This is a genomic window from Flavonifractor sp. HCP28S3_F3 (assembly GCF_052065355.1).
GTDB lineage: Bacteria > Bacillota > Clostridia > Oscillospirales > Oscillospiraceae > Flavonifractor.
This window is the reverse complement of record NZ_JBQHUF010000003.1, coordinates 1-55,267: the sequence shown is the minus strand read 5'-3', so window position 1 is coordinate 55,267 and position 55,267 is coordinate 1. Positions and strand designations below refer to the sequence as shown.

The 55,267-nt window shown below is 60.2% G+C and carries 56 protein-coding genes, 3 pseudogenes and 2 riboswitches (1 of these 61 cut by a window edge); of the genes and pseudogenes, 16 read left to right on the top strand and 43 right to left on the bottom strand.

The annotated features are described in order from the left end of the window. Together ACTNB1_RS04235 and ACTNB1_RS04230 are read right to left on the bottom strand one after the other, a co-directional pair. Positions 1-23, bottom strand: the beginning of a protein-coding gene (locus ACTNB1_RS04235; protein WP_441168017.1) for a TraB/GumN family protein. 1,354 nt of this gene lie to the left of the window's left edge; 23 of the gene's 1,377 nt are visible here — the first part of the coding sequence; the start codon lies at positions 21-23; its stop codon lies off the left edge, out of view. Positions 24-29: 6 nt separating this feature from the next. Continuing rightward, positions 30-1,214, bottom strand: coding sequence for a DUF815 domain-containing protein (locus ACTNB1_RS04230; RefSeq protein ID WP_441168016.1), 1,185 nt, complete (start codon positions 1,212-1,214; stop codon positions 30-32). Between the two features lie 119 nt (positions 1,215-1,333). Here ACTNB1_RS04230 and ACTNB1_RS04225 point away from each other — a divergent pair, with 119 nt between their 5' ends. Then, positions 1,334-1,978, top strand: coding sequence for an L-fuculose-phosphate aldolase (locus ACTNB1_RS04225; RefSeq protein ID WP_441168015.1), 645 nt, complete (start codon positions 1,334-1,336; stop codon positions 1,976-1,978). Between the two features lie 56 nt (positions 1,979-2,034). Here the strand turns inward: ACTNB1_RS04225 and ACTNB1_RS04220 are convergent, their stop codons facing one another. From ACTNB1_RS04220 to ACTNB1_RS04205, 4 genes are read right to left on the bottom strand one after another with little or no spacing between them, the layout of a single operon-like run. Further along, complete coding sequence (locus ACTNB1_RS04220; protein WP_441168014.1) at positions 2,035-3,570, bottom strand: sodium:solute symporter family protein; 1,536 nt, start codon at positions 3,568-3,570, stop codon at positions 2,035-2,037. 55 nt (positions 3,571-3,625) lie between these two features. Then, complete coding sequence (locus ACTNB1_RS04215) at positions 3,626-3,787, bottom strand: hypothetical protein (protein ID WP_441168013.1); 162 nt, start codon at positions 3,785-3,787, stop codon at positions 3,626-3,628. Positions 3,788-3,831: 44 nt separating this feature from the next. Then, the gene (locus ACTNB1_RS04210; protein WP_441168012.1) at positions 3,832-4,245 is read right to left on the bottom strand and encodes a MaoC family dehydratase; all 414 of its coding nucleotides are present in this window, start codon (positions 4,243-4,245) and stop codon (positions 3,832-3,834) included. A gap of 20 nt (positions 4,246-4,265) precedes the next feature. Next, positions 4,266-5,303, bottom strand: coding sequence for a ketopantoate reductase family protein (locus ACTNB1_RS04205; protein WP_441168011.1), 1,038 nt, complete (start codon positions 5,301-5,303; stop codon positions 4,266-4,268). A 189-nt stretch (positions 5,304-5,492) separates the two neighbouring features. On the opposite strand from ACTNB1_RS04205, the gene ACTNB1_RS04200 reads away from it, so the two are divergent. The 6 genes from ACTNB1_RS04200 (at position 5,493) to ACTNB1_RS04175 (ending at position 12,625) form a co-directional block, all read left to right on the top strand. After that, positions 5,493-6,929 (top strand): sigma-54 interaction domain-containing protein, encoded by a 1,437-nt coding sequence (locus ACTNB1_RS04200; RefSeq protein ID WP_441168010.1) that lies wholly within the window; start codon positions 5,493-5,495, stop codon positions 6,927-6,929. 205 nt (positions 6,930-7,134) lie between these two features. Then, the gene (locus tag ACTNB1_RS04195) at positions 7,135-7,983 is read left to right on the top strand and encodes a 3-keto-5-aminohexanoate cleavage protein (protein WP_441168009.1); all 849 of its coding nucleotides are present in this window, start codon (positions 7,135-7,137) and stop codon (positions 7,981-7,983) included. A gap of 29 nt (positions 7,984-8,012) precedes the next feature. Further along, the gene (locus tag ACTNB1_RS04190; protein ID WP_441168008.1) at positions 8,013-9,047 is read left to right on the top strand and encodes a ketopantoate reductase family protein; all 1,035 of its coding nucleotides are present in this window, start codon (positions 8,013-8,015) and stop codon (positions 9,045-9,047) included. A gap of 11 nt (positions 9,048-9,058) precedes the next feature. Then, positions 9,059-9,901 (top strand): 3-keto-5-aminohexanoate cleavage protein, encoded by an 843-nt coding sequence (locus tag ACTNB1_RS04185; RefSeq protein ID WP_441168006.1) that lies wholly within the window; start codon positions 9,059-9,061, stop codon positions 9,899-9,901. 8 nt (positions 9,902-9,909) lie between these two features. Further along, the gene (locus tag ACTNB1_RS04180) at positions 9,910-10,836 is read left to right on the top strand and encodes a 3-keto-5-aminohexanoate cleavage protein (RefSeq protein WP_441168005.1); all 927 of its coding nucleotides are present in this window, start codon (positions 9,910-9,912) and stop codon (positions 10,834-10,836) included. Positions 10,837-11,029: 193 nt separating this feature from the next. After that, the gene (locus ACTNB1_RS04175) at positions 11,030-12,625 is read left to right on the top strand and encodes an MBL fold metallo-hydrolase RNA specificity domain-containing protein (RefSeq protein ID WP_441168004.1); all 1,596 of its coding nucleotides are present in this window, start codon (positions 11,030-11,032) and stop codon (positions 12,623-12,625) included. Positions 12,626-12,679: 54 nt separating this feature from the next. Here ACTNB1_RS04175 and ACTNB1_RS04170 read toward each other — a convergent pair whose 3' ends face one another. The 30 genes and pseudogenes from ACTNB1_RS04170 to ACTNB1_RS04025 form a co-directional block, all read right to left on the bottom strand. Further along, positions 12,680-15,184 (bottom strand): AAA family ATPase, encoded by a 2,505-nt coding sequence (locus tag ACTNB1_RS04170; protein ID WP_441168003.1) that lies wholly within the window; start codon positions 15,182-15,184, stop codon positions 12,680-12,682. 111 nt (positions 15,185-15,295) lie between these two features. Next, positions 15,296-16,576, bottom strand: coding sequence for a glutamate-1-semialdehyde 2,1-aminomutase (gene hemL / locus ACTNB1_RS04165; protein WP_441168002.1), 1,281 nt, complete (start codon positions 16,574-16,576; stop codon positions 15,296-15,298). Next, positions 16,576-17,559 (bottom strand): porphobilinogen synthase, encoded by a 984-nt coding sequence (gene hemB / locus ACTNB1_RS04160; protein WP_441168001.1) that lies wholly within the window; start codon positions 17,557-17,559, stop codon positions 16,576-16,578. Before hemB ends, hemL begins: the two co-directional genes overlap by 1 nt. 1 nt (position 17,560) lies before the next feature. After that, positions 17,561-19,045, bottom strand: coding sequence for a uroporphyrinogen-III C-methyltransferase (gene cobA / locus ACTNB1_RS04155; RefSeq protein ID WP_441168000.1), 1,485 nt, complete (start codon positions 19,043-19,045; stop codon positions 17,561-17,563). Beyond that, a complete protein-coding gene (hemC, locus tag ACTNB1_RS04150; protein ID WP_441167999.1) occupies positions 19,030-19,920 on the bottom strand; it encodes a hydroxymethylbilane synthase in 891 nt (296 codons plus the stop codon). The genes cobA and hemC overlap by 16 nt, the downstream gene beginning before the upstream one ends. Next, entirely contained in the window at positions 19,917-21,563 is a 1,647-nt protein-coding gene (locus ACTNB1_RS04145; RefSeq protein ID WP_441167998.1) for an NAD(P)-dependent oxidoreductase, read from the bottom strand. Before ACTNB1_RS04145 ends, hemC begins: the two co-directional genes overlap by 4 nt. Beyond that, positions 21,560-22,255: a precorrin-2 C(20)-methyltransferase gene (cobI, locus tag ACTNB1_RS04140; protein ID WP_441167997.1), complete on the bottom strand. Its 696-nt coding sequence runs from the start codon at positions 22,253-22,255 to the stop codon at positions 21,560-21,562. The genes ACTNB1_RS04145 and cobI overlap by 4 nt, the downstream gene beginning before the upstream one ends. After that, positions 22,252-23,106, bottom strand: a complete 855-nt coding sequence (locus ACTNB1_RS04135) for an ATP-binding cassette domain-containing protein (protein WP_441167996.1) — start codon at positions 23,104-23,106, stop codon at positions 22,252-22,254. Before ACTNB1_RS04135 ends, cobI begins: the two co-directional genes overlap by 4 nt. Further along, positions 23,103-23,882, bottom strand: coding sequence for a cobalt ECF transporter T component CbiQ (cbiQ, locus tag ACTNB1_RS04130; protein ID WP_441167995.1), 780 nt, complete (start codon positions 23,880-23,882; stop codon positions 23,103-23,105). The genes ACTNB1_RS04135 and cbiQ overlap by 4 nt, the downstream gene beginning before the upstream one ends. A 2-nt stretch (positions 23,883-23,884) precedes the next feature. Next, positions 23,885-24,175 (bottom strand): energy-coupling factor ABC transporter substrate-binding protein, encoded by a 291-nt coding sequence (locus ACTNB1_RS04125; protein ID WP_441167994.1) that lies wholly within the window; start codon positions 24,173-24,175, stop codon positions 23,885-23,887. 13 nt (positions 24,176-24,188) lie between these two features. Beyond that, entirely contained in the window at positions 24,189-24,908 is a 720-nt protein-coding gene (locus ACTNB1_RS04120; RefSeq protein WP_441167993.1) for an energy-coupling factor ABC transporter permease, read from the bottom strand. Between the two features lie 33 nt (positions 24,909-24,941). Further along, positions 24,942-25,135: riboswitch (cobalamin riboswitch) on the bottom strand. Further along, complete coding sequence (locus ACTNB1_RS04115; RefSeq protein WP_441167992.1) at positions 25,112-25,894, bottom strand: sirohydrochlorin cobaltochelatase; 783 nt, start codon at positions 25,892-25,894, stop codon at positions 25,112-25,114. (Overlaps the previous riboswitch by 24 nt.) A gap of 17 nt (positions 25,895-25,911) precedes the next feature. After that, the gene (locus ACTNB1_RS04110) at positions 25,912-26,559 is read right to left on the bottom strand and encodes a precorrin-8X methylmutase (RefSeq protein WP_441167991.1); all 648 of its coding nucleotides are present in this window, start codon (positions 26,557-26,559) and stop codon (positions 25,912-25,914) included. A gap of 1 nt (position 26,560) precedes the next feature. Beyond that, entirely contained in the window at positions 26,561-28,057 is a 1,497-nt protein-coding gene (locus ACTNB1_RS04105) for a cobyric acid synthase (protein ID WP_441167990.1), read from the bottom strand. Next, a complete protein-coding gene (cobD, locus tag ACTNB1_RS04100; protein WP_441167989.1) occupies positions 28,057-29,109 on the bottom strand; it encodes a threonine-phosphate decarboxylase CobD in 1,053 nt (350 codons plus the stop codon). Before cobD ends, ACTNB1_RS04105 begins: the two co-directional genes overlap by 1 nt. Before the next feature lie 14 nt (positions 29,110-29,123). Beyond that, entirely contained in the window at positions 29,124-30,101 is a 978-nt protein-coding gene (gene cbiB, locus ACTNB1_RS04095) for an adenosylcobinamide-phosphate synthase CbiB (RefSeq protein ID WP_441167988.1), read from the bottom strand. Continuing rightward, positions 30,098-30,694 (bottom strand): histidine phosphatase family protein, encoded by a 597-nt coding sequence (locus ACTNB1_RS04090; protein WP_441167987.1) that lies wholly within the window; start codon positions 30,692-30,694, stop codon positions 30,098-30,100. The genes cbiB and ACTNB1_RS04090 overlap by 4 nt, the downstream gene beginning before the upstream one ends. Further along, on the bottom strand, positions 30,685-31,044 hold the full coding sequence (locus tag ACTNB1_RS04085) for a bifunctional adenosylcobinamide kinase/adenosylcobinamide-phosphate guanylyltransferase (protein ID WP_441167986.1): 360 nt from the start codon (positions 31,042-31,044) through the stop codon (positions 30,685-30,687). The genes ACTNB1_RS04090 and ACTNB1_RS04085 overlap by 10 nt, the downstream gene beginning before the upstream one ends. Then, complete coding sequence (locus tag ACTNB1_RS04080) at positions 31,041-31,808, bottom strand: adenosylcobinamide-GDP ribazoletransferase (RefSeq protein WP_441167985.1); 768 nt, start codon at positions 31,806-31,808, stop codon at positions 31,041-31,043. The genes ACTNB1_RS04085 and ACTNB1_RS04080 overlap by 4 nt, the downstream gene beginning before the upstream one ends. Then, the gene (locus ACTNB1_RS04075; RefSeq protein WP_441167984.1) at positions 31,805-32,329 is read right to left on the bottom strand and encodes a bifunctional adenosylcobinamide kinase/adenosylcobinamide-phosphate guanylyltransferase; all 525 of its coding nucleotides are present in this window, start codon (positions 32,327-32,329) and stop codon (positions 31,805-31,807) included. Before ACTNB1_RS04075 ends, ACTNB1_RS04080 begins: the two co-directional genes overlap by 4 nt. 9 nt (positions 32,330-32,338) lie before the next feature. After that, complete coding sequence (gene cobT / locus ACTNB1_RS04070; RefSeq protein ID WP_441167983.1) at positions 32,339-33,397, bottom strand: nicotinate-nucleotide--dimethylbenzimidazole phosphoribosyltransferase; 1,059 nt, start codon at positions 33,395-33,397, stop codon at positions 32,339-32,341. Continuing rightward, positions 33,394-34,764, bottom strand: coding sequence for a cobyrinate a,c-diamide synthase (locus ACTNB1_RS04065; protein WP_441167982.1), 1,371 nt, complete (start codon positions 34,762-34,764; stop codon positions 33,394-33,396). Before ACTNB1_RS04065 ends, cobT begins: the two co-directional genes overlap by 4 nt. Beyond that, entirely contained in the window at positions 34,761-35,954 is a 1,194-nt protein-coding gene (gene cbiE, locus ACTNB1_RS04060; protein WP_441167981.1) for a precorrin-6y C5,15-methyltransferase (decarboxylating) subunit CbiE, read from the bottom strand. The genes ACTNB1_RS04065 and cbiE overlap by 4 nt, the downstream gene beginning before the upstream one ends. Further along, the gene (gene cobK / locus ACTNB1_RS04055) at positions 35,951-36,718 is read right to left on the bottom strand and encodes a precorrin-6A reductase (RefSeq protein ID WP_441167980.1); all 768 of its coding nucleotides are present in this window, start codon (positions 36,716-36,718) and stop codon (positions 35,951-35,953) included. Before cobK ends, cbiE begins: the two co-directional genes overlap by 4 nt. Next, complete coding sequence (cobJ, locus tag ACTNB1_RS04050) at positions 36,693-37,427, bottom strand: precorrin-3B C(17)-methyltransferase (RefSeq protein ID WP_441167979.1); 735 nt, start codon at positions 37,425-37,427, stop codon at positions 36,693-36,695. The genes cobK and cobJ overlap by 26 nt, the downstream gene beginning before the upstream one ends. Next, a complete protein-coding gene (locus tag ACTNB1_RS04045) occupies positions 37,424-38,413 on the bottom strand; it encodes a cobalt-precorrin 5A hydrolase (RefSeq protein WP_441167978.1) in 990 nt (329 codons plus the stop codon). Before ACTNB1_RS04045 ends, cobJ begins: the two co-directional genes overlap by 4 nt. Beyond that, positions 38,410-39,165: a precorrin-4 C(11)-methyltransferase gene (cobM, locus tag ACTNB1_RS04040; RefSeq protein WP_441167977.1), complete on the bottom strand. Its 756-nt coding sequence runs from the start codon at positions 39,163-39,165 to the stop codon at positions 38,410-38,412. The genes ACTNB1_RS04045 and cobM overlap by 4 nt, the downstream gene beginning before the upstream one ends. A gap of 9 nt (positions 39,166-39,174) precedes the next feature. Next, positions 39,175-40,311: a cobalt-precorrin-5B (C(1))-methyltransferase CbiD gene (gene cbiD / locus ACTNB1_RS04035; protein ID WP_441167976.1), complete on the bottom strand. Its 1,137-nt coding sequence runs from the start codon at positions 40,309-40,311 to the stop codon at positions 39,175-39,177. A 91-nt stretch (positions 40,312-40,402) separates the two neighbouring features. After that, a riboswitch (cobalamin riboswitch) is annotated at positions 40,403-40,583 on the bottom strand. Positions 40,584-40,640: 57 nt separating this feature from the next. Next, entirely contained in the window at positions 40,641-40,745 is a 105-nt protein-coding gene (locus ACTNB1_RS04030) for a helix-turn-helix domain-containing protein (protein ID WP_441167975.1), read from the bottom strand. 308 nt (positions 40,746-41,053) lie between these two features. Further along, positions 41,054-41,962: pseudogene (locus ACTNB1_RS04025) on the bottom strand (sigma 54-interacting transcriptional regulator); the annotation flags it as partial. Between the two features lie 384 nt (positions 41,963-42,346). Here ACTNB1_RS04025 and ACTNB1_RS04020 point away from each other — a divergent pair. The 4 genes from ACTNB1_RS04020 to ACTNB1_RS04005 are packed head-to-tail and all read left to right on the top strand — an operon-like array spanning position 42,347 to position 46,482. Then, entirely contained in the window at positions 42,347-43,369 is a 1,023-nt protein-coding gene (locus tag ACTNB1_RS04020) for a ketopantoate reductase family protein (protein ID WP_441167974.1), read from the top strand. A 16-nt stretch (positions 43,370-43,385) separates the two neighbouring features. Beyond that, entirely contained in the window at positions 43,386-44,243 is an 858-nt protein-coding gene (locus ACTNB1_RS04015) for an acetoacetate decarboxylase family protein (protein ID WP_441167973.1), read from the top strand. A gap of 43 nt (positions 44,244-44,286) precedes the next feature. Further along, the gene (locus ACTNB1_RS04010; RefSeq protein ID WP_441167972.1) at positions 44,287-45,657 is read left to right on the top strand and encodes a GntP family permease; all 1,371 of its coding nucleotides are present in this window, start codon (positions 44,287-44,289) and stop codon (positions 45,655-45,657) included. A gap of 42 nt (positions 45,658-45,699) precedes the next feature. Continuing rightward, the gene (locus ACTNB1_RS04005) at positions 45,700-46,482 is read left to right on the top strand and encodes an SDR family NAD(P)-dependent oxidoreductase (protein WP_441167971.1); all 783 of its coding nucleotides are present in this window, start codon (positions 45,700-45,702) and stop codon (positions 46,480-46,482) included. An 80-nt stretch (positions 46,483-46,562) separates the two neighbouring features. Here the strand turns inward: ACTNB1_RS04005 and ACTNB1_RS04000 are convergent, their stop codons facing one another. The 6 genes from ACTNB1_RS04000 to ACTNB1_RS03975 form a co-directional block, all read right to left on the bottom strand. After that, positions 46,563-47,141, bottom strand: a complete 579-nt coding sequence (locus ACTNB1_RS04000) for a hypothetical protein (RefSeq protein ID WP_441167970.1) — start codon at positions 47,139-47,141, stop codon at positions 46,563-46,565. 85 nt (positions 47,142-47,226) lie between these two features. Next, positions 47,227-48,849: a recombinase family protein gene (locus ACTNB1_RS03995; protein ID WP_021391045.1), complete on the bottom strand. Its 1,623-nt coding sequence runs from the start codon at positions 48,847-48,849 to the stop codon at positions 47,227-47,229. Positions 48,850-48,944: 95 nt separating this feature from the next. Next, positions 48,945-49,142, bottom strand: coding sequence for a hypothetical protein (locus ACTNB1_RS03990; protein ID WP_032548367.1), 198 nt, complete (start codon positions 49,140-49,142; stop codon positions 48,945-48,947). A gap of 58 nt (positions 49,143-49,200) precedes the next feature. After that, positions 49,201-50,139, bottom strand: coding sequence for a MobV family relaxase (mobV, locus tag ACTNB1_RS03985; RefSeq protein ID WP_249747350.1), 939 nt, complete (start codon positions 50,137-50,139; stop codon positions 49,201-49,203). Between the two features lie 182 nt (positions 50,140-50,321). Beyond that, positions 50,322-50,717, bottom strand: coding sequence for a replication initiator protein A (locus ACTNB1_RS03980; RefSeq protein WP_249747351.1), 396 nt, complete (start codon positions 50,715-50,717; stop codon positions 50,322-50,324). 111 nt (positions 50,718-50,828) lie between these two features. Further along, positions 50,829-51,242, bottom strand: coding sequence for a cysteine-rich VLP domain-containing protein (locus ACTNB1_RS03975; RefSeq protein WP_373209568.1), 414 nt, complete (start codon positions 51,240-51,242; stop codon positions 50,829-50,831). A 380-nt stretch (positions 51,243-51,622) separates the two neighbouring features. Here ACTNB1_RS03975 and ACTNB1_RS03970 point away from each other — a divergent pair, with 380 nt between their 5' ends. The 4 genes and pseudogenes from ACTNB1_RS03970 to ACTNB1_RS03955 form a co-directional block, all read left to right on the top strand. After that, positions 51,623-52,168 carry an AAA family ATPase gene (locus tag ACTNB1_RS03970; protein WP_021391068.1) on the top strand — a complete coding sequence of 182 codons (546 nt, stop codon included), beginning with the start codon at positions 51,623-51,625 and terminating at the stop codon, positions 52,166-52,168. A gap of 37 nt (positions 52,169-52,205) precedes the next feature. After that, positions 52,206-53,006, top strand: coding sequence for a helix-turn-helix domain-containing protein (locus ACTNB1_RS03965; protein WP_373209569.1), 801 nt, complete (start codon positions 52,206-52,208; stop codon positions 53,004-53,006). Positions 53,007-53,031: 25 nt separating this feature from the next. Next, positions 53,032-53,484 (top strand): GNAT family N-acetyltransferase, encoded by a 453-nt coding sequence (locus ACTNB1_RS03960; protein WP_021391067.1) that lies wholly within the window; start codon positions 53,032-53,034, stop codon positions 53,482-53,484. A 374-nt stretch (positions 53,485-53,858) separates the two neighbouring features. Continuing rightward, a pseudogene (locus ACTNB1_RS03955) lies at positions 53,859-54,242 on the top strand (ATP-binding cassette domain-containing protein); the annotation flags it as partial. Here ACTNB1_RS03955 and ACTNB1_RS03950 read toward each other — a convergent pair. After that, positions 54,159-55,034 (bottom strand): cation:proton antiporter, encoded by an 876-nt coding sequence (locus tag ACTNB1_RS03950; RefSeq protein WP_441167969.1) that lies wholly within the window; start codon positions 55,032-55,034, stop codon positions 54,159-54,161. The pseudogene ACTNB1_RS03955 and the gene ACTNB1_RS03950 overlap by 84 nt on opposite strands. A 122-nt stretch (positions 55,035-55,156) precedes the next feature. Between ACTNB1_RS03950 and ACTNB1_RS03945 the strand changes: the two are divergent. Then, a pseudogene (locus tag ACTNB1_RS03945) lies at positions 55,157-55,267 on the top strand (ABC transporter permease); the annotation flags it as partial.

Genomic DNA, 55,267 nt, shown 5'->3' with positions numbered 1-55,267 from the left:
TTGATTACATTTCGTTTTTTCATATGGAATTACTCCTTATTGTTTAAATGCAGACTGGCAATAAACTGCTTGGCGGTTCTGGGCGTCCTTCCCGGATGCCGCATTTCCCACCGGATCGCTCCGGTACGCAGCTGCTGCTTATCCATCTCCACACCGTACAGGGCGGCCATCCGCTCTACCAGCTCCAGGAATTCTCCCTGATTTAGAGCCAGATAGGGAATGCGCAGGCCAAAGCGCTCGGCCAGGGAGGTTTTTTCCTGGATGGTCTCGCTGGCGTCTACCTCGTCCCCGGCCCGGTCGGAGAAGGTCTGCCGCACCAGATGGCGACGGTTGGAGGTGGCATAGATGGCCACATTGGCCGGCCGCTTCTCCAGTCCACCCTCCAGAATGGTCTTCATCACAGAATAGGTCTTGTCGTCCTGATCGAAGGCCAGATCGTCGATGAACAGGATGAACTTCAGCTGCCGCCCGCTCAGGGTGCGGATCAGCCGGGGCATGTCGGCCAGTCCCTCCTTTTGTACCTCGATAAGCCGCAGGCGCTCAAAGCCGGGCAGGGAGAGCAGGCTCTTAACGGTGGCCGATTTGCCGGTACCGCTGTCACCGTAGAGCAGTACGTTATTGACAGCCTTCCCCTCCAACATGGCTCTAGTGTTGGCGATGACCTGGTCCCGCTGGAGCTCATAGCCCAGCATCTCCTCGGGTCCGGGGCAGTCGGGATCCTCCACGGGGAACAGCTCCCCATCCTCCCACAAAAAGGCCCGGCAGCGGGCAAACAGCCCGGAGCCGTGGGTGCGGTAGAAGTCCGTCAGACTCTCCACCGTGAACGGGCACTCAGCCATCCACCGGGGCAGCTCCGCCGTCGGCTCCAACTTCGCCAGTTCCGTACCCCAGTCGGTCTGGGCCAGCGTGCGGAACAGCTCCAGTTCCCGGCGGGCAGTTTTCTCCAGTTCCAGGTCCTGACCGCCCCGCTCCATCAGCTGGGCATAGGGAGAGCTCTCATCCCGAAGCCGGTCATAAAGCCAGTCCCCCAGGCTGTGGTATCCTCCCTGCCGGAGCAGGTAAAACAGCTTGGCGTAAGCCTCCGCTGCCCCTTCGCCATCCTCCGCTGCCAGCCCATCCAGCAGCTGCCGGAGCGTCTGCAGCTCCGGCGTATCCAATAACGGCCGGTAAGCTGCCGTATAGCGCAGTGCCCGGCCCATTTCCTCCATTGTCATGGTTTTGCCTCCTTCGCAGATGGCATTATTTTATGCGCCTGCGCACCCCCTGTCAATCCCGCCCCTTGACTTTTCTCCCTGCCTTTCGTATTCTTAAGCTTAAGAAAGGAAGGATCATGATGCTGCTTCAGAAACAGCGGGAGCTGGTGGTGGAATACGGCAAAAAGCTGGTGACCACCGGGCTCACCGACGGCACCTTCGGCAATCTCAGCGTCTTTGACCGAGAGAGCGGACTAATGGCCATCAGCCCTTCGGGCATGGACTATTTTCTCACCACGCCGGAGGACGTGGTGGTCACCGATCTGGAAGGAAAGGTAGTGGAGGGCAGCCGCAAACCCTCCAGCGAGCTGGATCTCCACCGGCTGTTCTATCAGCGCCGCCCCGACGTGAACGGCGTGGTCCACACCCACTCCACCTTTGCCACCGTCCTGGCCTGCCTGGGCTGGGCCATCGAGCCGGTCCACTACCTGGTGGCCTATTCCGGCACATCAGTTCCCTGCATCCCCTACTACCCCTTCGGCTCCCTGGAGCTGGCGGAGGCCGCCTGGGACGCCATGAAGGACACCTACAATGCCTGCCTGCTGGGCAACCACGGCCTGCTGGCGGTGGGCGGCAGCCTGTCCTTCGCCTTCGACGCCGCCCAGCAGCTGGAATTTCTGTCCAAGGTCTACTACCATACCCGGCTGGCTGGAGGCGGCGTGATGCTCACCGATGCCCAGCTCCAGGCGGTACTGGGTAAATTCCAGTCCTACCGGCAGGCGTAAGCTCTGCTGCAAAAAGAAAACCCGGCGCATATGCGCCGGGCTTTCTTTTTTGTTTGTTACATAACATCCTTGCGGATCTTGTGGGCGATCTCCAGGGTCTTGGCGCTGACGTGGTCGGTGAAGTAGCTCTCGTAGGCTTCCACGGGAGGCTTCTTGCCGATAAACATGCAGATGACAGCAGCCACCAAGGACAGGCCGCAGGAGACGATGAAGGCAGGCAGGCCGAAGGGGGTGCCTGCCAGCATGCAGTAGGCGTAAGCCAGCAGGCCCACGATCATGGAGGCAAATGCCGCCAGGTTGTTCATCCGCTTGACATACAGGCCCAGCCAGATGGAGGCGAAGAACATGGAACCGAAGGCGCCGTACACGTAGGTAAAGCCGTCAGCCAGCAGGGAGAACTGTCCGATGGCGCAGATCACGGCGATAACGCCCAGGGACAGGATGGTGATGCGCAGCTGCTTGGTGGTCTTGGCATCCTCTTCCTCAGAGGCCTCGCCGCCCTTGAGCACGCGCTTGATGTCGTAGATCAGGGAGGTGGAGCAGTGCAGCAGCATGGAGTTGGCGGTGGACACGGCGGCGGCGCAGATAGCGGTCAGAGCCAGAGCGCCCAGGACGGGGTTGATGTGATCCATGATCAGACGGGGGAACATATAGTCGCTGGTGATGCCCTCGGGCAGGCTGGGCATGATCATCTTGCCGCCCATGCCGATGACGATCAGGGGGATAAACACGGCAACCAGAATCACCATGACCAGGAACATCTGCAGAGCAGCGGTCTTGGCGTTACGGGGAGCCATGAAACGAGACACCCAGTGGGGTGCCACGGTGGAGCCGAAGCAGTTGGACAGGAAGTAGGAGATGCACACGCTGGCGCCCAAGGTGCCCCAGTTGGTGCCCAGGATGCCGGACACCAGAGGCTCGCCGCCCTCGGTGACAGGAGCGGTGGTGGTGCCGAAGTTCTCAAAGATGGCGCCGCACTCGACCAGGACGGCCACCATGGCGGCGATTACGCCCACCAGGATCAGGCAGGCATTCAGGGTGTCGGTGGCAGCCACGGACTCAAAGCCGCCCATGCAGGTGAAGATCAGCAGAACCATGAAAAACAGGCAGGCGATGGTGTAGGGCACACCGGTGAGGGTGGAGAACACGATGCCGAAGCCCTGGATCTGGATGTAGGAGAACACGAAGTAGCCCACCAGCTCAATGACAGCGGAGAAAATCTGGATGGGGCTCTTCTCGGTGTAGGGGTCATAGCGCATGTGCATGAACTCGGGGAAAGTACGGCTGGGAACTGCGGGGCGGCGGATCTTGTACGCCACCAGGGGCATCAGGCCGGTAGCCAGGAACCAGCCGGCTACCCAGCCGAACACGGCGCACACACCGCGGGAATAAATATTACCGGGAACACCCATGACGGACGCCACGGACAGCCAGGTGGCCATAGACGTACCTACACCCAGCAGCAGGCCCATCTTGTTGCCGCCGGTGGTAAAGTCGCTCATGGTCTCCACCTTTTTGGCGCTCATCAGGGACGTAATGATGATAAAGCCGAAGTAGACCACAAATACGCCAATGTAGATCATGCTTTTCATTGGTTATTTTCCTCCTCTTTAGCCTCTGGAATGGTGCTTTGCCTGGATTCCGTTTTTACTTTTTCTTTTTCTTTTCCGGATCACAGGTAAAGAGATTGCCGGTGGCGCCCAGACGCTCCAGACCGGACTTCTCGATGGCGCTGGCCACTCCCAGATAGACTACCAGGCCGATCACCAGCACAACGATCCAGGCGATGAAAGGGAACATGGATACCATAAGAGTACCTCTCTTTCGTTTGGATTTTATCTAACAACAGAAACCTAGGCCCGTTCTTTGGGCAGCAGCGCGGTGGCCTCGCCGGTGATGACCATGGTGCCCTCCTGATTGGTGCAGGTCGTGGTGAGCACCACCCGGTTGCGTTCCAGGTCCAGGGACTTGATCTCTGCTGTAGCCGTAATGGTATCGCCAATATGCACGGGGGCCAGGAATTTCAGCGTCTGGCCGGTGTAGATGGTGCCCGGTCCGGGCAGCTGCATCCCCAAAACTGCGGAGATCAGGCCGGCGGACAGCATGCCGTGGGCGATACGGGTCTTGAAATGAGTGGTTTTCGCGTATTCCTCATTGGTATGAGCGGGATTGAGATCGCCGGTCACACCGGCAAACAGATAGACGTCGCTCTCAGAGATGGTACGGGTGACCGAAGCGGTCTGGCCCACATAGTAGCCGGAACTCATACAGCAGGCTCCTTTCTCCCTTACAGCGGATAAGTGAACCATTCCTTGGGGAACAGCTCCACGTTCTCCATGGACAGCGGCAGCTGGCCGGCCTCGATCTTGGTGACGATCTCCACCACTTTATCATTGAAGGGGGTGGGGATACCGTGCTGCTTGCCGGTCTGGCAGACAAAACCGTTGATCATGGTGACCTCGGTCTTCTTGCCCTTCTCCAGGTCCTGGAGCATGCTGGCCTTGGCGGTGTGCATGTCCTGATACATCACCTGGAACATCTCCTGGTTTGCCTCATACATGGCCTGGTCCTTCAGATCCAGGGTGTCGGGAGACTGCTCGTTGAGCAGCAGAGGCAGCTTGTAGCCCGCCGCCTGGCAGCACTGCTTCACTTCGCAGCCCAGATAGCTCAGGCAGGCCCGGGAACGGGGATCAGCCAAGACCTGGCCGAAGGTGGAGCCGCACACGGCGGACATGCCGCTCATGCAGGCGTTGTTGATGAGCTTGCCCCAGCGGGAGGCCATCAGCTGGTCGGTGACCTTGGCCGGCCGGCCCATATAGCCCAGCACATCGGCCACGGCCTGGATGCGCTCGCCCACACTGCCGTCCATCTCGCCGATCTCAAACAGGTGGTCGTTCATCTGGATATTCTGAGTCAGCTCGGACTCGCCGGGTCCCACAAAGGTGGCGCCCCACAGCACGGTGCCGCCCACCGTCCGCTTTTCTCCCACATAGCTGGCCACGTAGGGTTCGGGCACGCCATTCTGCAAAGTACAGACGGTGCTGTTCTCTCCCAGATGGGGCAGCAGGGCGGGCAGGACCTGATCGTTGGCGGTCTGCTTGGTAAACAGGAACACCAGGTCATAAATACCTTCCATCTGCTCCGGTGTCATGGCCCGGACCGGAACGGTCATATCCACCATACCCACGATATGGGCACCCTTTTCATTCAGGGCATCCACATGGGCCTGATAGTTGTCCACCATATCCACTGGGCAGCCGTTGCGGGTCAGGAATGCGCCCATCACCGTACCCATGGCGCCGCAGCCCAGGATCGCAATTCGCATAAGGTTTCTTCCTCCTCTCGTGTTCTGCCCTGTATACGCAGCAAATACAATGCCAAATTTCAAATTTGATTTTTTCCTTGAGGATTCTTTGAGGCTGTGCTATAATGGCAAACCAATCAAATTTCCATCAACTTTATCCTTATTTCTTCGTCAAACTGACAAGTTTCCAAAGAAAAGGAGGTCATTTTGGTGAGCGCAGCAAATCTCGGCTCGTTTCATGAACTAATGCTGGACAACATCCCGGACGGGATCTACATCCTGGATGACAAAGGAAACTACCTCTATGTAAACAGCGCCTACATCCACACCATCGGCATGAGTAAGGCGGAACTGCTGGCCTATAATGTACACGATTTTCAGACCAGCAGCCAGATCGACGTCTGTATTTCGGATATCGTATACCGGGAAAAGCGCCGTGTGGTGATGTTTCAGGACGTAGAGATCGGCAATACGGCCCGGAAAACCCCCTTCCGCCAGCTGGTGATCTCCAATCCGGTGTTCGGTCCTAACGGCGAGGTACAGAATATCATCGCCATCTGCAAGCCCCTGGATACCATCAATGATTTTTACAACGAGGCCATGGAGCACGGCACCATCAGCACCTATTCGGGCCATCGCCTCACGGATGCCCGGCCGGACGACACCATCGTGGCGGAAAGCGGAGCCATGAAGCACCTGCTGCGTATGGCGGAAGGCATTGCGGGCTTTGACACCTCGGTACTCATCAGCGGGGAATCCGGCACCGGTAAGGAAGTGATTGCCCAATATATCCATCGCCGCAGCCCCAGGTCCGAACACGATATGGTCGTGATCAACTGCGCCTCTCTGCCGGAAAATCTGCTGGAAGCCGAGCTGTTCGGCTATGAAAAAGGTGCCTTCACAGGCGCCTCCAGCACCGGCAAAAAGGGCTTGTTTGAGGCTGCCGACGGAAGCACCCTGTTTCTGGACGAGATCAACTCCCTTCCCCTCTCTCTTCAGGGCAAGCTCCTGCGGGCTCTGGAAACAAAAACCATTCAACGTATCGGATCCACCGTATCCAAAAAAGTGGATTTTCGTCTCATTTCAGCCACAAATGAAAACCTTTTGGGTGCAGTGGAGGAGAAGCGTTTCCGCGCTGACCTGTTCTACCGGCTCAATGTGCTTCCTCTGGAACTGCTCCCCTTGCGCAGCAGGAAAGAGGACATCGTCCCTCTGGCGCTTCACTTTTTGGCGCACTACAACAAAAAGTACATCAAAAGCAAAACTTTTGCGGAAAACACCATACAAAAGATGCTGGATTATGACTGGCCGGGCAACGTGCGGGAGCTGAAAAACTTCGTGGAGCGCTCGGTGGTCATGAGCGCCAGTGACTTCATTGAGATCAGCAACATCCAGAGTATTGCTGCCAGCCACGATAAGCGGGTGGGCTTCGACAGCCTGCCCGCCGCCCCCCAGAATCAGCCCTCACCGCCTATGTATCAACAGCTTTGGAACAAAGAACTGCCGCTGAGCGACTACCTGGAACGCTGTGAGCGGGATTATATCCAGTATGCCTTAAGCACCTACAAAAGCTCCTATGGGGCTGCCCGGGCTTTGGGTACAAGCCAGTCCCTTATCATGCGCAGAAAACGAAAATATTTACTCTGACCCTCTTCCACCCCAGATTTTGATAAGTCGCCTTAGGCGACTTAACGGCAAGTCGAAATCGATTTATGAGTCGATTTTGACTTGCCGTATTTTTATTTCTTTTTTCCTCTTTCCGTAATATCCGGTTTATATTTTTATCTTGGCACGAAATTTGCTGTACTCGTTTTGCAGGAAACGCACCCGAATTGAACAAGGAGGAACAGCTATGAGCGATTTGAAGAAAAAGAGGGTCATTACCGTTGCCGTCACCGGTTCCTGGCCCACCCATGACGATAACCCCAACGTGCCTTTCACCCCGGAGGCTATTGCAGAAGATGTCTATCAGTGCTGGAAGGCCGGCGCCGCTATCGCCCACATCCACGTGCGCAATGACGACGGCACTCCTTCCACCGACTTTGCCAAGTACAAGGAGACCATCGAGCGCATCCGCGCCCACAAGGACTGCGATATCTGCATCAACATCACCAGCTCCGGCAGCGTGGACTTTGGTGACGAGGAGCGCATCTATCCCCTGCAGCAGCTGCTGCCTGAGCTGGCCTCTTACGACGCCGGCACTCTGAACTGGCAGCACCGTACCGTGTTTATGAATCCCCCCTCCTTCCTGGAGAAGCTGGGTCACGCCCTTCAGGAGAGCAACATCAAGCCCGAGATCGAGATCTTCGACGGCGGCATGATTCAGAACGCCATTCACTACATCAAGACTGGCGTGCTCAAGGCTCCCTGCCACTTCCAGATCGTCCTGGGCTGTGCCGGCGGTCTGACCAGCACGGTGGAAAACCTGGTCTTCCTGCGCAACATGCTGCCTGAGGGCTCTACCTGGGCGGCCTGCGGCATCGGCCACGGTCACCTGCCCATCATGATGGCCACCATCGCCATGGGCGGTCACCTGCGTGTCGGCATGGAGGACAATGTCTACTACAAGAAGGGCGTGCTGGCCGACAACAACGCCCAGTTCGTGGCCCGGGCCAAGCGTCTGCTGGAAGAGGCCGACCTGGAGGCCGCCACGCCTGACGAGGCCCGCGAGATCTACGGCCTGACCCGCAAGGTATTCTAAGCACACAAAAGGAAAGGAAGCGTTTCATTATGAGAACAGCAGTTGTAGGCGTCGGCTCTCTGGGTACCATCATCGGCGCGCTCATTACCAAAAACGGCGGTCAGATCGATATGATCGACTCCTATAAGCCCACTGTCGATGCGCTGCGGGAGAAGGGCGCCACCGTCACCGGCGCCATGGAATTCAATGTTCCTGTCTCCGCCCTCACCCCCGACGAGATGGAGGGTGTGTACGACCTGTTCATTCTCACCACCAAGCAGACCGCGCTGCACACCGTGCTGCCTCAGCTGATGCCCCACATGGACGAGAACACCCTGGTGCTCACGCTCCAGAACGGCATCCCGGAGGAGCTGGTGGCCTCTTACGTGGGTAAGGAGCGCACCGCCGGCGGCGCGGTGGGCTGGGGCGCCACCTGGCTGGAGCCCGGTGTGTCCCGCCTGACCTCCACCATGAAGGTCATGGAGAACTTCGCCTTCGAGATCGGCGAGATCGACGGTTCCGACACCCCCCGGATCCGGGAAGCGCAGAAGGTACTTAATCTGGTGGGACACACCGAGGTTCTGGACAATCTGATGGGCATCCGCTGGGCCAAGGTACTGATGAACGCCACCTTCTCCGGCATGTCCGCCGCCATGGCCGACACCTTTGGCGCGGTCCTCAATGACGAGACCACCCTGCGCTGCATCGCCCACATCGCGGACGAGACCATCCGGGTGGCCAACGCCTGCGGCGTCCGCCTGGCCATCATGCAGGGCACCGATTTTGAGACTCTGAAGCTGGATTCTCCTGCCGATATCCCCCCCAAGTTCCCCACCTACCACAAGGTGTGGGATCAGCACTCTGCGCTGAAGGCCAGCATGCTCCAGGACCTGGAGAAGGGCCGCCCCACCGAGATCGACTTCATCAACGGTATCGTCTGCCGCAAGGGCGACGAGCATGGCATCGACACCCCCTACAACGACAAGGTGGTGGAGCTGGTCAAGCTGGAGGAGTCCACCGGAGTACTCCACACGATGAAAAACAAGGAAGAATTCCTGCCTCTGCTGGCAGCTGACGAACAGTGAGGTGTGCCATCATGAGCGATAAGACGATCATTACCGTAGCAACCACCGGTGCCTGGCCCACCAAGGCCAACAACCCCAACGTGCCCATGACTCCCGAGGAGATCGCAGAAGACGTCTATGCCTGCTGGAAGGCCGGCGCCGCTGTTGCCCATCTGCACATGCGTGACGACGAGGGCAAGGGCACCATGGACAAGACCCGCTTTGCCAAGACCGTGGAGCTGCTGCGCACCAATCACCCCGACTGCGACATCATTCTGAACATGACCACCTCCGGCGACCTGAACGCCACTGAGGAGACTCGTCAGGCTCACCTGAAGGAGCTGCGCCCCGAGATGGGCTCCTATGACTGCGGCTCCATGAACTGGCTGCACACCTCTCTGTTCCTCAACCCCCCCAAGTTCCTGGAGGAGCTGGGCCAGAACATGCAGGCTTGGGGCGTGAAGCCCGAGATCGAGGCCTTTGACCCCGGCATGATCGCCAACGCCGCCTACTACCTGAAGAAGGGTGTGCTGAAGGCTCCCCTCCACTTCCAGTTCTGCATGGGCTGCGCCAACGGCATCCCCGGTTCCATGAAGAACCTGCTGTTCATGAAGGAGACCATGGAGTCCCTGTGCCCCGGCTCCACCTGGAGCTGCTTCGGCGTGGGCCACTCCGCCATGGAGATGCTGTACGGCGCCGTGGCTCTGGGCGGCCACATCCGCGTGGGCATGGAGGACAACGTCATGTACTCCAAGGGCGTGCTGGCTGAGAGCAACGTCCAGTTCGTGGAACGCGCCCGCCGCGTCATCGAGGAGTACGGCAAGAAGGCCGCCACTCCCGACGAGGCCCGCGAGATCCTCAGCCTGAAGAAGTGAGCATTGCTATGAGTGAAAAAAAAGTGATTCTCACCGCCGCCATCACCGGCGCGGTGCACATTCCCAGCATGTCCCCCTATCTGCCCATCACCCCGGAACAGATTATTGACGAGGCCGTTGCCGCCTGCCAGGCGGGCGCCGCGGTGGTGCATCTCCACACCCGCGACCCCCGGACCGGCCAGCCCACCGGCGATCCGGAGCTGATGAGGCAGGTGGTGGACGGCGTCCGGGCCCGGTGCGGCGTGGTCATCGGTATCACCACCGGCGGCGCCATCGGTATGACCAGCCAGGAGCGGCTGGCCGCCCTGCCCACGGCCCACCCGGAGCTGGCTTCCTGCAACGCCGGCTCGGTGAATTTCTGCTTCGCCCCCATCGCCGACAAGATCAAGGAACCTAAATTTGACTGGGAGATTCCCTTTGTGAAGAACACCTACAAGGTGCCCTTCGCCAATACCTTCCAGGACATCGAGGACTACATGGCGATCATGAGCGAGCACCAGGTCAAGCCGGAGTTCGAGGTATATGAGGCCGGCATGATCAGCAACATCGCCTATTTCCTCAAGCGCGGTCTGGTAAAGGCCCCCGTCTACCTCCAGTTCGTACTGGGAGTCATGGGAGGCATGCCTGCCACCATTGCCAATCTGAATTTCCTGGTTGAGACCGCTCAGAAGGTACTGGGGGATCAATTCCTCTGGTCCTGCGCGGCAGCCGGAAAAAACCAGTTCGATCTGGTCACCACCGCGATCTGTCTGGGCGGCAACGTCCGGGTGGGGCTGGAGGACAACCTCTACCTCAGCAAAGGGGTACTGGCCAAGTCCAACGCCGAGCCCATCGCCAAAATGAAACGCATCGCCGAGGAGCTGGGCCGCAGTGTGGCCACCCCCGACGAGGCCAGACAGATGCTTTCTCTTTCCCCTGCGGCACCGGCAGTGTAATGCCGTTGTTGATATATTTCCCATTCTGACACCTTTTCTTAACTTTTCTCATCTAACACACACACACTCCTATGTCAGCCGGGCGTCCCTACGGGGGCGCCCGGCTGACTTTTCTGATCTCTGTTTCCGCTATTTACACTGACCGGTTTTGGATGTACAATGTTCTTGTAGAAATTGCACAAGGAGGTGCCCCATGAAACTGACCTTTTTCGGCGCGGCCCGTGCCGTCACCGGCAGCTGCCACTGCGTGGAATGCGGCGGGAAGAAGATCCTGGTGGACTGCGGCCTGCAGCAGGGCAGGGACGAGCGTGACAACCAGGAGCTGGACTTCAACGCCGGTTACATCGACGCCGTGGTGGTCACCCACGCCCACATCGACCACTCCGGCCGCATCCCGCTGCTGGTCAAGCAGGGATTCGAGGGCAACATCTACTGCACCCGGCTCACCGGTCAGCTGCTGAGCATCATGCTGCGGGACTCCGCCCACATCCAGGAGAGCGACGCCCAGTGGCAGAACCAGAAAGGTAGGCGTGCCGGGGCCGAGCCGGTGGAGCCGCTGTACACCGTGGCCGATGCCGAAGCGGCCATCAAGCACATCGTCACCTGTGAGTATGGCACCCGCCTCCAGATCGAGGATGGTGTCAAGGTCCGCTTCGTGGATGCGGGCCATCTGCTGGGCTCCTCCAGTGTGGAGATGTGGCTTACTGAGGGAGAGGAGACCCGAAAGGTGGTCTTCTCCGGCGACATCGGCAACCGGGATCAGCCCATCATCCGGGATCCCCAGTACATCAAGGACGCCGACTATGTCCTCACCGAGAGCACCTACGGCGATCGGCTCCATGACATGGACGAAAAGCCGGACTACACCGCCGACCTGGCGGCCATCATTGACGAGACACTGGGCAAGGGCGGCAACGTCATCATTCCCTCCTTCGCTGTGGGCCGCACCCAGGAGCTTTTGTACTTCATCCGGGAGATGAAGGAACAGGGCTTGGTAAAGAGTGTGCCCAACTTCCAGGTGGTGGTGGACTCCCCCTTGGCGGGAGAGGCCACCCGCATCTTCTCCGGCGACCTCCACGGCTACCTGGACGAGGAGGCCATTATCGCCCTGAAGGGGGGCGCGCTGTTCCAGTTCCCGGGGCTCACCATCACCGAGTCCAGCGCGGAATCCCGCGCCCTGAATGAGGACAAGACTCCCCGGGTCATCATCTCCGCCTCCGGCATGTGCGACGCCGGCCGCATCCGCCACCACCTGAAGCACAACCTGTGGCGGCCGGAGTGCACCGTGGTGTTCGTGGGCTATCAGGCGGAGGGTAGCCTGGGCCGGCGGCTGCTCAATGGCGTAAGCACCGTCAAGCTCTTCGGGGAGGAGATCGCGGTGCGAGCCCGCATCGTCAACTTCCACGGTCTCTCCTCCCACGCCGATAAGGATGGGCTGCTGCGGTGGATCGAGCACTTCTCTCCCCAGCCCAAGCAGGTCTTCGTGGTCCACGGCGACATGGAGGTCACCGAGATCTACGCCGAGACCCTGCGCCAGCGGGGTCTGGACGCTCACGCCCCCAACTACGAGGAGGTCTATGACCTGCTGAACAACCGCATGCTCGCCCCCGGCCTGCCGCCGGAGAAGAAGCCTGCGGTCACCCCCGGTGCCTCTCCCGCCTATCAGCGGCTGGAGGAAGTGGGTCACAAACTTATGGAGGTCATCGCCCACAACAAGGGCGGTACCAACAAGGATCTGGGCAAGTTCGCCGACCAGCTGCGAGCCCTCATCGAAAAGTGGGACCGCTGACAAAAGATATAGAAAAAGACCGCGGAGCGTATCGCTCCGCGGTCTTTTGGCTTGTTACTGGAATCCGATGCGCGGCTTGGATGCTGCCGCCGGAACGGTGATCTCCTCCCCGTGGAGGACATACAGCTCCGGATCCCCCTTGGGCAGGTCCTTGGTGAGGGCGGCGTGCTGGATGAGGCTGCGCTCAAACAGGTTGCGGGCATAGCGGGCATTGCCGAACCGGGCGCTATCCTGCCGGGCCTGGTCAAAGATCTGCCGGGCCTTTTCCCTGGCGCTGTCGTCCAGCTTCATCTGATTGCTCTCCGCGATCCCCTCCAGGATCTGCACCAGTTCGTCAGTGGTATAGTCGGGGAACTCGATGACCTTGGCGATGCGGGAGCGCAGGCCGGTGTTGGCCTTGTCCAAAAACTCCTCCATCTCCTTGGTGTAGCCGGCGAAGATGACCACCAGCTTGTCCCGGTTGTTCTCCATCTGCTGGATCAGCTCAGCGATGCACTCCTCCTTGAAGGTGTCCGCCCGGCCGCCGGTATAGGGGTTGAGCTGGTAGGCTTCGTCGATAAAGAGCACGCCGTTGTAAGCCGAGGCGCACTTCTGGGCGGTAAGAGGGGCGGTCTGACCCACATATTCTGCTACCAGGTCCTTGCCGGAGCAGACCACCAGCTTGTTTTCCTGGATGAAGCCGATGCTGTACAGAATCTCTGCGGTGAGCCGGGCCACAGTGGTTTTGCCGGTGCCCGCATTGCCGGAGAACACCATGTGCAGGTTGATGCGCTCCTTGTCGCTCTTCTCCAGCTTCATGTTGAAGCGGATCAGATCGTTGATGTTCTTCAGCTCCCGCTTCACGTTCTCCAGACCGGTGAGCCGATTGAGCTCGTCAAAGATCTCCTGCTCCGTTCTGGGCGGCTTGATATAGGGGATATCCTCTTTTACCAGCACGTCTCCGGCGTTGATATTGGCGTTAAAGTGTTTGAACATGATCTGCTCATACAGCAGGTCCACATACTCCATGCTCCGCTGAGGAGCGGCGGGATAGGCCTGCTTGATGTAGCCGTACAGCTGCTCCTTCTCCGCCTCAGGCACCTCCAGGATCTGCACCAGCTTGTCCTCCAAGGTCTCCAGTACCTTCTCGTTGGAGAAGTCCCCCATCTCAAAGGTACGGGTGAAGATCCGCCGCTTCAGCTCGGGGTAGTTGGCCAGGAAGGTCTGGATGGCCACCTTGGTATCGCAGAGGATGGTCATATTGGTGCTCTTTTTCTCCTCCATGAGCCGCAGCAGCTTGTGATACCCCGCCTTGAAATCCGGATCCTTTCCCAGCAGCTCCACGTCGTACAGCAGCACGGTGGTGCCGGTCTGGAGACCGTCATAGTACTCCAGCAGGCCGCTGAAGGAATAGCTGGAATAGTAGAGGGTATCCATGCTGATGTTCTCCTGGGCACATGGATAATAGATAAAGTGCCACAGGGCATTACCAAAGATGCGCAGCAGAGGCTCGGCGCTGGCCGGGTCGGGGGCAGACACCGCCATGTTGAAGGGCAGGAAGGGGATCCTGGAGTTTCTGGAGTGGCTGGTGATGTAATGGATCATCTCCGCGAACCGCTCCTTGTCCTCCGGCTTCAGGTCGGACTTCCGCACCTCGTTGAGGAAGCGGTTGAACTGATAGTTGTCCACCATGCTCAGACCGGCGTAGGTGTTCATTCTGGCCACCTGATAGGCAATATCCACCGCCGGCCGGCCGTATTTCTTTTCCAGGGAGACGAAGTAGGCCGCCAGCTTGTCCGGGCACTGAGTGTAGCCGCACTGGCGGCACCCCTCTCGCTTGCTGTTCAGGGCGGTGTCCCGGTCACTGAGGATCAGGGTATCTCCTTCTCCCTTCCCCTGGTACCACATATCCACATAGCGGCCGATCATATCCCCCCGGTTCTCCTTCCGGCACAGGGGAATATAGTTGTAGGCCACCACCATCTGGTTGGAGTACTCCACCGATATGGCCCGGGTCTTCAGCAGGTCGTAGGCGCCGTGGGCGCTTTTGGCGTCGATGCCCGCGATATCCGCCGGGTCCAGATTGATGGGATTCTCATTGGCCCAGGTGAAGGGGATTTTCCTGCTCCCCAACAGGTCCTGGAACAGCGCCTCCGGGTCCTGGTTCAGGGTCTGGGCATATTTGCACACGTAATGGGCCAATGCATAGGGACAGGCCTCCCCGAGACAGGTCTTGCGCATCTTGCAGTACTGCCTGGGCGCCTCAAAGATAGCCTCCTCCGGCCTCTCATAGTCGGAGGTGCAGTAATAGTCGGTAAAAAAGAAGTTGGTGTAGATCTGCTCCAGCCGGGAGGAATCCATGGCTGAAGAATTGCCCTTCAGCTGAGCGGTGCTGCAGAAATTAACCTTCATCAGATAAGAATAGGGAGACTGCTCCGGGTCCTGTCTCTTGTAAAATCCGAAGAAATAGAGAAAATAGGCGAAATTCACCAGCTCCGGATGGGCCGCCGCCAGCTGCCGTACCCTGGGGTAGAGGCCCGCGTAATCAATAGACGGGGCCTGGTCCTGTACTGTGCTCATAGATACACCTCCGCATCTCGTTTTGTCGAAACCAGTATCTTCAGTGTAGCACACTCCATCTCCCTCCGCAATAAAAACGGGGCCGCTTACGCGGCCCCGTTTTGAGGGTGGTCACAGGGTGGGAAATACCGCTTGGGCGGCTTCCAGGGTGGCGTCCAGCTCCACCTGACTATGGGCGGCAGAGACGAACATGGCCTCGAACTGGGCGGGAGCCAGGGCCACTCCATGGCGAAGCATGCCCTGGAAGTACTTAGCGTACCGGCCCACGTCGCTGCCTTTGGCATCCACGAAGGTGGTCACTTCCGTGGGAGTGAAGAAGGGAGCCAGCAGGGAGCCGATCTGGTTCACCGCCACCGGTACTCCAGCCTTGGACGCAGCAGCACGCATGCCCTCCGCCAGCCACTTGGCCTTGGTGGAGATGTCGGTATACACCTCTGGGTGCTCCTTCAGGTAGGTCAGCTGGGCCAGACCGGCGGCCATGGCCACCGGGTTACCGCTGAGGGTGCCCGCCTGATACACCGGACCGCAGGGAGCCACCTGCTCCATCAGTGCCCGGCTGCCGCAGTAGGCGCCCACCGGCATGCCACCGCCGATGATCTTACCAAAGGTCACCAGGTCGGCCTTCACACCAAAGTACTCCTGGGCGCCGCCCAGAGCCAGGCGGAAGCCAGTGATGACCTCATCAAAAATTAGCAGAGCGCCGGACTTATCACACAGGGCACGCAGGCCCTCCAGGAACCCGGGAGCGGGATTGACCACACCCATGTTGGCGGCCACCGGCTCCACGATGATGCAGGCGATCTGGCCGGGCCAGGCGTTCAGCAGCTCCTCTACGGAAGCGAGGTCGTTGAACTGGGCGGTGAGGGTGTGCTTGACGATATCCTCCGGCACACCGGCGGAAGAGGGATGACCTCCCGCCAGAGCGGAGGAACCGGCGTTCACCAGCAGGCAGTCGGAGTGGCCGTGGTAGCAGCCCTCAAACTTAATAATCTTGTCCCGGCCGGTGGCGCCGCGGGCCAGGCGGACGGCGGACATGACGGCTTCCGTGCCGGAGTTAACCATGCGCACCATTTCGATGCCTGGCACCAGCTCCGTCATCAGCTGGGCGATCTCCACCTCCCGACGGGTGGGAGCCCCGAAGGACAGGCCGTCCTTTACCGCCTTCTCCACCGCCTCCCGGATGACGGGATGGTTGTGGCCCAGGATCATGGGACCCCAGGAACAGACGTAGTCGATGTACTTCTCCCCGTCCTCGTCCCAGATAAAGGGGCCGTCGGCCCGGGTGATGAAACGGGGAGCCATACCTACCGCACGGTAGGCACGCACCGGGGAGTTGACCCCGCCGGGCAGGACTTTGACCGCTTGCTCAAAGAGTTCTTCCGAGCGTCCCATCAGCCGATATCCCCTTTCATGATGGCCTGCGCCAGTTCCTTGGCGTAGTAAGTGATGAGCATATTGGCTCCCGCCCGGAACACGGACAGGGCGGACTCGCACATGATGCGGTACTCGTCAATCAGTCCAGCGGCGGCGGTGGCCTTGATCATAGCGTACTCGCCGGAGACCGAGTAGGCGCACATGGGCAGGTCGTAGGCGTCAGAGCACTCCCGGATCACATCCAGGTAGCTGAGGGCGGGCTTGACCATGATGATGTCGGCACCCTCCTCAATGTCCAGGGCGCACTCCTTCAGGGCCTCCTTGCGGTTGTGGGGGTCCATCTGGTAGCCCTTCCGGTCCCCGAAGGAGGGGGCGGAACCCGCCGCGGAGCGGAAGGGTCCGTAGAAGGCGGAGGCATACTTGGCGGAGTAGGCCATGATGGGGGTGGAGGTGTAGCCGTTCTCATCCAGGATGGCCCGGATGGCGGCCACCCGGCCGTCCATCATGTCGGAGGGGGCTACCATATCGGCCCCGGCCTGAACATGGCTGAGGGCGGTCTTGGCCAGCACCTCCAGGGTCTTGTCGTTATCCACCTCATGGCCGCAGAGGATTCCGCAGTGGCCGTGGTCGGTATACTCACACATGCACACGTCGGTGATGACGTAGAAGTCGGGGTGCTTTGCCTTGATGGCCCGGATGGCCTCCTGCACCACACCATGCTCATCCCAGGCGGAGGAGCCGATGGCGTCCTTGGTAGCGGGCAGACCGAACAGGATGCAGTGGTTCACGCCGGCGGCCAGGCACTCCTCCACCGCCAGGTTCACGCTGTCGATGCCATAATGGTTCTGGCCGGGCAGGGCGTCGATGGGCCGGACGCCCTGAAGGGTCTCGTCCACAAAAATGGGGTAGATCAGGCTGTCGGGGGACATGCGGGTCTCCCGGCACATGCGGCGCACCGCGTCGTTGCCCCGCAGGCGGCGGGGTCGTTGGATCAGTTCCATATCAAACACCTTCTGTTATTAATTCCACCAGGGCGTCCATGGTGGCCGCTTTGGCTGTTTTGACCGGGATACCATGTTTCCGGGCTTCGGCAGCGGTCTGAGATCCGATGCACATGCCCACCATCCGTGAGAAGTCCGCGTCCTCTCCCACAGAGGATACAAAGCCCTTCACAGTAGAGGCGGAGGTAAAGGTGACCAGCAGCCCGTCCGTCCCCTCCACCGCTTCCCGCAGCTCCTGAGAGCGGGGATTCTCATACACCGTGCGGTAGGTGGCAATATCGTCATAGCCAATGTTACGCTTCGCCAGTTCCTCTGTCAAGGCGGGAGAGCCCTCCTCCGCCCGGAGGATAAGCACGTTTCCAACGGCAGGCAAGCCCTCTCCCAGATGGGCGGCGTCATAAACCTCCGGCACATAGTCGGCCTTCAGGCCATGCTTCTTCAGCTCCCGGTCGGTGCCGGGGCCGATGGCGGCCAGCTTCACAGTCCCCAGAGCCCGGGCATCCTTCCCGCCTGTCTCCAGCCACCGCCACAGGGCGTCTACCCCGGCGGGACTGGTGAGGACCAGCCATTCATAGTCGCCCAGCCGCTCCATGGCATCGTCCAAGGCCGGGCAGGGATCCAGGGGCATGGTGGCGATACAGGGGTACTCCCACACCTCCGCGCCCAGTGTCCGTAGCCGGGCAGACAGGGTGCCGATGCGCTCTTTGGGACGGGTGACTACCACATGCCTGCCCTTCAGAGGCAGGTTGTCAAACCAGTCAAACTGCTCCGCCAGGGCGCACACACCGCCCACCACGATAACGGCGGGGCTTTCCACCTTCGCCTGTTTCGCCGTCTCAGGCAGGCTGCCCAGTGTGGCGGAAATACGCCGCTGGACGGGCGTGGTACCCCGCTCCACCACAGCGGCAGGGGTAGCGGGCTCCATGCCCGCCGCCAGCAGCCCGGCGCAGATCTCCGGCAGGGCGGACACGCCCATCAGAAAGACCAGGGTACCTTTGGTGCGCACCAGGGCCTCAAAGTCAATATCCAGCTTCTTACCGGCCCGCTGGTGGCCGGTGATGATATGGAGGGAAGAGCAGCAGTCCCGGTGGGTCACCGGGATGCCCCCATAGGCAGGGGCTGCGATGGCGGAGGTGATGCCGGGCACCTCCTCAAAGGGGATGCCGTGCTCCGCCAGCAGCTCCAATTCTTCTCCGCCCCGGCCGAACAGGAAGGGGTCTCCGCCCTTGAGGCGTACCACGTTCTTTCCCTCCAGGGCCTTATCCAGCAGGATCTGGTTGATCTGGTCCTGGGGCACTAGGTGGTGGGAGGCCTCCTTGCCCACGTTGATCTGTTCGGCCTCCTCGGGCATCATAGCCAGGATAGCGGGGCCAACCAGCCGGTCGTACACCACTACTTCCGCCTTTTGGAGGGCCTCCAGCCCCTTTCGGGTCAGCAGGCCGGGATCTCCCGGTCCCGCTCCCACCAATGTCACTTTTCCAGGCATGGACAAGCCTCCTTTATCTCGTCGGCCAGGCGCCGGGCCAGGTCCTCGCCCTGATTCCGGGGGCCGGTAGTGGTACGGCGGATGGCCGTCCCTTCTTCATCTACATACAGACCGGTAATGGTGATCTCGCCGTCGGAGAGGACGGCGTGAGCGGCAATGGGGGAAGAACAGCCCCCGTCCAACCGGCGGACAAAGGCCCGCTCGGCCCGGGCACACAGCGTACCCGCTTCATCCAACACCTGGTCAAGATAGCTCAGGTCCTCCCCTGCCCGGCTCTGAAGGGCCAATATGCCCTGTCCGGCGGCAGGGATCATCTCCTCCACGGTAAAATACCGGGTAATGCGTCCCTCCAGGCCCAGCCGCTTCAGACCGGCGGCGGCCAGAACCAGGGCGGAGAACTGCCCCTCGTCCAGCTTGCGCAGGCGGGTGAGCACGTTGCCCCGCACCGGAGCGATCTCCATACCGGGGAACAACTCCTTCAGCTGCACTGCCCGCCGGGCGGAGGCACAGCCGATGGGCTTGGTGCTATCCAGCTCGGTAACACCCTCAGGCAGCACCAGCACGTCTCTGGGGTCCTCCCGCTTGGAGAAGCCCGCCAGGGGGATGGCTGGGTTTTCCTCCATAGGCAGGTCTTTGCAGCTATGTACCGTCAGATCCGCCCGGCCATCCAGCAGGGCGGCGTCCAGTTCCTTCACGAACAGGCCCTTACCGCCGATTTTATCCAAAGTGCGGTCCAGGATCTTGTCCCCGGTGGTCTTCATAGTCACCAGTTCCAGAGTCACATCCGGATGACTGGCCCGAATGGCGTCCATCACCAGCTCCGACTGGATGACAGCCAGTTTGCTCTCCCGGCTGCCCACACGTATGGTCTTCATTCCAATCCCTCCAGTACGGCCCGGATTGCCTTGGCGGCCCGGGCGGTGCGGGCGTGGTCATCGCCTCGCCCGGCTACCCCGGCCACGATATTCTCCCCGGTGCACACCGCCGGGAAGAAGAAGGTGCACTCGTCAGGGGCGTCAGCCACGCTGACAGGGATGCCCAAAGCACGGGCCTCCTCCCCCACCGCCCGGTTGACACTCCGATCGTCGGTGGCGCTCACCGCCAGCTCCGCCCCGGCCAGATCGCCGGGGGCATAAGGCCGCTGGAGCCACTGCACCCCTTGGGGCAGGCTCTTGCACCGGGGGGCGATCATGACCACCTCTGCTCCGAAGCGGGAGAGCACCCCCGCCCGGCGGCAAGCCACCGCACCGCCGCCTACGATGACGGCTTTCTTCCCCGCCAGATCCACAAACAGAGGGAACCGGAAGGGTTTTTCACTGGGCTGGCTCCACTTGGGACGGGCGGCGGTATGGACCTCGATCTTGCGGGCGGCCCGCTCCAGGTCCTCCGGGGTCAGGCTCTCCTTCAGCCCGCCGGACAGCAGATCCACCGCACGGCTCACCGCCAGCTCCACCAGGTCACGGGCCTCCGGGCCGTCCAGGTCAGTGGACAGCACACGGGCGGTCACCGCCTGCTTCACCCGCTCCAGCCCGGGCAGGCAGGAGCGGTAGTTCTCCCACTGCTCCAGCTGGGAGAGGTATTTTTCCAGAATTTCTTCCGCTTCGGGGGGAATATCCCGGCACACCTCCACACCCAGGTCGTCCACGTTGTAGAGGGTAAAGCCGGGCAGCTCTCCCACTCCGGGCTCAATGTCCCGGGGGATGGCCAGATCCACCAGCACCTTGGGCGGCCGGCTCAATTCCGCCAGCTCATAGGCCGCTACGGTATAGTGGGGGCTGGTGGTGGCGGAAAGCACCAGATCCATTCCCTCCATGGCGTCGTACCGCTTTTCATAGGCCGTCACGGCGCACCCGGCGGGCACCACGGTCTGGCCGTGGTGGTAGCTGCGCAGGGTGACGGTGACGGCGCACCCGGCGGCGTGGAGCAGGTCGGCGGCCAGCCGCCCCATCTCCCCGTTGCCGATGACCAGGGCCTTTTTTCCCGCAAGACCATCCAAATGGGCGGCCAGCTTCTCCACACCGCTCTGAGCGGCGGAGCGGGGCACGCCCACAAAGCGCACCTTGCTTTTGATCTCCTTACCGGCGGCGGCAGCGTTACGGAACAGGGTCTCCAGCACGCTGTCCGCCGTACCCGCCTCCCGGGCGGTCTGGATGGCACCCTTCACCTGGGTGACGATCTGATCCTCTCCCCAGATTTGGGAACGGAGCCCTCCGGCCACCTCCATCAGCCGCCGGGCGGCCTGACGGCCTTTGCAGATGGTAAATACCTGAGCAAAGCGGGCATGGTCCACACCGGCGGCCTCGCACAGCAGCTCCCCCGGATCTACGTCCACCCCGTCGCCGCAAGACAGGTACAGCTCCGTGCGGTTACAGGTGGACAGCAGGGCGCAGCCCTCGATCCTGGGATCCTTCCACAGCCTGCGGTTCAGCTCCACTACCTGGCCCCGGGTGAAGGACAGCGCCTCCCGCAGGTCGATGGGTGCGTGGTACCAGTCCAGGCCGGCCATGATGAGATTCACGCCTGTTCCCCCTTCTTCACCAGCACCACGGAGAAGTAGCCGGTGCCGTCTTCCATATCGGCGAATTTGGGACACACCAGCTCACCCTCCATGCCGCAGTTGGCCACCATGGAGGCACGGTCCAGCAGGCCTCTCTGGGCCAGAGTATCTTTCAGGGCTCCGATCTCCTTGCCCGCCTTCATAAACACCAGGTTGGCGTCCAGGTCCAGGCAGTCGGACATATCCTTGTGGGAGGCGGGGACGATGAGCAGCCGCTCGCTCTTCTCGCACAGAGCCATGCCCAGCCGGGCTGCCACGGCGCAGAAGGAGGGCACACCGGGAATGATCTCCGCCTCGTATCCCCTGGCTGCCACCTTCTGGTGGAGGTAGAGATAAGTGGAGTATACCGTGGGGTCTCCCAGGGTGAGGAAGGCCACGTCCTTTCCCTGATCCAGCTGGGCGCACACCAGGTCGGCGTTTTGTTCATAGGCGGCGTCCAGGGCGGCTTCGTCCCGGATCATGGGGGCGGCGCAGTACAGCATCTCTTTCCCCTCCGCCAGGTCCCCGGCGATGGCCAGGGCGGTCTTTTCCCCCCGGCCGGCGTCAGGCACCGCCAGCACCGGCGACTGCCGGATGATGCGCTCGGCTTTTTTGGTGAGCAGCTCCGGGTCGCCGGGACCCATCCCCACCCCGTAGAGTTTCCCCTGATTCATACCTTTTCTTCCTCCTTGAGCAAGCGCAGGATCTCCCGTCGGGCCGCGCCGATGGTAGCGGGGGCGCCGTGGGTATCCAGCCCGTCTGCCTGCCGCAGCACCTCCATCAGATGGGCGATGCGGGGCAGGCGCAAATGATTGGCCCGGAGTGCCTCCGGGTTTGCAAACAGGTCTTCCGGCGTCCCCTCCAGCAGGACCTTTCCGCCTCCCAGCAGGTAGGCGTAGTCGCAGTAGAGGGGGACGATATCCATATCATGGGTGGCAATCAGGATGGTCATGTCCAGGCTGTCCCGCAATTGGACCAGCAGACGCATGATCTCCGTTACTCCCTGGGGATCCAGTCCGGCGGTGGGCTCGTCGAGAATGAGCACCTCCGGCTCCATCACCAGCACCCCGGCAATAGCCACCCGCTTCTTCTGGCCGTAGGACAGGGCGTGGGTGGGTCGGTCCCGCAGGCCGGAGGTACCGGTACGCTCCAGGGCCTCCTCCACCCGGCGGCGGACCTCCTCCGGCTCCAGTCCCAGATTCACTCCGCCGAAGGACACGTCCCGATACACGTCGGCGGAGAAGAGCTGGTCGTCCGGGTCCTGGAACACGATGCCCACCCGCCGGCGCAGGGCGGTCAGCCCCTTCCGGTCGTAGCGCACTGGCTGCCCGTCCAGCAGCACCTGCCCGCTCTTGGGGGTGAACACCCCGTTGAGGTTGAGGAACAGAGTGGATTTTCCCGCCCCGTTGGCCCCCAAAATGCCGGTGATGCTCCCCCGCTGTGCGGACAGCGTAATATGGTCCAGAGCGGTGGTTCCGTCCTCATAGGCGTAACACAGCTCTCTTGTTTCGATCGCGGGATTCATCCTACCGCCATCCTTTCCAAACATAGCACGAGCAGTTGTCCTCCAACTACCCCCACCGTCACCGGGATCAGCCACAGGCCGGGCGTATAGTCTCCGGCCAGGGTGGTGAGACTGCCGGCATACCCCCTTGACTCCAGGGCGGTATAAATGCTCTGGGCCTTGCGCCAGGCCCGGAGAAAGACCATGGAGGACAGCTCACCCAGGGAACGCACCGACCGGCGGAAGCCCTGATAGCCCAGACGGGATTCCTGGGCCAGACGGATGTTGGACGCCGTCTCCGCCAGCACGAAAATGAAGCGGTAAATGAGCTCCATCAGCTCCACCAGCAGCCGGGGCACGTGGAGCTTCTCCAGCGCCATGGTCAGGTCTGTGACCGGAGTGTTGAGGGACAAGAAGTACATGCACCCCACAGCGCCCATGGCTTTGCAGAACAACCGGGCTCCCTGGTACAGGTCTCCGGCGGTAAAGCCCCACAGCCGCTCTCCCACCGGGATGGCGGCCACGACCACCGTTCCCGCCGGGTAGCTGTGGATCAAAATCGTGATCCCGCCGATCACCAGGAAGGCCAGAGGCACCTTCAGGAAGTGGAGGTAGACCCTGACCGGCAGGCCTCCCAGGGCGGTAATGAGGATCCCCATCACCACCACCGTGGTCAGGCCCACCCACACGCTGTCGCAGCACAGGCACACCACCAGAGCCACCGCCGCCAGCGCCAGCTTGGGCAGGGGGGAAACCCGGCGCAGCCGGGACTGATAGGCGTAGCGGTCGGTGCCCATGGTCACTTCTCTCCCTTATTTTTATCGGATTTGGTTAACCGGCCCAGTACAAAGCCCACAACGCCCGCGCCGATGGCGGCCTGGAGTGCAAAGAGGAGGGACTCTACTTCGCCGCTGGCGGGCTCCAGAATGGGCTCGAACCAGGGCTCATAATCGGGATTCAGCTCTGTAATGGCCTCCTCGGCCGCGCCGTCGGCCCCGCCGAACTCGGCGTTGGGCAGCAGCCACAGGGGCACAGCGGCCAGGGCAATCACCAGAAGAATAAGGATCAAATTTTTCTGCCAAACTTTCATGTCCGTTCCCTCCTCACAGCACCCGCAGCTCCTGGAGCTGGGCCTTGCTGTACTTTTCCAGCACGTTGAAGATCACCACGGTGAGCAGACCCTCGGCGATGGCCAGAGGTATCTGCGTGACGGCGAAGATGGTAAGGAACTTCACCATACCGCCGTTTACGATCCCCAGTTGGAGGGAGGTAATCACGTAAGTAAACAGATCTCCCAGGGCGGCAGCGGCAAACACCGCCACGGCGGCGGGGGCATTGACCTTGCGCAGCAGCTTGTAGACCACCCAGGACAGGATGGGCCCGGCAATGGCCATGGAGAAGGTGTTGGCCCCCAGGGTGGTGAGGCCGCCATGTGCCAGCAGCAGGGCCTGGAACAGCAGAACGATAAGGCCCAGCACCGCCATAGTCAGGGGCCCAAACAGGATGGCGCCCAGGCCCACGCCGGTGGGGTGGGAGCAGGAGCCGTTGAAGGAGGGGATTTTCAGCGCGGACAGCACAAAGGCGAACGCTCCGCACATGGCCAGCAGGATCTTGGCCCGGGGTGCCTGTTCAATCCGTCTCTTAATGGAGAAGAAGCCCGCCACCACGAAGGGAATACACACCGCGCCCCACAGCAGGCACCAGTTTACCGGCAGGTAGCCCTCGGCGATATGCATGGCCCCGGCATTTACGGTGAACATCCCCGCCAATGCCGCCAGCATCCCCACCGTGAGGAGCATCTGATTTCGTTTGGATCGTCTCATAATCATTCATCCTTTCCTATCACTCGTAGGTATTTGGATCTCCGGACCGGGCAAGGTCTTCCGGCTCGAGCCTCTCTGCCGCCGCGCGTCTTCCCAGGTCTCCCCAGTGACATGGTGCCCGACGGCTCTTCTCTTACGGCAGCGGGACTGCGCGGGAATTGCACCCGACTTCCCTTTTCCCGGCCCCATCTATCTCAACAGGCTTATGCCTGGACCTGTCTGGCGTGCTCCACGAACATAGCCCGTACCCGTGGATATTCGCCCAAACCGGTGAGGACACAGCTGGTCTGATAGCCCATGCCCTCCAGAATGTTTTTCCAGGAGTCAGGCTCATCGCCGGCCAGGTCGTTTTTGGCGTGGTCACCGGCCACTGTCATGAGGGGCCGCAGCTCCACCTCTTTTACCTGGGGGCGCTCCTTCAGCCGCCGGAGGACAGCGTCAAAGTTGGGGTAACCCTCCACGGTGCCTACAATGACGTCGCTCCGACCCAGGTCGTGGAATGCATACTCCATCAGAGCATAGGCGGAATTGGCCTGATGCTCCGAGCCGTGGCCCATGTAGACTACCGCCCGTTCCTCGCTCCTGGGCGGCAGGATCTCCATCAGGGCGCGCCCCAGATCCAGGTAGTCCTCCGCTGCCGTCAGCAGGGGCACCCCCACCGTCAGCTTGTCAAACCGGCCCCGGAACTGCTCCGCCTGATCGGCCAGCTTATGGTACTCCTCCCCGTTCATCACGTGGGTGGGCTGGATCAGGATATCGGTATATCCCTCTCCGGCCAGCCGCTCCAAGGCGGTGGGCACGTCGTCGATCTCCACACCCCGCTCCCGTTTCCAGCGGCGCAGAATCATGCCGCTGGTAAAGGCCCGTCGGAGGGTACGCTCCGGAAAGGCGGCGGCCAGGTCCCGCTCGATGGCCGCGATATTTTTCTCTAAGGTATCGGCATAGCTGGTGCCGAAGGACACCGCCAGCAGGGCTTTTCCTTCCATGGTACTTCCTCCTGTGTTCATTCCCGGGCGTTGTTGCTGGCCTGGTAGAGCAGGGCGTTGCAGATAGCGGCGGCGATATTGCTGCCACCCTTGCGGCCCCGGGCCACAATGTGGGGGGTGTCCATGGTGAGGAGCAGTTCCTTGCTCTCCACCACATTGACGAAGCCCACCGGCACACCGATGATCAGGGCCGGAGCCCACTTGCCCTCCTCAATGAGCTCGCAGGCCCGCACCAGGGCGGTGGGGGCGTTGCCCACGGCCAGGATCACAGGGCCCTCCAGCGCCGCCGCCCGCTCCATGGACACGGTGGCCCGGGTCTCTCCCCGTGCCTTGGCCTCAGCGGCCACGTCGGGGTCGGACATAAAGCACACCGCTTTCCCGCCGAACTTCTCCAGCACCTTCTTGTTGACGCCGGAGAAGGCCATCTGGGTGTCGGTGACGATGGTACAGCCGCCCTTGATGGCGGCGATGCCCTTTTCCACCGCTCCGTCGGAAAATACCAGGTTGTCGGCATAGTCAAAGTCGGCGCTGGTGTGGATGGCCCGTTTAATGACGGGCAGCTGGTCGGCGGGGAACACCCGGTCGCCCAGCTCCTGGCCGATGATCTCCATGCTCCGCTCCTCGATATCGGCGGGAGCCACCCGCTGCAATTCTACTTTTTTCATATTATCTCTCTCCGTTCAGGATGCGGTAAATCTGTTCCATATCCAGGCTGGCCCGGAGGCCCTCCGCCAGCTTGTCGTACTGAAGCTGGGCGTAGGCCTGCCAGTCCACGCTGGCCGCCTGCCGATCCAGGCCCTTGGCCTTCAGCAGGCAATTCACCAGGGCGGCGGCGCACTCGGCCTTATCGAAGATGCCGTGGACGTAGCAGCCCCACACGTTCCCGGCGGTGAGCCCGTCGGTGTGGGACGCCCCGGTCTGGTCGGTAAAGCCCACCAGAGGCTGGGCGGTGCTGCTGGTGCGGCCCATGTGGATCTCGTAGCCCTCAAAGGGGACGCCGCTCAGATCCGCAAAGATACCCTCCAGGCCCTTGAAGGAGCCGGTGACACGGGTGCGGGTCTTCTCGCCCTGGAAAATGGTCTCGGCGGGCAGCAGACCCAGGCCCTTGAGGGTGCCGCCGCTTTCCACCCCGTCGGGGTCGGAGACGGTCTGGCCCAGCATCTGATAGCCGCCGCAGATGCCCACCACCGCGCCGCCCTTGGCGGCGTGCTTGAGGATGGCGCCCTCCAGGCCGCTCTGCCGCAGCCAACGCAGGTCGTCCATGGTGTTCTTGGTACCGGGAAGGATGATGAGGTCGGGGTTCCCCAGCTCCTTTACGCTGCCCACGTACCGGAGGGTGACCTCGTCCATCCGCTCCAGGGGGTTGAAATCGGTAAAGTTGGAAAGTCGGGGCAGGCGGATGACGGCGATATCCACCAGACCCACCTTGCCGCTCTTGGACAGGCGGGTGGACAGGGAGTCCTCATCGTCCACATCCACGTCCAGCATAGGCACCACGCCCAGCACCGGCTTGCCGGTGAGCTCCTCCAGCTGGCCCAGGCCGGGACGGAGAATTTCCACATCGCCCCGGAATTTGTTGATAATCAGACCCTTTATCAGCTCCTGCTCGTCAGGCTCAAGCAGCTTCACCGTGCCGTAGAGGGAGGCGAACACGCCGCCTCGGTCGATATCGCCGCACAACAGCACCGGAGCGTTGGCTCGCTTGGCCATGCCCATGTTGACGATGTCGTCCTGCCGCAGGTTGATCTCCGCCGGGCTGCCAGCCCCCTCGATGACGATGATGTCGTACTCCGCCGAGAGGGACTCATAGGCGGCCATCACCTCAGGAATGAGCGTCTTGCGGTAGTGGAAGTACTCTCCCGCCGGCATGGTGCCCCGGGGCACACCGTTGACGATGACCTGGGAGCCCACATTGCTGGTGGGTTTGAGCAGGATGGGGTTCATCCGGGCGTCGGGGGCCACCCCGGCCGCCTCGGCCTGCACCACCTGAGCCCGGCCCATCTCCAGGCCGTCAGGGGTGATGGCGGAGTTCAGGGCCATGTTCTGGGACTTGAAGGGGGCCACCTTGTAGCCGTCCTGCTTGAAGATGCGGCACAGGCCTGCCGCCAGCAGGGACTTGCCTGCGTTAGAGGCGGTACCCTGGAGCATGATCGCCTTTGCCATTACAGCACCTCTTTCAGGGCGGCCAGCAGCCGCCGGTTTTCTTCCCCGCCTTTGACGCACACCCGGTACCAGTCGGGGCCCAGGTTGTGGTAGTTGGCGCAGGAGCGAATCAAAATGCCCTTTTGGAGCAGTTTTTCCTTCAAATTTGTAATCTGTTCCAGGCGAAACAGCAGATAGTTAGCCTGGGAGGGCACCACGTCGCACCCCAACTCTGTTAGTCCTGCCGCCAGGATGGGCCGCTCCCGGGCCACCAGCGCCCGGGCTCCCTCCGGCCAGTCTGGACAGAGCGTGAAGGCGGCGGTTCCCGCCGCCTGGGCGGGAGCGGATACACTCCACGGCTGGGCGAAGCCGCTCAGCCGTTCCAGCAAGTCACAATCCGCCGACAGGCCGTAGCCCAGCCGCAGACCGGCCATGGCATAGCTTTTGGTGAAGGCCCTCAGGAGGAACAGGTGGGGGAACTCCGCCAGATAAGGAGCCAGCCCCTTTCCGCCCTCGTCGGCTAGGGGGAGAAAGCACTCGTCCACCACCAGCCGGGCGCCCACAGCTTCGCACTTCCGGGCAATTTCCACCAGCAGATCGGTGGAAATGAGCCGCCCGGTGGGGTTGTTGGGGGTGCACAGGAACACCAGCTCTATCTCGGGGGTAACGGCCTCTACAAAGCCCTCGTCCAGGTCGAAGTCCCGGTCGCTGTCCAGAGCGTACCGCTCTACCTGACAGCCTACGCAGGACAATGCCCCTTCATACTCGGAAAAGGTGGGTGCGGTAAGCAGCGCCCTTTTGGGCCGGAGGGCGAAGGCCAGCCGGAAAATCAGGTCGGCTGCTCCGTTACCGCAGATCACCTGCTCCGCCTCCACCCCGTCGTGGGCGGCGATGGCCTGCCGCAGCTGGCGGCACAGGGCGTCGGGATAGGAAGATCCGTCCGCCTGGGCGGCGGCCTGCGCCGCCTGGTCAGGTGTCCCCAATGGATTTAAATTTGTGGAAAAGTCCAGCACCGCGCCGCCGTAACGGCTCCGGGCGGTGAGCACGTCCCCGCCGTGGGTGTATTCAGCCATGGTTTGTTCCTCCTTTACGGGAACAGCAAAATCAGCAGCGGCACACCGCAGAACAGAAGCAGGGCGAAAAAGGCGGTGGCGTACAAAATGCGCCCCGAGCGCAGGATATCCAGCGGCTCGATGGGCCGCTGATCGTCCCCGATATAGGGCTTCTCCACCAGCTTGCCGAAGTAGAAGTTGGGTCCCGCCAGCCGCAGCTGGAGGGCGCCGGCGCAGGCGGCCTCGGTGTGGGCGGAGTTGGGGGACTTGTGGTTTTTCCGGTCCCGCTTGAACACCCGCCAGGCGTTTTTCCCGTCATACCCCGCGGCGGCGCTCCCCAGGCACATGAGCACCCCGGCAATGCGGGCGGGGAAAAAGTTCAGGATATCGTCGAATTTGGCCGCAGCACGGCCAAAATACAGATATTTGTCGTTCTTGTAGCCCACCATGGAGTCCATGGTGTTGGCCGCCTTGTAGAACATGCCCAGGGGCGCCCCACCGATGGCCAGGAAAATGAGGGGAGCGATCACGCCGTCGGAGGCGTTTTCCGCCACCGTCTCCACCGCCGCACGGGCTACCCCCGCCTCGTCCAGAGAGGCGGTGTCCCGGCCCACGATCATAGATACAGCGTACCGGGCCTTGTCCAGATCCCCGGTCTTGAGGGCGTCGTACACCTTGCGGCTCTCAGCAGCCAGGGACTTGGTGGCCAGCAGCTGATAGCTCAGCAGGCTCTCCACCGCCAGGGCCAGCCAGGGGCTCACCAGCCTGCAGGCCCACAGCAGCAGCACGGTAAGGCCGGTGGGGATGGCCAGGGTGAGCACCACCAGCACCACACCCCCCGTCATCTCCCCGGCGGGCAACTTGGGAAAGAGCCTGCGCAGCCCCTTTTCCAGACCGGCGATCAAGGCCCCGATGGCCCGCACCGGGTGGGGCGCCCAGTGGGGGTCCCCCAGCAGCAGATCCAGGCAGAAGCCGATCAGCAGGGCCAGCAGATGACTGACTCCCCAACTCATCCCTTGTACTCCTCCAGCACTGTCAGCTCCAGAGTGTCGGGATTGAGCGACATGCGGAAGCCGCCGCAGTTGGGGCACATCCAGCCATAATACTCCCGCACCGGGCGGCCGTACTTGCTCAAAAGGCCCATGAGGGCGCCGCCGTGAGACACCACGCCCACCCGCTCATAGCCGTGGGCGGCGGCGTCCGCCGCCAGCTTCTCCAGGCCGATGGACACCCGCTCCACCACCTGCTCCGCCGTCTCGCCCACCGGCATGGCGGCGAAATTCAGGTGGTCGCCGGACTGACCGATCCAGGCCTGGTACAGGGGGTCGTCCTTCAGCTCCTCATGGTTCTTTCCCTCAAAGGGCCCAAAGTCGCTCTCCCGCAGCTCGTTGATCACCGTCATCTCTGTCTCCGGCCACAGCAGTTCCGCCGTCTGGCGGCAGCGCATCAGCGGGGAGCGGTAGATATGCTCCACCCGAGGCAGGGTGGGCCCCACCTTCCGGGCCAGCTCCTCTCCCTGAGGGGCCAGAGGCACATCCAGGGTGCCGACAAACCGCTTCTCCAGGTTACCCTGGGTGGTACCGTGCCGAATGAGGATCAGTTCCATGGTAAAGAATCTCCTTTCAGGGTCATGGGCAGGCCGCAGAAAATGCGCTCCACCCGCTGCGCCCGCTTAGCCAGGCGGCAGCACAGCCGCCCCACCTGCTCCCTCCAGGTTCGCTGGGCCGGGTCGATGGGCACCACACCGCAGCCCACCTCGTCGCAGATGAGGATGATATGGGGATTGACGGCCAGCAGCGCCTCCTCGTCCAGGTCGGGCCACAGCTCCACGCCGTCAAAGATGGGCAGGGTCTTGGCCTCCTCCGGGGTGTGGGCCACCTGACCGGGGTCATATCCTGTTTTTTGCAGCACATAGTCCAGCTTGCCCTGGGCCGCGCCGCCGATGATGAGGATCATAGCACCGCCTCCAATTTCTGTACCAGCACCACCGCCAGCACCATGGCCAGCTCGCAGGTCTGGAGGAAGAAGCCCGCCAGGTCGCCGGTGACGCCGCCGAACTGCCGAAAACTCATGATCCGGTAGTATAGGCAGGCCAGACCCGCGCCCAGCAGGGCGGCCCCGCCGGTGAGAGGGGACAGCCACAGCATGGCGGCGGCCACCACCACCATCCAGATGGTCAGCACCCCCCGTGCCTTCGCCGCGTCCATAGGCTGGGTAAAGGTGGCCAGCAGGCCGGTTCCCCGGGCGTTGGGCAGGGTGACGGCGAAGAAACCGGACAGGCTGCGGGACAGGGCAGGTCCCAGGGCCAGCACCAGGGCGGCGCTCCCCGCCGCCGACACCTCGCACCAACCGGCGAAAAAGACCAGCAGGCAGAGCACACAGCAGATGATGGCGAAGGCCCCGGTGTGGGAGTCCTTCAAAATTTCCAGCTTCCGCTCTCTGCTCTGGTGGGAGGACAGAGCATCACAGGTGTCGCAGAACCCGTCCAGATGGATGCCGCCGCTGAGTGCGATGGGAAGGAGCAGGGCAATAGCGGCGAACAGGGCGGAGCCAATGTGCAGAAACTCCGCCAGGGCCATCCAGCCATATAGGACGGCCCCGATGACCACACCCACCAGGGGAAACCAGCACAGGGCCCAGGACAGGGCTTTTTTCTCCCAGTCCACCCTGGGCATGGGGATTTTGGAGTACATGGCAAAGGCAATGATTAAGCTTTTCAAGTTTTCGCTTCCTTCCAGGCCACGGGAATCCCGCATACCACTTCATATACCTGATCCGCCTGGGCGGCGATGGCCCGGTTCAGACCGGCCAACAGCTCCAGATAGGCGGCAGTCTCCGGGTCGTAGCGCATCCCGTCGGAAAACAGCTCATTGGTGACCACCACCAGCAGTTCCGCGCTGGCGGCGGCCCGCTGGATGCCTGCCAGCACCCGGTCAAAGGCCGCCTTTCCGCCGCCCTCGGGGGCAAAATACTCGTTGGCGGACAGGTTGGACAGGTCTTCCAGCAGAACGGCGGAGTGGGCGGGCACCTCCAGCTTGTCCAGGCCGGTGGGGCACTCCAGGGTGTCAAATCCCTTCCCCGCCCGCATCTGCCGGTGGCGCTCCACCCGGCGGACACTTTCTTCGTCCCACACCTGCATGGTGGCCAGATAAACGCGCTCGTTCAGGCCGGAGGACACCACCAGGCCCTCGGCAAATTCCGACTTGCCGCTGCCCGACTCGCCGGATACCAAAATCAGCATGACACTACCTCAAGTCAGGGGCTGGTATGCTTCAATATCAGTCGCCTCAAAGGTGGTCATTTCCCGGTACACCGCCAGGCCCATGTCCAGCAGGGGCGTCACCGCCACGGCACCGGTGCCCTCGCCCAGGCGCATGCCAGCATACAGGAAGGGCTCCAGGCCCAATTCGGCCAGCACCAGCTTGCTGGCCGGCTCGTCGGAGGCGTGGGAACCCAGCATGTAGTCCCTGCAGTCCGGGCAGATCCGGGCGGCAATAAGGGCGGCCACCGACGAGATAAAGCCGTCCACCATCACCGGCACATGGCACATGGCGCCGCCCAGGAACACGCCGGCCAGACCCGCCAGATCCAGGCCGCCCACCTTGCTCACCACGTCCAGAGGATCATTGGGGTCGGGCTGGTTCACCGCGATGCCGGTCTCGATAGCGTGGATCTTGCGCTGCAAGCCCTCGCTGGACAGGCCGGCGCCCCGGCCGGTCATCACCACCGGCTCCTTGTTCAAAAACACGCAGGCCACGGCGGAGGAAGTAGTAGTATTTCCGATACCCATTTCTCCGGTGGCCAGGAGCTTTACACCCTTGGCGCACAAATCTTTGGCAATCTCCACACCGGTGAGCACCGCCCGCTCCGCCTCATCCCGGGTCATGGCGGGGCCCTGAGTCAGGTCAGCGGTACCACGGCGGATGTTTTTCTGCAAAATCCGCTCACCCTTGAGGGGCGTGGCCGTGCCGATATCCACCGGCACCACCTCCACCCCGGCGTGGCGGGACATGGCGCACACACTGGTATCGCCGGAGGACATGTTCTCCGCCACGATGGCGGTGACCTCCTGGCCGGTCTGGGTAACGCCCTGGGCCACCACGCCGTTATCGGCGCACATCACCACCACCGCCCGCTTGGAAATATCCACATCGGGCGTGCCCATCATAGCCGCCATGCGGATGACGGCGTCCTCCAAAGCGCCCAGGCTGCCCAGGGGCTTGGCGATGGAGTCCCAGCGGGCTTTGGCCGCGGCGGCGGCCTTCTGGTCGGCGGGGGTAATGGAACGTACCACTTCTTCCAGTGTCATAGCGATTCCTCCTGATATCGGCGGGCTACCGCCACAAAATTACGGGCCAGCTCGGGCCTGGCCCAGAAATGGAAGTGGGGAAATCCGGCGTACAGCGTCGGAGTATGGAAGGCGCAGTCCCAGCCCCGGTCGCTCTGGGGCTTTTGCGCGTGGAAATCGGTTCCGGGAGTGTTGCTGTCCCAGTAGTGGAACTCGTGGGCGGGGAAGCTCTCCCCTGCCTGACACAACAGGCCGTCCTTCTGGGCCGTCAGGGTGACGTACCCGAACCGGCCCAGCTTGCCGGTGTTGTGGGCATCCCCGGAAAAGGCTCCCACCATGCGCCAGTCATACCGGCCATCGGCATCACCCAGGTGGCGGTTGAGGTAGAGAAATCCGCCGCACTCGGCTATGGTGGGCAGACCGTGCAAAATTTTATCGTGGATCTCCCGGAGCAGGCTGTGGTTGTCCGCCAGTTCCTTGGCGAACTCCTCCGGGTAGCCGCCTCCCAGATAGAGGCCGCAGGTACCCTCGGGGAGCGCCTCGTCCGCCAACGGGGAGAACTCCACCAGCTTCGCTCCCATCTGCTCCAGCAGCTCCAGGCCATCGGCGTAGTAGAAGCAGAAGGCCTTATCCTTGGCCACCGCGATGACGGGCTGACCCTCCACCGGCTCCGGCAGTTCCACGGGCTTGGGATTCAGCGCCGGGGCGGAGGCGGCCAGGGCCAGCAGGCCGTCCAAATCCAGGCTCTTTTCCGCCTGGGCGGCCAGCTTTTTCAGCTTTTCCTTCAGGTTGACCACCTCGGCGGCGGTCACCAGGCCCAGGTGGCGGCTCTCCAGAGCACAGTCGGGCAGGTTGGGCAGGTAGCCGTAAACGGTAAGGCCGGTCTCGGCCTCAATGCACTCCTTTAACCGGGGGTAGAGCATGGGAGACACCCGGTTTAAAATCACGCCCCTGATGCCGCTGTCCGGCCGGAAGGTTTTCATGCCGTGCACCACAGCTGCAATGGTGCGGGCGCTTCCCCGTCCATCCAGCACCAGCACCGCGGGCGTTTCCGTGACCCGGGCCAGGTGGTAGGCGCTGGCCTCATGGCTCATGGCGATGCCGTCGTAGTAGCCCATGACTCCTTCAATGAGGGCCAGGCCGCTGCCAGAGCTGTTTTGTTCCAGCAGATACCGGGTCTTGTCCTCACCCAGGAAAAACAGGTCTAAATTCCGGCTCTTGGCCCCGATGATCTCACTATGGAACATGGGGTCGATATAGTCCGGGCCGCACTTAAAGGCCACGGGGTTCAGGCTCCGATCCATCAGGGCCTGAAGGACGGCGCAGGTCACCGTGGTCTTGCCCCCTCCGCTGGCAGGCGCGCACAGCAGCAGCCGGGGGGCGCTCATACCCGCCCCTCCCCGGAGAAAATCCACACCGGGTTCTGGGCGTCCATCAGGTGGTAGCGACCCGCCTGCCGGGTGCGTGTGGCGGACACCTGCACCATGTCAGCCCCTTCCAGATTGGCAAAGAGGCGGGCGGCCTCAGCCACCGTCTCCAGGGTCACGGCGGTGCACACCACCCGGGCAGCGGGATTCTTGCGGAAAATCACGTCCAGGATCTCGCTCAGCTCTCCGGAGGTGCCGCCGAGAAAGACCCGGTCGGGTGCGGGCAGCTCCTCCAGTGCCTCCGGGGCGGTACCGCCCACGATGGTCAGGTTGGAGGCGTGGAAGCGGGCCTTGTTCTCGGCCAGCAAGGCCAGGGCCGCCTCCTTCTTCTCCACGGCGAACACCCGCCCGGCGGGACAGGAGAGGGCGCACTCGATGGACACCGAGCCGGTACCGGCCCCCACATCCCACACTACGCTGTCCTCGTTCAGCCGCAGCTTGGAGAGGGCCAGGGTGCGCACCTCCTCTTTGGTCATGGGCACATCGCCCCGGAGGAAGGCGTCATCCGGCAGGCCGGAGCCGTTCCAGGGCCGCACCACCGGGTCGGGATTTTCCGCCAGCAGCACGGACAGGTCCTCAAACTCCTGCTCCGCCAGTTCAGCGGCGGTGCCGGTGACCACCCGCTCGTCGGAGTAGCTCAGCCGCTCCCCCACCGAAATTTTCACGTTTCCCAGACCACGATCGGTCAGCTCCCGGCAGATGTCCTGGGCCTTCGTATTGCCCCCGGTGAGGGCAAAGGTGCGGGCGTTGCGCTGGATCTCCCCCACCACGTTGTGGCTTCTCCCATGGGCGCTGACGATCTTCACGTCCTGCCAGTCCACGTGGAGCTTGGCGGAGAGATAGCTCATGGAGGAGATGCCGGGAATGGTAATCACCTCGTGATCCAGCAGCAGGGTCCACAGTTTTTTGGCCCCGCTGTAAAAGCCGGTGTCGCCCGACAGGAGGACTCCCACCGGCCCTTCCTGCACTTTGCCGATATATTCCGCGATATCGGCCCCGGCAATGAGAGGCACGCAGTCGTGGCTTTCTGTCCAGGGCTCCAGCAGGCGGCGGGCGCCCACCAGCACGGGACAGACCTTAATGGCCTCCAGCGCACCCACCGTCATGGTCTCGGGGTTGCCCATGCCCACCCCGATGAGATAGACCTTCATGCCCGTTCCTCCTTCAGCCTCTCCTGGATCTCCTCGATGGTCAGCCCGGCCTCCCGGCTGGGCCGCTCCACTACCAGCAGGGCGCAGCCCGCCTCTCTGGCGGCCTCCGCCTTTTCCCGGAACCCGCCGTAGCCGCCGGTGTCCTTGGTGACCAGGGTCTTGATGTGATATTGCCGTAAAAGGGCCACATTCAGCTCTTTGGAGAAGGGCCCCTGCATGCAGATGATATTTTTGGGCGGAAAGCCCAGCTTCAGGCAGCGATCCAGGGAGTCCGCCATGGGCAGCACCCTGGGATAGCAGCGCTCCACCAGTCCGGGCTTTGCAAAGGCGTCCAGCTCCTTGCTGCCGGTGGTGAGCAGTACGTTGCCCGGCAGCCGTTCCAGCATGTACGCCGCCCCAGCCATGTCCCCAGCCTTATGGCACAGGTCTTCCCCGTCGGACTGCCGCACCAGCCGGAGGCAGGGCAGTCCCGCCGCCTCCGCCGCCGCTTTGATGTTGGCGGTCACCTCCACGGCGTAGGGATGGGTGGCGTCCACCACGTGGGTGAAAGGGCGGGAGGTTATCAGCTGTTCCATTTCCTCCCGATCCAGGCGGCCCACATGGGCCTCCGCCCCAGGAGGCAGGAGGGTCTCGCCGTACTCGGTGGCCACGCACACCAGGGTTGGAATCTGGCAGTCCAGCAGCCACTGGGCCAGCTCCCGGCCCTCTCCGGTGCCGCCAAAGAGCAGGATCTCCATCTTACTCGCCCCGCTGGAGATAGCCACGGGGGGTGACCATCTTCCCGCTCAACACCTTGGTCTGGCTGTTGCCGATGAACACGGTGGTGAACATATCCACCTGGGTGTCCCGCAGCTGAGCCAGGGTGAGGAGCTGCCCCTCTTCCCCATCCCGGCCGATGTTGCGGACGGTGCCGCAAACGGTATCGGGAGCTTTATCCCGCAGCAGGATGTCGCAGGCCCGCTGAAGATAGTCGGGGCGATTCCGGCTGGAGGGGTTATAGAGGCAGATGACAAAGTCCGCCTGGGCGGCGGCGCTCAAACGCTTCTCGATCTTCTCCCAGGGGGTGAGCAGGTCGGACAGAGAGATGACGGCAAAGTCGTGGGTCAGGGGCGCACCCAGCACGGCGGCTCCGCCGCAGGCGGCGGTGATGCCGGGCACCACTTCAATCTCGATGGGGTCATACTCCTGGGCCACCTCGTAAATGAGGCCAGCCATACCGTAGACACCGGAGTCTCCGGAGCACACCACGGCCACGTTTTTGCCGGTGCAGGCGGCCTCCACGGCGGCCCGGCAGCGGTCTACCTCCCGGCGCATGCCGGTGGACAGCACCTCTTTCTCGGGGAAATCAGGCCGTATCAGGTCAATATAAGCGGTATAGCCCACGATAAGGTCACAGACCTCCAAAGCGGCTCTGGCCCGGCCGGTGAGATCCACGCCGCCGCCGGGGCCCAGTCCGATGACAGTTACTTTCATACAATCTTCCTTCCCGCCACCGCTGCGGTGACGCCGTTTTTTGCCTGTTTGGGCACCAGAATGGCGCCTCCCGCCAGCACAGCCGCCCGCTCGCACACGTTGTCCACGCCGGTGATCCCCTTCACAAAGTCGGAGGGGGTAAAGTCGCCCTCCACCGCCGCCAGTTCCGCCGCAGAATAGACGGACAGGGGCAGGTCATGGGCGGCACAAAAGGCCAGCAGGCCGGGCTCGTTTTGTTTCAGATCAATGGTGGCTACCCGCTCCACAGCGGCAGGTTCATACCCCGCCAGGGCGGCGGACACCGCCTCCTCAATGGCCGCCCGGGGCGTACCCCTCCGGCAACCGATGCCCAGAATCAATCCTTTTGGAACCAGCCGCAGGGTGCGGGCAAAGGGGCCGTTCCCGGTCTTCCAAGTGACCCACACCCCAAGCTCCGCCGGGCTGACCGTCAGCCCCTGCGGGCAGGGATGGCCGAAGTCGCTGGCAAAGCCCACGCTCTTGCCCTCCAGCAGAGCGGCGGACACCTCTTTGGCAAGTGTCCGGTCCGTAATGGCCATATCCCGCTTCCTGGCCCACACGTCCACGGCGAACAGGCCGTTGACGTCGGTGGCGGTGGAGATGGCCGCCTGGCCGCCGGTGAGAGCCGCCACCCGGAGGGCCAGCTCATTGGCCCCGCCCACGTGACCGGAGAGGAGGGGTACCACAAACCGCCCCGCCTCGTCCACGCTCACCACGGCAGGATCAGTGAATTTATCCTTTACATGGGGGGCAATGGCCCGGACGGCGATGCCGCAGGCTCCCACAAAAATGAGGGCGTCCTTTTCCCCCCACATCCGCGCCGTCCAGCCCTCTAGGCTGTCATAGGCCTCCGCCCCAACCTCAGCGGCAAACCGGGCGGGCACATGGAGGGAGGCGTCCAGCGCCTCCGCCAGCTTCTTTCCCAGGGTCGCGCCCCGGCGTGTAAAAGCCAGAATGGCCGCTGTCACTTGCTGGCCTCCCGGAACTCATGGGTGAAGGTGGGGTCGTACAGCTTGGATCTTTCGTATTTTTCACCCAGGAAATTACCAATGGTAATCAACGCCGTCTTGGTGACGTGGTTTTCCCGTGCGGTCTGGGCCAGGGTAGACACGGTGCAGCGGTACACCTTTTCCTCCGGCCAGGTGGCCTTATAGACAATGGCCGCCGGAGTGTCGGGGGCATAGCCGCCCGCCGCCAGCTCTTTTTCCACATCCTCCAGCAGTCCGGTGGACAAAAAGAGCACCATGGTGCAGCCGTGAGAGGCCATCTTGCGCAGCTGTTCTCCCTCGGGCACCGGCGTGCGGCCCGCCATGCGGGTAATGATGACGGACTGTGATACGTCGGGCAGAGTATACTCCGCGCAAAGGGCGGCGGCGGCTCCGGAGAAGGAGGACACGCCGGGGGTCACGTTATAGCTGATGCCCAGCTTATCCAACTCGTCCATCTGCTCCCGGTGGGCACCGTAGAGAGAGGGGTCGCCGGTGTGGAGGCGGGCGGTGGTGCCACCCTTTTCCTCGGTGGCTTTCATCACCTCGATGACTTCTTCCAGGGTCATCTTGGCGCTGTCGTACACCTGGCAGCCCTCTTTTTTATAGTCCAGCAGAGCGGGATTCACCAGGGAGCCGGCGTAGATGATGACGTCGGCCTCCCCCAGCAGCTTGGCTCCCCGCACGGTGATGAGATCGGCCCCGCCGGGGCCCGCGCCGATAAAATGTACCATAAGTTCCTCCTATACCCGGTGGAGGGCCAGCAGCCGGTCCGCCCCCGATGTTTTTCCCAAAATACCGTATTGATTGGAGAAGAAGACCGCTTCGATCTCCAGCTCCGGCCCCGCCCTGTGGCGGAGCTGATCCTCCAGGGCCGCCCCGATGGAGGCCATCACCGGCTCCAGCAGGCCGGCCTTTTTCAGCAGCTCCACCCCTGCGTCGGTGGTGGGACTGTCAAACAGGGCCCGGAGCAGCTCCGGCGAACCTCCCGCCAGGGCGGCGTGGGCGGTGAGGGTCTCCCGCCGCCCGTCGGCCACCCTGGAGTGGGTGTTCATGCTGCCCGCCGCCGCCTTGATGAGCTTACCCAGGTGACCCACCAGCAACAGAGAGGAAAAACCCAGCCCGGCGGCATGGTCGATGGCCATGCCCAGGTAGTTGCTGCAGGTGCAGCGGTGGGTGAGATCCAGGCCCAGGGTTCCCTCCGCGAAAGAGTCTCCGTAGTTGCCGGGAGTCATCAGCAGATCTGTCACTCCGGCAGCCCGGGCCATGTCCTGTTCCAGATACAGCGAGTCGATGAGGGCAGCCTCACTCATGGGCCGGACGATGCCGCTGGTGCCCAGGATGGAGATGCCCCCCTCAATGCCCAGCCGGGGATTGAAGGTGTGACCCGCCAGTTTTTCTCCCTCGGGCACGGAGACCGTCACCAACACGCCGCCGGTATAGCCCGCCTCCGCCATGACCCGCTCCGCCTGCTCCCGAATCATCCGCCGGGGGGTGGAGTTGATAGCCGCCTGGCCCACCGGCTGGTCCAGGCCGGGCCGGGTGACCCTGCCCACGCCCGTGCCGCCGTCAATGGCAACACCGGGAGCATCTGTCCGCTCCGCCCGGGCATAGATCAGGGCACCGTCGGTGACGTCCGGGTCGTCCCCGCCGTCCTTCCGGACGGCGCAGGAGGCCCAGTCCGGCCCGGCGGCGTGATCCAGCAGCTCAGCCTCCACGCTGATCCCGGCAGGGGTATCCACCCGCACGGCAGGCAGGGCCTCCCCAGTCAAGAGCCGCCGGACCGCTCCGGCGGCCGCGGCGGCGGCACAGGTGCCGGTGGTATAGCCGCAGCGCAGCCTCTCCTTCCCCACAGGGAGGTAGACCTCCAGTTTCGCCATGCCGCACCTCCACTTCAAAAGAAAAAAAGCCCTCCCTGGATGAGGGAGGGCTTTGTAGCCAAAACCTGCCGCACCTCTCCACCTCAGAGCTACGCAAACGCATCTTACAGTGGGTCTCCTGGCTTGCGCTTCTTCCTCCGGCACGCCTTCTCAGCCCTGAGGGCCAATGGCTCATGCGCCTTCGTCCACGCTTACAGTAGAGGTAAGACTGCGCCGGATTCTCACCGGCTTCCCCTGATGCGGTACTCCGCGGCTGTAAGTGCTTTCAATTCAGTACAGGCTATTATATCAGTATCTCCAAAAAAACGCAAGGAAAAAGCTAGGTTTTCCTACAACAGGCCGTATTTTTTCAGCTTATACTGGAGCGTCCTACGGGAGATTCCCAGATACTGGGCCGTCTTCTCCCGGTGGCCTTTGTTGAGGCGCAGAGCCATCTGGATCTTGAGATATTCCTCGTTCTGCTCCTTATCCTGCTGGCTATTGTCCCCGGGCCCGCATATCCCGGCTCCAGCATACCGGCGGGCACCTGGTTGATCTTTACCACAGACGACTCGCTCATGACCACCATATGCTCTACCAGGTTGCGCAGCTCCCGGATGTTGCCTGGCCACTCGTAATGGTTTAGAATCTGATACACACTTTTGGAAAACTCCTTTTTTAAGCCGTATTTCCGGCAGAATTTTTCCAAAAAATGATCTGCCAGGGGCGTGATATCCTCCTTGCGCTCCCGCAGAGGCGGAATGGTAATGGGAATGACGTTCAGACGATAATAGAGATCCATGCGGAAGGTACCCTCCTTCACGCACTGGCTCAGCGGGACGTTGGACGCGCAGATCAGTCGGAAATCCACCTCCCGGGGCTTGACGGAGCCTACCCGGATCACCGTTTTGGTCTCCAACACCCGCAGCAGCTTGGCCTGAAGGGCCAGGGACATGGAGTTCACCTCGTCCAGCATCAGGGTATTATGATTGGCCGCCTCGATCAGGCCGATCTTTCCGCTGGAAGCGGCCCCGGTAAACGCGCCTTTCTCATAGCCGAACAGCTCCGCCTCCAGCAGAGATTCCGGCAGAGAAGCGCAGTTGATGGCCACCATGTCCCGGTCTCGATATGGACTGTTGTGGTGGATATACTCAGCCACCACCTCTTTTCCGGTACCTGATTCCCCCAGCAGGAGCACAGTAGCGTCGGTCTGGGCCGCCCGGGCAGCACTGGCGAGCACCGCGCTCATGGCAGCGCTCTCGGCTATAACTGCACCGTGCTTGTCCTCCTGCCCCATCAGGGAGGATGATATGGCATTGAGGGCCTGTGCCTGACTGTATTTCCGGTTCATAGCGTCTATTTCGATCTGACAGGAAATAGCATAGACGATCTCGCCCTGGGCGTCAAAAATAGGAGACACCGTGACCAATCGTCCCACTCGTTTTCCGTCCGCTGAGATGGTGGTGTGGATCTGAGTCACCGTACGTTTGCTCTGGTAGACCTTCTCCACCACGCTCTCCTGATAGATTCCCCGCTCAATGAAATCGTACACTGTGTGGCCCAGGTAGTCCTGGCGCGCTCTGCCTGTGTACTGCAGCAGGGTCTTATTCACAAAGAGGTAGGTCCCCTTGTCGTCAAAAATGATGATGCCTACGTCCAGATTGTCCAGCATGTTTTCCAGGTCCGGAAGATTGCGCTGCATTTTGTGCCTCCCCTCTTGACATCACGGCTTGTTCGTTAAAAAGATAGCAAATAGTTCTGCAAAAAACAAGGGCGCTGTGAAATATCCGTCGGGGCTTTCCTTTCCGACTTTCACACCGTAAAATAGGTCTGCACATTGAGCGGCAGCGGATTAGGCCATTCCATCTGCACACATTTTGCACAACTGCACTTTTTTGTGCAACTGTCTGCCGGATCCTGTGCAATCCCCAGAGCCCAAAAAGCAAAAACCCCGCAGCCATGCGGGTTTGAGAGCTGGCACACAGTTTGCTCCATAGATAGGCAGACACAGCAAAGCGGCTGTCACACCAGTCAAATCACAGAGAGGAGCGTATCAATGAGAATCGCTATCATGGGGGCCGGCGCAATGGGTACCACCCTGGGTGCCTTCCTGAGCCGGAAGGCGCTGGCCGTAGACCTCATCGACACGTATCAGGCCCATGTAGACGCGCTGAACGCGGAGGGCGCCCACATCGTAGGCTGTGCCGAGCTGACCGTTCCGGTCCACGCTCTGACGCCGGATCAGATGGAAGGGATCTACGATCTGGTATTCCTGATGGTCAAGCAGACCAACAACGAAGCCTGCCTGCATCAGCTTCTTCCCCACCTGAGTGAGGAGAGCACTGTCTGCACCCTGCAAAACGGCGTGCCGGAGCCCTCCGTGGCCGAATTGGTCGGTGCAAAGCGCACAGTGGGCGGTGCCTGCCGCTGGGGCGCCACCTTCGTGAAGCCCGGCGTGGCGGAGCTGACCAACGATCTGGACAGCCGGCCCATTCTCTTCGAGATCGGCGAGCTGGACGGCTCCATCACCCCCCGCATTCAGATGGTGGCCGACGTTCTGGGCCACATGGGCAAGGCGGAGATCGCAGACAACCTGATGGGCGCTCGGTGGCTCAAGCTGATGCTCAACTCCAGCATGAGCGGCCTTTCCTCCGCGCTGGGCTGTCCCTTCGGCTCCATTCTGGACAATGACAAGGCCCTGACCTGTCTGTCCTACATCGCCGCCGAGGTGGTTCACGTGGCCCGTGCGGCGGGCTACACCCTGACCGACACCAACGGTCTGAACACCGCCGAAATCGCCGACTTCAAGACCCCGGAAGAGCTGGAACGGTCCAAGGGGTACCTCTACCGCAACTACGATCCCCTGCGCACAGCCAAGGCCAGCATGCTGCAGGATCTGGAGCGGGGCAAGAAGACCGAGGTGGATATGATCAACGGCTATGTGGGCACCGTGGGCCGCAAGTGCGGCGTTCCCACCCCCTTCAACGACCTGGTGGCTGACATCATCCGCGCAGCCCAGGATGGCCGTGGAAAGGCCGAGTTTGCCAATCTGGATCGATTCGTCCTGCCGGCACTGTAAGAAAGGAGCGTTTATTATGTCTTATACCCGTGACGACAGCCGCATGTATCAGATGCCGGTCCACTTCGGCCCCTGTGTGACCCCGCGGCAGAACCCCCAGGGCCAGCGTTTCATCTATGACCAGGCTACTGACCTGACCAAGCACACCATCGTCTACGAGACCGATCCCGATCAGCTCTCTGCCCTGCTGCCCCAGGGCTTTACCCTCACTGCGCCCTATGTCATCATCAACATGAACATGCTGCGCAACATCGCCTGGCTGGCCGGACACGGCTACAACCTGACCGGCGTATCCGTTCCGGTGTGCTTTCATGGCAAGCAGGGCGACGTAGAGGGCAACCTGCTGCTGGTCATGTGGGAAAATCACGCCGATCCCATTATCACCGGCCGTGAGCAACTGGGCTACAGCAAGATCTTCGCCTCTATCGATGACATTCACACTTACGGCACCGTCTCCAAGACCGCTCTGACCTCCTGGGGCTTCCGCTTCCTGGAGCTGGACTTTGATTCCTCTGTTCAGCCGGCGTACCCCGACGAGCTCAAGGCCGTTCTGAACAACCCCAACAGCAAGGGCATCATGCACTATAAGTACATTCCCCACACCGGTGAGGGCTTCACCAAAGCCGACGTGGAGTACGTCTGCCTCAATCCCAAGGCGGCCAAACTGCCCGATGACGTGAAGAAATATCCCGCCGACGAGCTGACCTACATGGGCGGCCAGGTGCGTTGGAACATCCCCACCTGGGAGGACATGCCTACCCAGTACCATGTGGTACAGGCACTGGGCGGTCTGCCGGTGAAGCGGATCCTGGGCGCGGTGCGCTCTGTGGGCTACACCCTGGGCGATCTCTACGGTCAGACCGTCATCGAGTAAGACATCCGTTCGGAACAGAGAGCAACAGATAAGGAGTGATTGTATGTCCCCCAGCGTCATCAGTTTGATCGGCATCCTGCTGGGCATGGCCGTTCTGGTCTTCCTGGCTTTCAAGGGATACAATGTTATCGTGGTCTCCGTCATCGCGTCTCTGGTGGTGGCCGTCTTCGCCGGCACCGAGATTCTGCCCCTGATCACCGACTCGTACATGACCAAATTTGCCGACTTCGCCAAAAGCAACTTCATGATCTTCCTGCTCAGCGCCATTTTCGGCAAGCTGATGGGCGATTCCGGCGCAGCCGACTCCATTGCTTACTCCATGCTGCGGCTGGTCAACCACGTCCACAGCCAGCGGGCCAAGCAGCTGGTGGGCGGCCTGATGATCACCGCTATTGTGGCCGTCCTGACCTATGGCGGCGTCAGCCTGTTTGTGGTCATTTTCACCCTGATCTCCATTGGCCGTAAGCTCTTTGAAGAACTGGACATCCCCTGGCGGCACTATCTTACCTTCCACGGCATCGGCTCCGCCACCTTTACCATGACCATGCTGCCCGGCACCGCCGCCCTTCAGAACATCATCCCCACCCAGTACCTGGACACCGACCCCATGGCAGGCGCTGCCATCGGTCTGACCGGTGCAGCCATCCAGATCCTGCTGTGCGTACTGTGGGTCTCCTTTATCCTTAAGCGGGCCCGTGACCGCCACGAGGGCTTCCTCCCCTCCGGCGAGGCTGTGAAGGCCGCTTACCGGGACGAAGATGCCAAGAAGGAAGCCGCCGGCGGCAATCAGGTCAGCGTGCCCCTGCTGCTAGCTCTGGTGCCCCCTGTGGTCCTGCTGGTTGTGCTCAACGTGTTCAAGATGGCCGCTGTAGTGGCTCTGGCCTGCGGCATCGTAGTCTGCCTGGTCCTGTACGGCCTGGTGCTGCGCCGCCTGGATGACCTGAAAGCTACTCTGTCCGCCGGCGCCGTAAACTCCATCTCCACCATCGGCACCACCTGCGCTGTGGTGGGCTTCGGCGGTGTAGTGGCTGCCGTCTCCGGCTATCAGCTGATCCTGAACTCCCTGACCAGCATCCCCGGTCCCGCCATCTTTAAGCTGATCATCGCCGTGAACGTGGCTGCCGGTCTGACCGGTTCTTCCTCCGGCGGTCTGTCCATCGCTCTGGAGAACATGAAGGGCTACTTCCTGGATCTGGGGCTGTCCCCCAACGTGATCCACCGTATCGGCGCCATGTCCTCCGGCGGTCTGGACTCCATGCCTCACGTCAGCGGCTTTGTCAACAACCTGCAGGTATGCAAACTGAACCACCGCCAGTCCTATCCCTCCTATGCCATGGTCTGTCTGGTCATCCCCATCGTTACCACCTGCCTGTGCGCTGTGCTGATCCAGATCGGCATTCTGCCCAGCATGTAAGACCGGACATTCCCCTGTTTTCCACTCAGAAAGGAGCTTATTATGGAACTGAATTTGAAGGGTAAAGTTGTCGTCGTCACCGGCGGCTCCAGTGGAATCGGCGAAGAGGCCGCTCTGGAGTTTGCCCGGGAGGGCTGCCAGGTGGCTATCGCCTCCCGCAGCGAGGAGAAGCTGAAGGAAGCCGCTGCCCACTTTGCCGCGGAAGGCTTCTCCGTCTACACCCAGGCCGTGGACGTCTCCAAGACCGAGGAGATCAGCGCACTGGGCGAGGCCGTCTTCCAGCGCTTCGGCCGCATTGACGTGTGGGTCAACAACGCCGGCGGCAACATTACCAAGCCCTTTATGGATCTGACCGTGGAGGATTGGAACTTCGTCATCAACACCAACATGACCTCCGTGTTCTGGGGCACCCATGTGGCCACCGATTATATGAGCCGAACCGGCGGCGGTGTGATCCTCAACACCTCTTCCTACATGGCGCTGATCCCCGCCACCCAGAAGATCGCCTATGCCGCCACCAAGGCCGGTATCGTCAACATGACCAAGACCAGCGCCGGCGAGCTGGCGCCCCTGGGTATCCGGGTCAACTGCATCGTGCCCGGCCTGATCCAGACCCCCATCGCCGCCGAGCGTATCGCGGCCAATCGGGAGAAGCTCTGCGCCCAGATCGCCCTGCAGCGCTTTGGCGTCCCCAGCGACGTCTCCCGGGTCTACACTTTCCTAGCTTCCGACGCGGCCGCCTTCATTACCGGCGCCGCTATCGAAGTCAGCGGCGGTAAGCTCTGCGTACAAGACATCGGCGCACCCTGGGGCAAACAAATCTGATTTCCTCTTCACACTCTCCTCTTTGCATAACACACAGGCAGACGGCCCTCGGGATTTCCCGAGGGCCGTCTGCCGTCTTGTTATTCATGGAGCTTACCGGCTACAATCATGGGTACGAACAGGCCCAGGGCGGCCATCAGGGTGAGCCACAGCTTTCCAGCCTCCCACAGGGCAGGCACAAAAGTCAGGAGCGCCAGATAGAGCAGCGGAAAAACCACCGGCGTGACCAGCAGCCACCACCGGGCGGCTCCCATCAAGTAGGGCCAGTTCCGGTTGCTGATACGCACTCCTGCCAGATTCAAACGAATCGGGCCGCTGCTGAAGGAGCTGATGTTGTTCTGGTCATAATAGGCTGGCAGCACATCTGGAGCAAACAGGCAGACCCAGCCGCCGAACAGCAGGCAGAGGAATTCCACCACTCCCAGGTCATTCCACAGCACCGGCCAGGAGAAGCCCAGCCGCCACAGGATCAGCAGCTCCACCAGGGTCATCACCACAGACAGTGCAAACAGCAATCCTCTCTGCCTCCGGTCCTGCCGTTTCTGCTGCCGCTGGGCACCGGACAGCTCCAGGGAGCCGGTCACCAGCTCCTCCACCTGCTCCACCGGCAGACTCTCCGCCCCCAGCCGTTCTCCCCGGAGCAGCTCGGTCACCGTCACACCCAGGATCTCCGCCAAAGGAGTGAGCAGGGAGATATCAGGCAGGCTCAGGCCGGTATCACATACTTAAAGATATTGGTGTCATTCAATCAATTTTGCCGATGAAGCGGTAGAAGATTTCTACCTCCTGTTCCCGGCTTCCGTCTTCGTTCTTGACCGCCTCATGGACAAGGATTTTTTCAATCAGCGTGTTCAAGAGTTCAGCGGTGAGTTCCGTGGGATTGACGCACTCTTTCATCAAGGCAATCCATTTTTCTGCGTCTGCGGCACTCTGGCTTTCAGCGGCAATAGCAGATTGAAGCTGTTCAATCTTTTCTTCCAGTTCCGCCTGTTCGCTTTGGTACTTCCCGGACAGCATATTGAAGTTGTATTCTGTGATACGCCCCGCCGCCCAGTCCTCATACATCCGGGCAAACAGGGTATCGACCTCGGCTTTCCGCTTCTCCGCTTTTTTCAGTTCAGCAGCCTGTTTTTTTCTTGCGGCGGCCTGTCCTTTGTCATTGGCGTTCAGCAGCCGTTTCAAAAGCTGTTCTTCATCGTGCTGTACCAGCGCCGACCAGTATTGCAGACGGGAGAGGACATAGGCGTAAAGCACATCATAGCGGATGTAGTGCATGGAGCATTGGCGTGTGCCTTGCCCGTTCTTGCTACAATGGTAGTAGCCATAGGGCTTGCTGTTCTGTCTGTTCTCCCCGTAGGCCAGCGACCAGCCGCAGTCCGCACACTTTATCAGCCCCGCAAAAATCTGTGTCGTGCCATTCTTGCGCTCCCTCCGGCGGCTTGCGATCTGCTCCTGTACCTGCCGGAAAACCTGTTCGCTGATAATCGGCTCCTGCGTGTTCTCCACCCGCACCCATTCGCTTTGGGGCTTGCGTATCCTCCGCTTGTTCTTAAAGGAAATATTGGTCTCCCGGTAGTGGATGGTATGGCCGATGTAGGTTTCATCTTTCATAATGCTTTTGACCTGCGCTATCGTCCATGCGTAGCCTTTTTCCTCTGGTGCGCCAGCATAGATATTGGCGAAAGTCCCGTCACGCTGGAAGTTGATAAATCCCGGCGTCGGTACTTTTTCCGCAATCAATATCCTTGTAATGCTGGCCGCCCCTTTGCCGTGAATAGCAAGGTCAAAAATCTTCTCCACGATCCAGCGGGTTTCCTCGTCGATTATCAGCTTGTTCTTGATTTCCGGGTGCTTCTTGTACCCGAGGGGAGCATAGGCGCTGATACGCTGTCCGGCGGCAAACTTTGCCTTGAAAGCAGTTTTTACCTTGCGGCTGGTGTCCTTTGCGAACCATTCGTTGAACAGGTTTTTGAATGGCACAAAATCGGACAGTCCCTTTTCTGTGTCCTCATTCTCCGCAACGGCGATGTACCGCACCCGTTTTTCCGGGAACAGAAATTCCAGATAGTAGTCCATCATCACATGCTCCCGCCCGAAACGGGACAGGTCTTTGGTGACAATGCAGTTTACTTTTCCGGCTTCCACATCGTCCATCATGCGCTGGAAACTCGGACGCTCGAAGTTTGTCCCACTCCACCCATCGTCCACATATTCTCCGACCACATGAAGCCCCTGCTCCCTTGCGTACTGTTGCAGGATTGTCCGCTGCGTTTCAATGCTTACGCTGTCACCATAGCTTTCATCGTCACGGCTTAACCGCATATAAAGAGCCGTGTTGTAAATGGTAGTATTGTAAGGTTGTTTCACCGTAAAAATCCTCCTTCTAAAGAAACAACCCACGCTTACAATACTTTTGCTCTATGGCAATTATATCATAAGCGTGGGCGTGTATCAACGATGGGTCACGAAGAAGCTGCCCTTGCCGCCGTGTGCCGGACGACATCCACAATCAGATCGCCAATCGGACGACCGCCAGCGGCAAAATGTTCGGAGATTTTGATACGGTTTTTCCCACATACAAAATACTGTGTGCCGTTCTCGTCAGTAATGACCTGCCCGGTGTGTATTGTATCAATAATGTCGCTTTCGCTTTTTACCATCCAGTGTCCTCCGTATGATTATTTTTCATCATGCAGCTTGAATTTCTGTTCATAGCGTTTACCTCCCTCTTGTTCGCTGCTGCCGTTTCAGCTCCGCCAGCACTTCCGGCGGGATACGGCCAACCAGCCTTTGCATATTTTCCAGTTCGCTTTCCAGCTTTGCCCGTTCCATGCGGTCTTTCATCTTGCCGCTTTCACTGGCCTTTGCCCTTGATTCCAGCTTTTGATTTTCTTCCAAAAGGTCTTTGATCGTGACCTTGTATTTTTTCAGCTGCCCGGAGAAGTTCTCCATCTGCGGAAACCATTTTTTCAGCATGGAGAGGGCTTCTTCTTTTTTCTTTCCGGCGTTCAGCGGGTTTATGCCGTCAAGGGCGGCTTCAATGGCTCTGGCCTGTTTGGAGAGGGAAACCGCCTGTTTGAACAGCCGGGTGGGAATGTGCTTCCGGCCTGTCTTGCTGGCGCTCTCCCCACGCTCCAAATCCGGGTATTTTTCCACCATGTAAGCGTGAAAATCGTCCTGCCACTTCGTCAGGTTTGCCCGGTTGCCAATGATTTCTTTGGCGCACAGGCGGTTGTCCTTTGTCAGCGGCACAAAGGTCAAATGCAGGTGGGGCGTTTTCTCGTCCATGTGTACCACCGCCGACACGATATTTTCCCGGCCTACCCGGTCAATGAGGAAATCCGCCGCCCGCTGGAAAAATGTCTGTATTTCCTTTGGGGATTTCCCCTTGAAAAACTCCGGGCTGGCAGTTATCAGGGTATCGACAAACCGGGTGCTGTCTTTTCTCGTCCGGCACCCGGCCTGCTCGATACGGCTCTGAATGAAGTGGTAATAGCGTCCCTCCGGCTTGACGATATGGAAGTTGTACTTGCTTTTGGCTGTGTCAATGTCGGGGTTGCTGGCGTACTGTTCTTTCTGGCGTTCGTGATGGGCTTCCAGCGGCCTTGCCGGGTTGCCCTTGTGCTTCTCAAAACGCAAGATTGCGTGTTGTGCCATGAAACTCCTTTCCCCATTCCTTTCCCATCCGGGGTTTTCCACAGGGAAAATCCCGCCGGAAATAGCTCGGATAAGATTGGAATGGATAGAATCTAAATCAATCTTTTAATCTTTGTATTTCTATATACCGTCCGGTTTCCGTACTTCTCACGGGTGATTTCCGTACTTCATGGGTACGGTTTTCAGCCCTCCGGCGTACCATAACCGGATTTCTTGAAGTCGGTGTTTGGAACCGCTTCATAGGATTTTGGGTAAATGCGATTGGGTTTTCCACAGCCCTGCTTCTGGATCTCTATCAGCCCGGCGTATTGCAGTTCCCGCAGGGTATTCACCGCCTTTTGCCGCCCACAGCGGAGCAGGTCAACCACCTCGCAAATGGGATAATACAGATAAATCCGCCCATACTCGTCCGCCCACCCATTTTCCCGGGATAACTCCGTCCGGCGCAGGATAAAGGCATACAGCAGCTTTGTCTCATTGGACAGGGGCTTGAATGTAGGTGCTTCAAAGAGGAAATTGGGGAGCCGGGTGAAGCTGAACGCCTGTTCCGGCTGATGAATGTAAATCGTGTTTGTCATAGCGTGTTTTGTGGACGGTTAGAAGCCTGTTTTCCGGGGTGGGCGATAATTTATACCACCCGCCCCGGTTTGGGGCTTGCGAAGCCTGATAAATCAAGGCTTTTTTCGCTCCTAACTGTCCACACAAGACCTCCTTTTCCGTTCACTTTCTGTTTTCTGCCGCCTGTGAACTCTGGCGGCACAGCCGGGGCAGTATTTAGCCCGGTTGGATTTGGGGACGAACACGCCGCCGCAGACTGCACAGCGTTTCAAGTCCTTATCCCGGAAAATCTCTGCTTCCAACGCCCCGTCCAGCGGCAAGACTGCCCAGCGGAACCACTTGCAGCAGACCGAGAAAGAAACCGTCTGCGGGCAGGTGCAGGTGTCCCCATCGTCAAGGGCAATGCAGTTGCCGTCCTCACAGCAACAGCACTCCCGGCGTATCAGGGCGCTTGCCCGTTTCCGCTGCGCCGGGGTCATGCGGTAAAGGGAACCGTCCGGCCTGCATTCCAGCGGCGGCAAGTCTTTGTAGGGATTATTTTTCATGCGTTCCCTCCGTTTTGCTTTCCGCTGCCGTTCTCCCCGAAAAGGCTTCCTGCCCCATTCCTGCGGCGTGTTCCGGCGTTGGCACGCTCCCCATAACTTCGGGACAACTTGTCCCAAAGTGACCTCTGGACAAAGTGTCCAGAAGTCGGCTCCTTGCGGTGCTTCCCCAGCCGGGGGTATTCCTTTTCGGACGGTCATTCGGTTTTCAAGGTGCTGTCCATCGATGAACTAACCTAAGTCTACACCGAAATGACCGCCCGTCCCGTATATCCGAAAGGTGGGAAATCTGCCTGAAAATCCCCCCATTTCCACGCTCTCGGAATTGTGGTAGAATGGAAGAAACTGAACAGTAAATTTGAAGTTGTGGAGGTAACACATAGATGGATCAAGGTAGAATTATTGTAATCACAGGTTCGCCGGGGACGGGGAAAACTACAACGGCATCTACTGTTGCAAAAGAATCGGATTTGGAAAAATCTGTGCATATGCACACAGATGACTTTTATCATTATTTGAGTAAAGGGGCAATACCACCATATTTGCCAGAATCAAATGAGCAAAATTTGATTGTCATTGAAGCATTTTTAGAAGCCGCGAAGCGATATGCTCGTGGTGGATATGATGTAATTGTAGATGGTATTGTAGGACCGTGGTTTTTAGAGCCGTGGCTCAACATTGTTCAAGAGCATTATGAAGTACACTATATCGTTTTAAGAGCAAGTAAAGAAGAAACTATGAAGAGAGCTATCAAACGCTCAAAGTTAGACAGAGAAACAAATATTGAATTAGTTGAAACGATGTGGGAACAATTTTCCAATTTAGGAATCTATGAATCAAATGTTATTGATACAACTACGCACTCAGTCAAAGATACTGTATCAGCAGTAAAAGAAAAAATTGTAAGGGGTACTGCTTTACTGCTTTAGGCAATTCCAGTTTGTCGAGCAGACAAGGAGGGAGAACATGGAACTATCCATACAAGAACGCCTGAAAGACCTGCGTGTGGAGCGTGGCCTGACGCTGGAGCAGCTTGCGGAAGAAACCCATCTCTCCAAGTCTGCGTTAGGCAGCTATGAGGGGGACAAGTTCAAGGACATCAGCCACTATGCCCTTATCCAGCTGGCAAAGTTTTACGAAGTGTCCGTTGATTATCTGCTGTGCCGTTCTGAAACAAAAAATCACCCAAACGCCGATCTTGCAGACCTGCGTTTGAGTGATGATATGATTGAATTTTTGAAAAGCAGGCTGGTGGATAATGCCCTCCTGTGTGAACTGGCGACGCACCCGGATTTTCCCCGGCTCATGGCTGACCTTGAAATCTATGTAAACGGCATAGCGGCAAAGCAGGTACAGGGGGCAAACGCCATTGTGGACGCTGTGAGTGCAACGATTATGAAACAACACAATCCCGGCTTGACTGACCCGCAGCTGCGACAGCTTATCGCCGCCCACATTGACGACGACAGCTTTTGCCGCTATGTGATACAGCAGGACATAAACAAGATAGCCCTTGACCTGCGGGAAGCCCACAAGGACGATTTTTTCAGTGTCCCGGAGGACAATCCTCTGGAAGATTTCTTGCAGACCGCCGAAGAAGCCGCCAGCCCAAACAGCGACCCGGAACAGGCTGCGATGGCCTTTATCTGCAAGCGGCTCAAACTGAACTATGGGAAGCTGTCGGAGGAGGAAAAGAAATGGCTGAAAAGGATTGCACAGAAGTCGGACTTGCTGAAAAATCCAAACCCGCAGCGGGGAAGAAAATGAGAAATTAGATATGCAAAAAGGAAAAATGAGATTCATTGAAGTAGAAACCAAAAACAGGACGGCGGATTTCATAAATCGGCTGCTGACGGTATGGGAAAGTTCTGTAAGAGCGACACACCTGTTTCTGTCGGACAGTGAAATCAAAAAGATAAAAGAATATGTACCGCAGGCGCTCGCTGGAATTGCGCATTTGATGATTGCAGAAGATGATAGGGGCTGCCCCGGGGCTTTTATGGGGATCAAGGACGGCACCTTGGAAATGCTGTTCATTTCCCCGGAAGAAAGAGGAAAGGGGCTCGGAAAGCGCCTGCTCCAATATGGGATTAAAACCTATGCCGTAGAGCGGGTGGCTGTGAATGAGCAAAACCCACAGGCCAAGGGCTTTTATGAACACATGGGCTTTCAGGTTTATAAAAGGACAGACCTTGACGAACAGGGCAATCCTTATCCGCTTTTATACATGAGCCTTAACATCTAAATCGGATTTTACGAAATCTCATATCTCGCAGAGAAGCAAAAACAGAAAGTACCCTGCCTTATACTCATTATCATCATTGCCCTTTTCCTTGACTTGCTTGTGTCTTTGTGATACACTAACATACATAAAATTAGAGGTGAGGTGGAAAGATGATTAACTTTTCTTGCAAATAAATTGGAATATACAGTGATACTGTGTTTTACAGTACCATTGTACCCATTGCAAGAAAGTTAAAAGTCTATTCACTCGATATATCGTAGGCGTATCACTCTTGATAGGGGTGGTACTATTATGCTGTGACGAGCTGCAAGAATTGACTTTCTTGCAGCTCTTATTTTATGTTCTTTATCCCCGGAATAAAGGAGGAATGCGATATGTCGATGATCCGAGTCGAGAACCTTACCTTTGCCTATCCATCCAGCTATGATAACATTTTTGAAAATGTCAATTTTCAAATTGATACAGATTGGAAACTTGGGTTCATTGGTAGAAATGGCAGAGGTAAAACAACTTTTCTAAATCTTCTGCTTGGAAAGTACGAATACCATGGAAAAATACAAGCCTCTGTGCAATTTGATTACTTTCCATACCCTGTTAGCAATAAAAACAGATTAACTGCGGACATTCTCTCGGAAGTCTGCCCGCTGGCGGAAGAATGGGAGCTGTTGAGAGAACTATCCTATCTGGAAGTCCGTGATGATGTGCTTTGGAGACCATTTTTTACGCTTTCTAATGGGGAGCAGACCAAGGTGCTGCTTGGCAAACGCCGTAGAGAAGGACATGCCGATAAGCATGAAGTTCAGCACAGGCGCAGGCAGCAGGCTGTTGAGGAAAAAGGCCACTCCCGCGGAGGCCAGCAGCATCAGCACCATCACGGTCAGCACCCCGTTGTTAGTGTGGGTATGCCGGAGCAGCTTGCCCGTCAGAAAGCCGGTGACGGCACCGATGACCACCGGCAGGAACACCAAAAGCAGGATAACCGGTACCGGAATCCCCTGGGACGAAATATGAGCGGACACAAAGGCAATGACTAGGAAAAACACCAGCGCCCCCACCAGGTCGTCCAGGGCCGCCATGGGGATCAGTGTTCTGGTGACCGGCCCGTCGGTCTCCATGTCACGCACCACGGACAGGGAGGGTGCGGGCGCGGTGGCCAGGGCAATCCCGCCGAACATAAAGGCCAGATAGGGGGGCACATCGGAGAACCAAAAAATCACGCCAAACACCGCGCTTACCACCAGAAACGTGCCCAGGGACTCTGTAATGGTGGTGACCAGGATCTGCGGACCTGCCTGTTTCATCTTCTTCCAGATCAGTTCCGTGCCGATGATCAGGCCGAAGGTGCACTCAAAGATGTGCTCCAGCACGCCGAACCACGGGGCATCCAACACCTGACTGCTCAGCAGGTTCAGGGCGTGAGGACCCATGATCATGCCCGCGATCAGCCAACCCAGAATGGACGGCAGCTTCAGCCTGGCAATGAGCTTACCCGCCGCAAAGGCCAGCACGACCGCCGCAACAAGCCTCAACACTTCAAACAGAATATCCATGTCCATCTTCTCCTGCGCAAATTATAGACGATACCGTCTGTTTTATACAGGATAGCACTTATAGACGGTTCCGTCTATAAATGAACTGTAAACTTTTTGCGCAGGATGCAGAAAACCGTGCCGCGGGCTGCGGCATCCACAATACCGGCTGCGAGACCAGCCAGCACGACGGCGTGCACACCTTCCACATCGGCAAGAACTCCAAGGTGCGCTATGTGGAGCGGCACTACGGC

Excerpts from the sequence above, each read along its gene's own strand:
- ACTNB1_RS04230 (WP_441168016.1), bottom strand. The coding sequence starts at position 1,214 with ATGACAATGGAGGAAATGGGCCGGGCACTGCGCTATACGGCAGCTTAC.
- ACTNB1_RS04225 (WP_441168015.1), top strand. The coding sequence starts at position 1,334 with ATGCTGCTTCAGAAACAGCGGGAGCTGGTGGTGGAATACGGCAAAAAG.
- ACTNB1_RS04220 (WP_441168014.1), bottom strand. The coding sequence starts at position 3,570 with ATGAAAAGCATGATCTACATTGGCGTATTTGTGGTCTACTTCGGCTTT.
- ACTNB1_RS04215 (WP_441168013.1), bottom strand. The coding sequence starts at position 3,787 with ATGGTATCCATGTTCCCTTTCATCGCCTGGATCGTTGTGCTGGTGATC.
- ACTNB1_RS04210 (WP_441168012.1), bottom strand. The coding sequence starts at position 4,245 with ATGAGTTCCGGCTACTATGTGGGCCAGACCGCTTCGGTCACCCGTACC.
- ACTNB1_RS04205 (WP_441168011.1), bottom strand. The coding sequence starts at position 5,303 with ATGCGAATTGCGATCCTGGGCTGCGGCGCCATGGGTACGGTGATGGGC.
- ACTNB1_RS04195 (WP_441168009.1), top strand. The coding sequence starts at position 7,135 with ATGAGCGATTTGAAGAAAAAGAGGGTCATTACCGTTGCCGTCACCGGT.
- ACTNB1_RS04190 (WP_441168008.1), top strand. The coding sequence starts at position 8,013 with ATGAGAACAGCAGTTGTAGGCGTCGGCTCTCTGGGTACCATCATCGGC.
- ACTNB1_RS04185 (WP_441168006.1), top strand. The coding sequence starts at position 9,059 with ATGAGCGATAAGACGATCATTACCGTAGCAACCACCGGTGCCTGGCCC.
- ACTNB1_RS04180 (WP_441168005.1), top strand. The coding sequence starts at position 9,910 with ATGAGTGAAAAAAAAGTGATTCTCACCGCCGCCATCACCGGCGCGGTG.
- ACTNB1_RS04175 (WP_441168004.1), top strand. The coding sequence starts at position 11,030 with ATGAAACTGACCTTTTTCGGCGCGGCCCGTGCCGTCACCGGCAGCTGC.
- ACTNB1_RS04170 (WP_441168003.1), bottom strand. The coding sequence starts at position 15,184 with ATGAGCACAGTACAGGACCAGGCCCCGTCTATTGATTACGCGGGCCTC.
- hemL (WP_441168002.1), bottom strand. The coding sequence starts at position 16,576 with ATGGGACGCTCGGAAGAACTCTTTGAGCAAGCGGTCAAAGTCCTGCCC.
- hemB (WP_441168001.1), bottom strand. The coding sequence starts at position 17,559 with ATGGAACTGATCCAACGACCCCGCCGCCTGCGGGGCAACGACGCGGTG.
- cobA (WP_441168000.1), bottom strand. The coding sequence starts at position 19,045 with ATGCCTGGAAAAGTGACATTGGTGGGAGCGGGACCGGGAGATCCCGGC.
- hemC (WP_441167999.1), bottom strand. The coding sequence starts at position 19,920 with ATGAAGACCATACGTGTGGGCAGCCGGGAGAGCAAACTGGCTGTCATC.
- cobI (WP_441167997.1), bottom strand. The coding sequence starts at position 22,255 with ATGAATCAGGGGAAACTCTACGGGGTGGGGATGGGTCCCGGCGACCCG.
- ACTNB1_RS04135 (WP_441167996.1), bottom strand. The coding sequence starts at position 23,106 with ATGAATCCCGCGATCGAAACAAGAGAGCTGTGTTACGCCTATGAGGAC.
- cbiQ (WP_441167995.1), bottom strand. The coding sequence starts at position 23,882 with ATGGGCACCGACCGCTACGCCTATCAGTCCCGGCTGCGCCGGGTTTCC.
- ACTNB1_RS04125 (WP_441167994.1), bottom strand. The coding sequence starts at position 24,175 with ATGAAAGTTTGGCAGAAAAATTTGATCCTTATTCTTCTGGTGATTGCC.
- ACTNB1_RS04120 (WP_441167993.1), bottom strand. The coding sequence starts at position 24,908 with ATGAGACGATCCAAACGAAATCAGATGCTCCTCACGGTGGGGATGCTG.
- ACTNB1_RS04115 (WP_441167992.1), bottom strand. The coding sequence starts at position 25,894 with ATGGAAGGAAAAGCCCTGCTGGCGGTGTCCTTCGGCACCAGCTATGCC.
- ACTNB1_RS04110 (WP_441167991.1), bottom strand. The coding sequence starts at position 26,559 with ATGAAAAAAGTAGAATTGCAGCGGGTGGCTCCCGCCGATATCGAGGAG.
- ACTNB1_RS04105 (WP_441167990.1), bottom strand. The coding sequence starts at position 28,057 with ATGGCAAAGGCGATCATGCTCCAGGGTACCGCCTCTAACGCAGGCAAG.
- cobD (WP_441167989.1), bottom strand. The coding sequence starts at position 29,109 with ATGGCTGAATACACCCACGGCGGGGACGTGCTCACCGCCCGGAGCCGT.
- cbiB (WP_441167988.1), bottom strand. The coding sequence starts at position 30,101 with ATGAGTTGGGGAGTCAGTCATCTGCTGGCCCTGCTGATCGGCTTCTGC.
- ACTNB1_RS04090 (WP_441167987.1), bottom strand. The coding sequence starts at position 30,694 with ATGGAACTGATCCTCATTCGGCACGGTACCACCCAGGGTAACCTGGAG.
- ACTNB1_RS04085 (WP_441167986.1), bottom strand. The coding sequence starts at position 31,044 with ATGATCCTCATCATCGGCGGCGCGGCCCAGGGCAAGCTGGACTATGTG.
- ACTNB1_RS04075 (WP_441167984.1), bottom strand. The coding sequence starts at position 32,329 with ATGCTGATTTTGGTATCCGGCGAGTCGGGCAGCGGCAAGTCGGAATTT.
- cobT (WP_441167983.1), bottom strand. The coding sequence starts at position 33,397 with ATGACACTGGAAGAAGTGGTACGTTCCATTACCCCCGCCGACCAGAAG.
- ACTNB1_RS04065 (WP_441167982.1), bottom strand. The coding sequence starts at position 34,764 with ATGAGCGCCCCCCGGCTGCTGCTGTGCGCGCCTGCCAGCGGAGGGGGC.
- cbiE (WP_441167981.1), bottom strand. The coding sequence starts at position 35,954 with ATGAAGGTCTATCTCATCGGGGTGGGCATGGGCAACCCCGAGACCATG.
- cobJ (WP_441167979.1), bottom strand. The coding sequence starts at position 37,427 with ATGAAAGTAACTGTCATCGGACTGGGCCCCGGCGGCGGCGTGGATCTC.
- cobM (WP_441167977.1), bottom strand. The coding sequence starts at position 39,165 with ATGGTACATTTTATCGGCGCGGGCCCCGGCGGGGCCGATCTCATCACC.
- cbiD (WP_441167976.1), bottom strand. The coding sequence starts at position 40,311 with ATGGCGAAACTGGAGGTCTACCTCCCTGTGGGGAAGGAGAGGCTGCGC.
- ACTNB1_RS04030 (WP_441167975.1), bottom strand. The coding sequence starts at position 40,745 with ATGGCTCTGCGCCTCAACAAAGGCCACCGGGAGAAGACGGCCCAGTAT.
- ACTNB1_RS04020 (WP_441167974.1), top strand. The coding sequence starts at position 42,347 with ATGAGAATCGCTATCATGGGGGCCGGCGCAATGGGTACCACCCTGGGT.
- ACTNB1_RS04015 (WP_441167973.1), top strand. The coding sequence starts at position 43,386 with ATGTCTTATACCCGTGACGACAGCCGCATGTATCAGATGCCGGTCCAC.
- ACTNB1_RS04010 (WP_441167972.1), top strand. The coding sequence starts at position 44,287 with ATGTCCCCCAGCGTCATCAGTTTGATCGGCATCCTGCTGGGCATGGCC.
- ACTNB1_RS04005 (WP_441167971.1), top strand. The coding sequence starts at position 45,700 with ATGGAACTGAATTTGAAGGGTAAAGTTGTCGTCGTCACCGGCGGCTCC.
- ACTNB1_RS03990 (WP_032548367.1), bottom strand. The coding sequence starts at position 49,142 with ATGGTAAAAAGCGAAAGCGACATTATTGATACAATACACACCGGGCAG.
- mobV (WP_249747350.1), bottom strand. The coding sequence starts at position 50,139 with ATGGCACAACACGCAATCTTGCGTTTTGAGAAGCACAAGGGCAACCCG.
- ACTNB1_RS03980 (WP_249747351.1), bottom strand. The coding sequence starts at position 50,717 with ATGACAAACACGATTTACATTCATCAGCCGGAACAGGCGTTCAGCTTC.
- ACTNB1_RS03975 (WP_373209568.1), bottom strand. The coding sequence starts at position 51,242 with ATGAAAAATAATCCCTACAAAGACTTGCCGCCGCTGGAATGCAGGCCG.
- ACTNB1_RS03970 (WP_021391068.1), top strand. The coding sequence starts at position 51,623 with ATGGATCAAGGTAGAATTATTGTAATCACAGGTTCGCCGGGGACGGGG.
- ACTNB1_RS03965 (WP_373209569.1), top strand. The coding sequence starts at position 52,206 with ATGGAACTATCCATACAAGAACGCCTGAAAGACCTGCGTGTGGAGCGT.
- ACTNB1_RS03960 (WP_021391067.1), top strand. The coding sequence starts at position 53,032 with ATGAGATTCATTGAAGTAGAAACCAAAAACAGGACGGCGGATTTCATA.
- ACTNB1_RS03950 (WP_441167969.1), bottom strand. The coding sequence starts at position 55,034 with ATGGATATTCTGTTTGAAGTGTTGAGGCTTGTTGCGGCGGTCGTGCTG.